General features: G+C 39.6%; 62 protein-coding genes and 1 pseudogene. 61 read left to right on the top strand and 2 right to left on the bottom strand.

What is annotated here, in order from left to right:
* The 16 genes and pseudogenes from Q5076_RS12695 to Q5076_RS12620 all read left to right on the top strand — a co-directional run.
* The coding region (locus tag Q5076_RS12695) for a HEAT repeat domain-containing protein (RefSeq protein ID WP_303013872.1) at positions 1–586 on the top strand (586 nt) is incomplete at its 5' end.
* Positions 587–706: 120 nt separating this feature from the next.
* Positions 707–961 (top strand): hypothetical protein, encoded by a 255-nt coding sequence (locus Q5076_RS12690; RefSeq protein ID WP_303013871.1) that lies wholly within the window; start codon positions 707–709, stop codon positions 959–961.
* A gap of 19 nt (positions 962–980) precedes the next feature.
* On the top strand, positions 981–1,745 hold the full coding sequence (locus Q5076_RS12685) for a hypothetical protein (RefSeq protein WP_303013870.1): 765 nt from the start codon (positions 981–983) through the stop codon (positions 1,743–1,745).
* 240 nt (positions 1,746–1,985) lie between these two features.
* On the top strand, positions 1,986–2,468 hold the full coding sequence (locus tag Q5076_RS12680; RefSeq protein ID WP_303013868.1) for a DNA N-6-adenine-methyltransferase: 483 nt from the start codon (positions 1,986–1,988) through the stop codon (positions 2,466–2,468).
* Positions 2,469–2,496: 28 nt separating this feature from the next.
* Positions 2,497–2,739, top strand: a complete 243-nt coding sequence (locus Q5076_RS12675) for a hypothetical protein (protein WP_303013867.1) — start codon at positions 2,497–2,499, stop codon at positions 2,737–2,739.
* Positions 2,740–2,741: 2 nt separating this feature from the next.
* Complete coding sequence (locus Q5076_RS12670; RefSeq protein ID WP_303013866.1) at positions 2,742–3,098, top strand: hypothetical protein; 357 nt, start codon at positions 2,742–2,744, stop codon at positions 3,096–3,098.
* A gap of 1 nt (position 3,099) precedes the next feature.
* Positions 3,100–3,291, top strand: coding sequence for a hypothetical protein (locus Q5076_RS12665; RefSeq protein ID WP_303013864.1), 192 nt, complete (start codon positions 3,100–3,102; stop codon positions 3,289–3,291).
* A 12-nt stretch (positions 3,292–3,303) separates the two neighbouring features.
* A pseudogene (locus Q5076_RS12660) lies at positions 3,304–3,510 on the top strand (YopX family protein); the annotation flags it as partial.
* A gap of 2 nt (positions 3,511–3,512) precedes the next feature.
* Complete coding sequence (locus Q5076_RS12655) at positions 3,513–3,797, top strand: hypothetical protein (RefSeq protein ID WP_303013863.1); 285 nt, start codon at positions 3,513–3,515, stop codon at positions 3,795–3,797.
* Positions 3,798–3,912: 115 nt separating this feature from the next.
* Positions 3,913–4,341, top strand: coding sequence for a hypothetical protein (locus Q5076_RS12650; protein WP_303013861.1), 429 nt, complete (start codon positions 3,913–3,915; stop codon positions 4,339–4,341).
* 8 nt (positions 4,342–4,349) lie between these two features.
* Positions 4,350–5,435, top strand: coding sequence for a DUF4417 domain-containing protein (locus Q5076_RS12645; RefSeq protein ID WP_303013859.1), 1,086 nt, complete (start codon positions 4,350–4,352; stop codon positions 5,433–5,435).
* Positions 5,392–5,775: a hypothetical protein gene (locus Q5076_RS12640; protein WP_303013858.1), complete on the top strand. Its 384-nt coding sequence runs from the start codon at positions 5,392–5,394 to the stop codon at positions 5,773–5,775. Before Q5076_RS12645 ends, Q5076_RS12640 begins: the two co-directional genes overlap by 44 nt.
* Before the next feature lie 179 nt (positions 5,776–5,954).
* On the top strand, positions 5,955–6,347 hold the full coding sequence (locus tag Q5076_RS12635; protein ID WP_303013857.1) for a hypothetical protein: 393 nt from the start codon (positions 5,955–5,957) through the stop codon (positions 6,345–6,347).
* Positions 6,340–7,620: a PBSX family phage terminase large subunit gene (locus Q5076_RS12630; protein WP_303013855.1), complete on the top strand. Its 1,281-nt coding sequence runs from the start codon at positions 6,340–6,342 to the stop codon at positions 7,618–7,620. Before Q5076_RS12635 ends, Q5076_RS12630 begins: the two co-directional genes overlap by 8 nt.
* Before the next feature lie 12 nt (positions 7,621–7,632).
* Positions 7,633–9,132, top strand: a complete 1,500-nt coding sequence (locus tag Q5076_RS12625) for a phage portal protein (protein WP_303013854.1) — start codon at positions 7,633–7,635, stop codon at positions 9,130–9,132.
* A gap of 420 nt (positions 9,133–9,552) precedes the next feature.
* Positions 9,553–10,311 carry a KilA-N domain-containing protein gene (locus Q5076_RS12620; protein ID WP_303013853.1) on the top strand — a complete coding sequence of 253 codons (759 nt, stop codon included), beginning with the start codon at positions 9,553–9,555 and terminating at the stop codon, positions 10,309–10,311.
* Positions 10,312–10,402: 91 nt separating this feature from the next.
* Here Q5076_RS12620 and Q5076_RS12615 read toward each other — a convergent pair whose 3' ends face one another.
* Together Q5076_RS12615 and Q5076_RS12610 are read right to left on the bottom strand one after the other, a co-directional pair.
* Positions 10,403–11,035, bottom strand: coding sequence for a Rha family transcriptional regulator (locus Q5076_RS12615; protein ID WP_303013851.1), 633 nt, complete (start codon positions 11,033–11,035; stop codon positions 10,403–10,405).
* 200 nt (positions 11,036–11,235) lie between these two features.
* Complete coding sequence (locus Q5076_RS12610; RefSeq protein WP_303013849.1) at positions 11,236–12,057, bottom strand: phage antirepressor KilAC domain-containing protein; 822 nt, start codon at positions 12,055–12,057, stop codon at positions 11,236–11,238.
* A gap of 364 nt (positions 12,058–12,421) precedes the next feature.
* On the opposite strand from Q5076_RS12610, the gene Q5076_RS12605 reads away from it, so the two are divergent.
* From Q5076_RS12605 to Q5076_RS12385, 45 genes are all read left to right on the top strand, one after another.
* Positions 12,422–12,889 carry a hypothetical protein gene (locus Q5076_RS12605; RefSeq protein WP_303013847.1) on the top strand — a complete coding sequence of 156 codons (468 nt, stop codon included), beginning with the start codon at positions 12,422–12,424 and terminating at the stop codon, positions 12,887–12,889.
* Between the two features lie 10 nt (positions 12,890–12,899).
* Positions 12,900–13,262 (top strand): hypothetical protein, encoded by a 363-nt coding sequence (locus tag Q5076_RS12600; protein WP_303013845.1) that lies wholly within the window; start codon positions 12,900–12,902, stop codon positions 13,260–13,262.
* A gap of 148 nt (positions 13,263–13,410) precedes the next feature.
* Positions 13,411–13,605 (top strand): diguanylate cyclase, encoded by a 195-nt coding sequence (locus tag Q5076_RS12595; protein WP_298046231.1) that lies wholly within the window; start codon positions 13,411–13,413, stop codon positions 13,603–13,605.
* Between the two features lie 41 nt (positions 13,606–13,646).
* The gene (locus tag Q5076_RS12590) at positions 13,647–14,072 is read left to right on the top strand and encodes a DUF5053 domain-containing protein (RefSeq protein ID WP_303013842.1); all 426 of its coding nucleotides are present in this window, start codon (positions 13,647–13,649) and stop codon (positions 14,070–14,072) included.
* Between the two features lie 36 nt (positions 14,073–14,108).
* Positions 14,109–14,414 (top strand): helix-turn-helix domain-containing protein, encoded by a 306-nt coding sequence (locus tag Q5076_RS12585; RefSeq protein ID WP_303013841.1) that lies wholly within the window; start codon positions 14,109–14,111, stop codon positions 14,412–14,414.
* A 125-nt stretch (positions 14,415–14,539) separates the two neighbouring features.
* On the top strand, positions 14,540–15,457 hold the full coding sequence (locus Q5076_RS12580) for a P63C domain-containing protein (protein ID WP_303013840.1): 918 nt from the start codon (positions 14,540–14,542) through the stop codon (positions 15,455–15,457).
* A gap of 342 nt (positions 15,458–15,799) precedes the next feature.
* Positions 15,800–15,988, top strand: coding sequence for a hypothetical protein (locus tag Q5076_RS12575; protein ID WP_149935923.1), 189 nt, complete (start codon positions 15,800–15,802; stop codon positions 15,986–15,988).
* On the top strand, positions 15,972–16,568 hold the full coding sequence (locus tag Q5076_RS12570) for an N-acetyltransferase (RefSeq protein ID WP_303013838.1): 597 nt from the start codon (positions 15,972–15,974) through the stop codon (positions 16,566–16,568). Before Q5076_RS12575 ends, Q5076_RS12570 begins: the two co-directional genes overlap by 17 nt.
* A gap of 183 nt (positions 16,569–16,751) precedes the next feature.
* A complete protein-coding gene (locus tag Q5076_RS12565) occupies positions 16,752–17,393 on the top strand; it encodes a hypothetical protein (protein WP_303013837.1) in 642 nt (213 codons plus the stop codon).
* A 12-nt stretch (positions 17,394–17,405) separates the two neighbouring features.
* Entirely contained in the window at positions 17,406–17,999 is a 594-nt protein-coding gene (locus tag Q5076_RS12560; protein ID WP_303013836.1) for a head fiber protein, read from the top strand.
* A gap of 15 nt (positions 18,000–18,014) precedes the next feature.
* Positions 18,015–19,094: a hypothetical protein gene (locus tag Q5076_RS12555; RefSeq protein ID WP_303013835.1), complete on the top strand. Its 1,080-nt coding sequence runs from the start codon at positions 18,015–18,017 to the stop codon at positions 19,092–19,094.
* Positions 19,094–19,423, top strand: a complete 330-nt coding sequence (locus tag Q5076_RS12550; protein WP_303013834.1) for a DUF6706 family protein — start codon at positions 19,094–19,096, stop codon at positions 19,421–19,423. The genes Q5076_RS12555 and Q5076_RS12550 overlap by 1 nt, the downstream gene beginning before the upstream one ends.
* 1 nt (position 19,424) lies before the next feature.
* Complete coding sequence (locus tag Q5076_RS12545; RefSeq protein ID WP_303013833.1) at positions 19,425–19,766, top strand: hypothetical protein; 342 nt, start codon at positions 19,425–19,427, stop codon at positions 19,764–19,766.
* A 14-nt stretch (positions 19,767–19,780) separates the two neighbouring features.
* The gene (locus Q5076_RS12540) at positions 19,781–20,173 is read left to right on the top strand and encodes a hypothetical protein (RefSeq protein ID WP_303013832.1); all 393 of its coding nucleotides are present in this window, start codon (positions 19,781–19,783) and stop codon (positions 20,171–20,173) included.
* Between the two features lie 4 nt (positions 20,174–20,177).
* Complete coding sequence (locus tag Q5076_RS12535; protein ID WP_303013831.1) at positions 20,178–20,741, top strand: hypothetical protein; 564 nt, start codon at positions 20,178–20,180, stop codon at positions 20,739–20,741.
* Positions 20,742–20,800: 59 nt separating this feature from the next.
* Positions 20,801–21,181 carry a hypothetical protein gene (locus tag Q5076_RS12530; protein ID WP_303013830.1) on the top strand — a complete coding sequence of 127 codons (381 nt, stop codon included), beginning with the start codon at positions 20,801–20,803 and terminating at the stop codon, positions 21,179–21,181.
* Positions 21,182–21,395: 214 nt separating this feature from the next.
* A complete protein-coding gene (locus tag Q5076_RS12525) occupies positions 21,396–21,875 on the top strand; it encodes a hypothetical protein (RefSeq protein ID WP_303013829.1) in 480 nt (159 codons plus the stop codon).
* A gap of 3 nt (positions 21,876–21,878) precedes the next feature.
* The gene (locus tag Q5076_RS12520; RefSeq protein ID WP_303013827.1) at positions 21,879–25,784 is read left to right on the top strand and encodes a hypothetical protein; all 3,906 of its coding nucleotides are present in this window, start codon (positions 21,879–21,881) and stop codon (positions 25,782–25,784) included.
* Positions 25,785–25,789: 5 nt separating this feature from the next.
* Positions 25,790–26,206: a hypothetical protein gene (locus tag Q5076_RS12515; protein WP_303013826.1), complete on the top strand. Its 417-nt coding sequence runs from the start codon at positions 25,790–25,792 to the stop codon at positions 26,204–26,206.
* An 80-nt stretch (positions 26,207–26,286) separates the two neighbouring features.
* Positions 26,287–30,546: a hypothetical protein gene (locus tag Q5076_RS12510; RefSeq protein WP_303013824.1), complete on the top strand. Its 4,260-nt coding sequence runs from the start codon at positions 26,287–26,289 to the stop codon at positions 30,544–30,546.
* A 13-nt stretch (positions 30,547–30,559) separates the two neighbouring features.
* Positions 30,560–31,390, top strand: a complete 831-nt coding sequence (locus Q5076_RS12505; protein WP_303013822.1) for a hypothetical protein — start codon at positions 30,560–30,562, stop codon at positions 31,388–31,390.
* A 16-nt stretch (positions 31,391–31,406) separates the two neighbouring features.
* Positions 31,407–31,946: a DUF4376 domain-containing protein gene (locus Q5076_RS12500; protein WP_303013820.1), complete on the top strand. Its 540-nt coding sequence runs from the start codon at positions 31,407–31,409 to the stop codon at positions 31,944–31,946.
* Positions 31,947–31,966: 20 nt separating this feature from the next.
* The gene (locus Q5076_RS12495) at positions 31,967–32,467 is read left to right on the top strand and encodes a hypothetical protein (RefSeq protein ID WP_303013818.1); all 501 of its coding nucleotides are present in this window, start codon (positions 31,967–31,969) and stop codon (positions 32,465–32,467) included.
* A complete protein-coding gene (locus tag Q5076_RS12490) occupies positions 32,464–32,934 on the top strand; it encodes a phage holin family protein (protein WP_303013817.1) in 471 nt (156 codons plus the stop codon). The genes Q5076_RS12495 and Q5076_RS12490 overlap by 4 nt, the downstream gene beginning before the upstream one ends.
* Positions 32,918–33,139 (top strand): hypothetical protein, encoded by a 222-nt coding sequence (locus Q5076_RS12485; RefSeq protein WP_303013816.1) that lies wholly within the window; start codon positions 32,918–32,920, stop codon positions 33,137–33,139. Before Q5076_RS12490 ends, Q5076_RS12485 begins: the two co-directional genes overlap by 17 nt.
* 10 nt (positions 33,140–33,149) lie before the next feature.
* Positions 33,150–33,560 carry a DUF5675 family protein gene (locus Q5076_RS12480; protein WP_303013815.1) on the top strand — a complete coding sequence of 137 codons (411 nt, stop codon included), beginning with the start codon at positions 33,150–33,152 and terminating at the stop codon, positions 33,558–33,560.
* Between the two features lie 18 nt (positions 33,561–33,578).
* A complete protein-coding gene (locus tag Q5076_RS12475) occupies positions 33,579–33,911 on the top strand; it encodes a hypothetical protein (RefSeq protein ID WP_303013814.1) in 333 nt (110 codons plus the stop codon).
* Positions 33,901–36,996 carry a hypothetical protein gene (locus Q5076_RS12470; RefSeq protein ID WP_303013811.1) on the top strand — a complete coding sequence of 1,032 codons (3,096 nt, stop codon included), beginning with the start codon at positions 33,901–33,903 and terminating at the stop codon, positions 36,994–36,996. The genes Q5076_RS12475 and Q5076_RS12470 overlap by 11 nt, the downstream gene beginning before the upstream one ends.
* Before the next feature lies 1 nt (position 36,997).
* Positions 36,998–38,941 (top strand): hypothetical protein, encoded by a 1,944-nt coding sequence (locus Q5076_RS12465; protein ID WP_303013808.1) that lies wholly within the window; start codon positions 36,998–37,000, stop codon positions 38,939–38,941.
* 117 nt (positions 38,942–39,058) lie between these two features.
* Complete coding sequence (locus Q5076_RS12460) at positions 39,059–39,226, top strand: hypothetical protein (RefSeq protein ID WP_303013805.1); 168 nt, start codon at positions 39,059–39,061, stop codon at positions 39,224–39,226.
* The gene (locus tag Q5076_RS12455) at positions 39,223–39,678 is read left to right on the top strand and encodes a DUF6808 domain-containing protein (RefSeq protein ID WP_303013803.1); all 456 of its coding nucleotides are present in this window, start codon (positions 39,223–39,225) and stop codon (positions 39,676–39,678) included. Before Q5076_RS12460 ends, Q5076_RS12455 begins: the two co-directional genes overlap by 4 nt.
* Before the next feature lie 408 nt (positions 39,679–40,086).
* On the top strand, positions 40,087–40,338 hold the full coding sequence (locus Q5076_RS12450) for a hypothetical protein (RefSeq protein ID WP_303013800.1): 252 nt from the start codon (positions 40,087–40,089) through the stop codon (positions 40,336–40,338).
* A 65-nt stretch (positions 40,339–40,403) separates the two neighbouring features.
* Positions 40,404–41,390: a hypothetical protein gene (locus Q5076_RS12445; protein ID WP_303013798.1), complete on the top strand. Its 987-nt coding sequence runs from the start codon at positions 40,404–40,406 to the stop codon at positions 41,388–41,390.
* A 23-nt stretch (positions 41,391–41,413) separates the two neighbouring features.
* A complete protein-coding gene (locus tag Q5076_RS12440) occupies positions 41,414–41,830 on the top strand; it encodes a hypothetical protein (RefSeq protein ID WP_303013796.1) in 417 nt (138 codons plus the stop codon).
* Positions 41,831–41,878: 48 nt separating this feature from the next.
* Positions 41,879–42,421 carry a hypothetical protein gene (locus tag Q5076_RS12435; protein ID WP_303013793.1) on the top strand — a complete coding sequence of 181 codons (543 nt, stop codon included), beginning with the start codon at positions 41,879–41,881 and terminating at the stop codon, positions 42,419–42,421.
* 7 nt (positions 42,422–42,428) lie between these two features.
* Positions 42,429–42,704 carry a hypothetical protein gene (locus Q5076_RS12430; RefSeq protein ID WP_303013791.1) on the top strand — a complete coding sequence of 92 codons (276 nt, stop codon included), beginning with the start codon at positions 42,429–42,431 and terminating at the stop codon, positions 42,702–42,704.
* Positions 42,705–42,751: 47 nt separating this feature from the next.
* A complete protein-coding gene (locus Q5076_RS12425) occupies positions 42,752–43,171 on the top strand; it encodes a hypothetical protein (protein WP_303013788.1) in 420 nt (139 codons plus the stop codon).
* A 6-nt stretch (positions 43,172–43,177) separates the two neighbouring features.
* Positions 43,178–43,603, top strand: coding sequence for a hypothetical protein (locus Q5076_RS12420; protein ID WP_303013786.1), 426 nt, complete (start codon positions 43,178–43,180; stop codon positions 43,601–43,603).
* The gene (locus Q5076_RS12415; protein ID WP_303013783.1) at positions 43,588–43,758 is read left to right on the top strand and encodes a hypothetical protein; all 171 of its coding nucleotides are present in this window, start codon (positions 43,588–43,590) and stop codon (positions 43,756–43,758) included. The genes Q5076_RS12420 and Q5076_RS12415 overlap by 16 nt, the downstream gene beginning before the upstream one ends.
* A gap of 313 nt (positions 43,759–44,071) precedes the next feature.
* Entirely contained in the window at positions 44,072–44,299 is a 228-nt protein-coding gene (locus Q5076_RS12410; RefSeq protein ID WP_303013780.1) for a hypothetical protein, read from the top strand.
* Positions 44,300–44,529: 230 nt separating this feature from the next.
* A complete protein-coding gene (locus Q5076_RS12405; RefSeq protein WP_303013778.1) occupies positions 44,530–45,237 on the top strand; it encodes an NYN domain-containing protein in 708 nt (235 codons plus the stop codon).
* Between the two features lie 206 nt (positions 45,238–45,443).
* On the top strand, positions 45,444–45,797 hold the full coding sequence (locus tag Q5076_RS12400) for a hypothetical protein (RefSeq protein WP_303013775.1): 354 nt from the start codon (positions 45,444–45,446) through the stop codon (positions 45,795–45,797).
* A 15-nt stretch (positions 45,798–45,812) separates the two neighbouring features.
* Positions 45,813–46,028 (top strand): hypothetical protein, encoded by a 216-nt coding sequence (locus Q5076_RS12395; RefSeq protein WP_303013772.1) that lies wholly within the window; start codon positions 45,813–45,815, stop codon positions 46,026–46,028.
* A 3-nt stretch (positions 46,029–46,031) separates the two neighbouring features.
* Positions 46,032–46,283 carry a RodZ family helix-turn-helix domain-containing protein gene (locus Q5076_RS12390; RefSeq protein WP_303013770.1) on the top strand — a complete coding sequence of 84 codons (252 nt, stop codon included), beginning with the start codon at positions 46,032–46,034 and terminating at the stop codon, positions 46,281–46,283.
* Between the two features lies 1 nt (position 46,284).
* A complete protein-coding gene (locus tag Q5076_RS12385; protein ID WP_303013768.1) occupies positions 46,285–46,536 on the top strand; it encodes a hypothetical protein in 252 nt (83 codons plus the stop codon).
* Positions 46,537–46,610: the final 74 nt, after the last annotated feature.

The following is a 46,610-nucleotide window of genomic DNA, read 5'->3' as shown; positions in this document are numbered from 1 at the left end:
CGCCGGCAACCCCAACACTCCGGTAGATGTCCTTGTAAAGTTGTCCGATGATAGTAACTGGTCTGTCCGCCGTAATGCCGCCGGCAACCCCAACACTCCGGTAGATGTCCTTGTAAAGTTGTCCGATGATAGTAACTGGTCTGTCCGCCGTAATGCCGCCGGCAACCCCAACACTCCGGTAGATGTCCTTGTAAAGTTGTCCGATGATAGTGACTGGTCTGTCCGCTACAATGCCGCCGGCAATCCCAACACTCCGGTAGATGTCCTTGTAAAGTTGTCCGATGATAGTGACTGGTCTGTCCGCTACAATGCCGCCGGCAATCCCAATCACCCGAATTATATCGCTAATGAAATAGAATTCATAGTTGGTGATATTTATGTGGCAGTAAGAGGTACTAATCATCTATGGTATAAGTATAATTCTCCGAATGCTTCTCCATTTTATAAATGCGGTTGTTTTTGTGGTTCTCGTCAACAGTTAGTTTCAAGGATTTATTCTATTGATAATCTTTCCGCTGACCCTAATGTAAGGATGCGGATATTGAATGCTTTGGACCGTAAATTTAAAGAAGTATTCGGAAGATGATTAATACAATCTAGGAAAATAGATACAGATGCTTATTGTGGCATTCTGTTAATGTGCAAAATTAGCTAATAATAAAATAGAAAAGAATTAAATCGGATCAATCTCTACGAAAAGGTATATATGGCAAAAGTATTTATAACAAAATATGCCTTAACATCAGGCATAATGGAAATAGAAGCGGATATTCATAAATCCACGTTTAACAATCAAAATGGCTATGTGAAAGATGGTCCTTTTTCTTTCTATTATATAGGGAGGGATGTTTTTACTGAAAAATCAGAAGCACTGAAGAAAGCGGAAGATATGAGAAAAAAGAAGATTGCTTCTCTTCGTAAGCAGATTGATAAACTTGAAAAATTATCTTTTAATAAGTAAGGAGAAATTTATTATGGGAATGATTAACAATATAGAAGGGCTATTGAACGACGTTCTACTGGACTATAAGCGTATCAGTGAAGCCGTACACGCGAGTATATCGGAGAGTATCAAGCTATCCGACCTGGATAAACTGTACGAAGTATGGCGCCACGGAGACCGGGCCGAACCCTTGTACAGGCTGCTACAGGAGAAGGCGAAAAAGGGCGCTGACGCTTTCCGGGAATACCTGCACGGCATGTTATACTTCGAAGATGATAATGAACTCATGGAAGCCCTGGCGGAGGGCCCGATAAAAACGCTTATAGCCGACGCGCTGTCACTTGTACAACAATTGGAGCCCGGAATGTTAGTAACGCGGGATAACCGGAACGGCGCGGTCGTGTACCAGGTGGAAAAAGGCTATACTTGTCGGTGCATACTGGACGGTGCGCGTGTCGAAATATACGCCCCGGTCTGGTCCGGACATTGCCCGCCGAACTATAACCGCCTGGAACAGGGCGCCCTGATAAGCGTGAACGGCGAATGGTGGCAAGTTGCCGGAGAGCTCCGGCGGCGTACCATGCCAGGCGGCGACGAGGCGCACTTCGCGAAAGCCGCGCTTTGCCTGGGGTATCTATATGTCAACAACTTGATAACATTGCGTGAACGTAGGGCCATCGGTAACCGATTGAACCGCTACCGGGACAAATACAACGTAGATATAACGGTGGCCCAGCTAAACAGCGTAAGACTAACCTATAACGATATTGCAACGGACGAGAAAGGAGGTGATGAAGAATGAACGGAAACGAGATGCAAGTAATGGCCCCGCATCACCGGGGCCAGCTGGCAAAGGCCCGGTTTTGCTTATCTTTCCTCTTTGTTAACGGCTTTCTCCCGGTCAGCGAATACAATACGGTTGACAAGCGTTTAAGGAGATACAAAGAGAAGTACAGAGTGGAGGTAACGCGCGCCCAGGGCGAGAGCGTAGATATAACCTATAATGATGAAGCAAAAGTAATTAACGAATAATTAAATGAGAATGAACACACAATTTGAGCGGTCAGCATGTACTACCGATGAATGGTACACTCCGATAGAGATTGTAAATGCTTTGGGCGTTTTTGACCTGGACCCTTGTGCCCCGCTTAATCCATTATGGAGAACGGCAACGCAAATGTATAACAAAAATGATAACGGGCTATTGAAGGACTGGAAAGGACGTGTGTGGCTCAACCCTCCTTATTCCCGTCCGCTTATTGAACAGTTTGTTAAGCGTTTGGCAGAGCATGGTAACGGAATTGCATTACTCTTTAATCGTTGTGATTCAAAGATGTTTCAAGATGTCATCTTCGAGAAAGCAACGGGCATGAAATTCTTGCGCCACCGCATCCGATTTTACCGTCCGGACGGTACACGTGGTGATTCACCAGGTTGTGGCAGTATCCTAATCGCTTTTGGAGAAGATAATGCAGAGGTATTAAGAACCTGTGATATCGCAGGTAAATATGTACGTATTAATTAGCGGAAAATAATTTATAGTATGCGATAATATGATTTTTAGAGAATGCGATCTTGATTTCTTGAATGTTGAAAATCCAATTGATTGGGAACAAAGGCGTTATGAATTGGCAAAAGCAGCCATGCAAGGAATACTAAGCGATGAAGAAGAAGTTGGTTACGCTTGTGCCGAAGTAACATATAACGTGAACGAGAAGCGTACAACACCTATAGCTGTTGCTCGATTCGCGATCGCTTGTGCCGATGCTTTAATTAAGGAATTGAAAGGAGAATAACTATGCTAACAATACTAAGAGAAACTTACCCAACAGCTAAGAAAGAACATAGGTGTGAGTTTTGTTGCGAAAAGATAACGATAGGACAAAAATATGTCCGTCAGACAAATGTCTATGACGGAGTCGTGTACGACTTCATTACACACCAAGAATGTAAGGACGTAGCCCATGAATTGAGAATGTACGATGATTGCGATGATTCAGGTTTAGGCGGTGAATCCTTTCGCGACAACTTGGATGAATACGTTTATGCCAATCACTACGATGATGAAACGGATGATATCTGTTCTGATTGGCAACAGTTATCTCATTATGAAATAGCGAAGAAAGTATTGAAAGAACTTAAAACGGAGGAATAAAATGAATCGTGAAATAAAATTTAGAGGAAAGTCAATTCTAAATAACGAATGGATATATGGAGACCTTATAGAAAATCAAGGAAGATTTTATATATATCATGCTTGTACCGAAACGACACTATCGGATGAAGAAAGCATTATCACGATAGTTGCAACAAAAATACAAAATGAAACTGTCGGGCAGTTCACTTGACTATTTGACAAGAATGGAAAGGAAATCTATGAAGGGGATATATTGTTAATGGGTGAAGATGAAGGTGTAAAAATCTATAACAAAGTAGGCATAAAAGATGGATGCTTTGGATATGTTGGAGAAACGAATGGTAAAATACTCCCATTCTGTCACTACAATGTAACGGAAGAGATTGCAGGTAATATTTACGATACCCCGGAATTAATCAAGGAGGAATAGCCATGCCAACAAGTGAAGTATTAGACTTAATCCTCAAAATTGCATTATTCATTCTCAATACCACAACTGTTGCCATCATTGTAATTTTGATAAGCAGATGGCACAAACGCATGGAGGATAAGCTGAATAATATCCAAATGTATATTCAGCACGTAACGGACCGTAATGATATTGTATATATCAATCAGCTTGAAAGTCTTAAAAGAGAGCTAATAAAGGCTGAACGTTACGAAGATGCAGAATTCAATTCATCTTGTGACTTCTCAACAGTAACAAAGTGGAAATAACCCTTGAAAGAAATATGGGGAGGATAAAAGGGCGTCACCCGAACCACCAGATAGACGCCCTTATATGATACAATCATAGTACAAATATACTATTAATTTCTAAATTTGTTGTACTATGTTTTCAGAAATATCGGAGTTGAAATCTATCAGAGAGCAAAAATCTAGATTATCAGAAAGAGAAGCTGAATTATCTGCTCCTATTATGTCAGATTTGGATTATATTCCATCCATATATAAGTGGTTTTGCGAAATACAGGATTTTAGGGATTGTCCGGGAAATAAAGATAGTGTCCATATCAGAAAGAAATTTATATTTATCATTCTTTTTCTTTATGCTCCTAGCGTCTTAGCCGGTGGAAGAATGCCAAAAGGTCTTCGAGATAAGATTGCCGAGTCAGTGAATATCAGTGATAAAACATTTATTTCCCACAATATCGAAACTGTGGTTGTTCTCTACAATAATTATAAGGACTTTCGGAAGGATATAGAGTATATTTACACTGAAATTGTATCTCGGTTGAAAGACAATGCTGTAATAGGCTAAAGTATTATATGATAGAAAGAAAATATATTTCAATATCCAAAGTTCACCCCAATGAAGGACAAATAGAAGGGCTTCCGAGTAATCCTCGTTTCATTAAAGAGGAGAAGTTCCGGAAGTTATGCCGTTCTATCCAGTCGCTTCCTGAAATGACAGAAGCACGCGATATTCTCGTATATCTGTATCAAGGTAATTACATTGTGATTGGTGGCAATATGCGCTTGCAAGCCTATAAGCATTTAGGGTGGAAGGAAGTCCCTTGTTGCATATTGCCTGAAAGCATGCCGGTGGAAAAGCTCCGGCAGATGCTTATTCAAGACAACAATCCTTTCGGTGAAAACGATTGGGATGCTTTGGCTAATGAATGGGACAGCATTGAACTTGAAGAATGGGGATTTGACGTGTGGCAAGAACCAGAGGAAAAAACAAAGGCTAAATCCCCCAAAGAAACATCCGAAGAAGAAGCAAAGGAGCAGCCGGATTTCTTTGCTGCCATGTTAGGCGACCGCATATATGACAGTAACAATGAATTTGACATACCGAACTTGCTATTCGACCGACAGCCTACAAGCGGCTTGCTACTGCCTTTTGCTGGATGGGGAACGGATACAAGGGCAAAAAAAGGCATATCTACTTATCATTTTTATGTGGAGGATTACCGGTTCACTAGCATTTGGAACAATCCCGTATCGGTATTGGATAGCGGATGTACCGAACTAGTAGAACCGAATCTGTCTTTGTTTGATACAACGCCGATTGCCTACGGTTTGCAGCAAATCTACATGAAGCGTTGGATTGCCCGTTTCTGGCAGGAGTGCGGCGCAAAGGTGTATGCTGACCTGAATGTGGCGCAGAAGTTCTACAAGTACAACCGTTTGGGGATTCCTGATGGTTATAATGCTTTTGCCACACGTGGCTATGCCGACAGGCAGGAATATTTGAAGATGGAAATACAAATCGCCCGTGAAATATCAGGAAAGGATATACCCAATATGATAGTTTATGGTGGTGGGGATAAGATAAAAGAAATATGCGTGCAAAACAGCATTATATATGTCGAACAGTTTATGGCTAACAGAGTTAAGAAAGGAGATTGAAATGGCTAAAACATCGGGAGGAGTAAGAAGCAAAAGCTCATCAAGAAGCAGCGGAGGTAATTATCAGGCATCCGTTGCAGTGGAAAACCGTCGTGGAGAAACAAGATGGTTGCAAAAGAATTTCCGTACACAAAAGCAAGCAGAACAATGGATTGACAGAGTGGCTTCCCGTTTCGACAGTCCGGCTAAATCCGGCTTTGCGACTACGGCAGCTATTGATAAAGATACGAAGCGTGGCACCCAATATGATATTTACAACCGTGACTTGGCTCGCGAATTTGAAGTAAAGGACAAGCGAGAGTTTAGGGCTGGACGTGGTGGATATACTGGTAGAAGATAATGGCAAAGACATAACAACTAAAAAATACAAACAGTAGTTGGAGCGTGCCACCAAGGAGAGCAATGTATAATATCATCAGACGAGGACATCCTTATTCCGAGGATATGTATTCTACAAATACAAAGGTTGAATATTAACTTAAAAAGTGAAAGAAAACGCCGATTAAACGCCGATAAACGATGCCAAAACCGGAGAATGTCATAGGGAAGGGAACGCCGTTCACCAGCACCAACCAGCCACCTAATCGTGGCAGAAAGCCCAAGTTGTACACCATCGCGAAGAAAGCCTATAACGTGTCAAGGGAGGAATGGAACGAAGTCAAGCTATATCTCCTTCAATGTACGCCGTCGGAAATAGATAAAATCATAAATAAGGAAGACACTCCTATGTGGGTGCTCATCCTTGCACGAGGCTTGAAGCGAAATGCAGCAAAGGGTATCACCGACGTGCTGGACGGCATGGAAGACCGACTGTTTGGTCGTGTTCCTGTCGCATCGGAAGAAAAGGATGATGAACCTGTAAACGGAAGCATTGACATTGAAAAATGGATAGAGGAGAATACGGATGAATAGACCCGGAATAACACCACAGAAAATTTATGCCCCATTGTATCGGAATAAAGACAAGTTTATTATTCTTATAACGGGAGGTCGCGGAAGTGGAAAGTCTTTCAATGCCGCTACGTTCATCGAACGACTCACGTTCGAGCGTTCGGAGGACAGGACATTCGCGCATACCGTTCTTTACTCCCGTTACACAATGGTATCGGCTAATATGTCTATTATTCCCGAAATGATGGAAAAGATAGAATTGGACGGCGGGGCGCGGTGGTTTAAAACTACCAAAGCCGACATTATCAACAAACGTAGCGGTGGGCGCATCATGTTCCGAGGTATCAAAACATCTTCCGGCAACCAGACGGCAAAATTGAAATCTATTCATGGTATCACGACCTTCGTTTGTGATGAAGCGGAGGAATGGACGAACGAACAGGACTATGACAAAATCATGCTCTCCATCCGTCAAAAGGGGATTCAGAACCGGATTATCATTATAATGAACCCTACGGACAGCAATCACTTCATCTATAAGAAGTATATCGAGAATACCCACAAACTGGTGGAGATTGACGGCGTGCCGGTACAGATTTCAACCCATCCGAATATACTCCACATCCATACCACCTACTTCGATAATATCGACAATCTTTCCCCTCAATTCATCAAGGAGGTGGAGCAGATGAAGGTGGAGAATCCCGAGAAGTATGCCCACACGGTTATTGGTCGCTGGGCTGACGTTGCGGAAGGGGCAGTGTTCAAGAAATGGGGTATTGTGGACGAGTTCCCACAGTGGTGCAAAAAGGTTGCTCTTGCTTCCGATTGGGGATTTACAAACGACCCTTCAACAGGTATTAGATGTGGCATTATTGATAACAGGCTTTATGTGGACGAGTTGTTCTATGAAACAGGAATGTTGACTAATGAAATCGCAAGGAAGTTAAAACCGTGGGGACTAAAAGTGTATGGAGATAGTGCCGACCCTCGTTTGATACAGGAAGTAAAAAACAGAGGTGTGAATATCTATCCGGTAGATAAATATCCCGGTTCCGTAGTGGCTGGTATTGACAAAATAAAAGAATATGAGTTATTTGTCACAAGACGCTCTTATCATATAATGGAAGAGCTACGCAATTATGTTTGGGATAAAGATAAAGACGGTCATTATATCAATGAACCGATAGATGCTTGGAATCATTGCATTGACCCGATTAGGTATTATATTTTAGGGCATATATTGGGGCGTATTTTAAAGCCACGAGATAATTCAGGAATATTCGCACACTAAAAATATTGAGATATGAGAACGATAGATGAAGTTTTAAGAATCGAAGATATAGACCAAAAGATATCCTATCTGAAAAAAGGCCGAAAAACGGAGCTTCCCGATGCGGTAAAGCTCTATAACGACTGGAATCCTAACCGGCACGAGATTATCATGGATAAGGAGAAATACCCGAAGATTAAAATCACGGTCGAGAAGGAGAAAGAGGTTTATGACGAGAAGACAGGCAAAACAATCGCCATTCCGAAGAAAACGAAGGACGTAGAGCCTAACCGCATCGCCTTACCCATCGAGCAAGACATTGTGAACATACAGACCGCCTTCACCGTCGGCACGGAGCCGAAGATGAACTGCGAACCGGAGGAAAGCGAACAAGGTATGTTTTCTGCCCTGAAAAAGGTGTTGGAGAAGAACAAAATCAAGTATCAGAACAAGCGTATTGTGCGCTCGTGGCTCTCCGAACAGGAATGTGCCGAATACTGGTATGTAGTGAAAGATGATGGCTTTTGGTCGAAATTAAAGCGTAAGATAGGCAATCTTTTTGGTAAATCTGCTCCTGAATATCGCTTAAAAAGCGTGATATGGTCGCCGTTCAGGGGAGACAAGCTCTATCCGTTCTTTGACGATAGCAACAACCTGGTGGCTTTCTCCCGTGAGTACAAGAAAAAAGACTTGGAAGATATAGAGGTTACTTGTTTTATGACTATCACAGCAGATTTTGTTTACCAATGGGAACTGACTGATGGCTGGAAGCTCGTTTCTTCGTTCAAACATGGATTCAAGAAGCTGCCTATTCTGTATTGCTATCGTCCGGAATCCTATTGCGAGAAGATTAAGACGCTCCGGGTACGGCTGGAGAAACTGATGTCAAGCTATGCCGACTGTATAGATTACCACTTCTTCCCCATTCTGATGTTGTTTGGCGACGTTCAGAACTTTTCGGGAGAGTTTAAGAATAGAGTGGTAGAACTCATCGGTAATGAAGCAAATGCTCAATATTTAACGTGGGACCAAGCAAGTGATACGGTGAAATTGGAATTGGATTCACTTATTGAAAAGATATATTCAATGACAAACACGCCACGTATCTCTTTCGAGAATCTGAAAGGAAGTGGTAATGCTTTGTCCGGTATAGCTTTCGACTATGTTTTCCTTTCCACTCACTTGAACGTGGAGAACTTGGCGGAGACAATCGGCGAGTTCATGCAGCGGCGTGTGAACTTCCTTGTATCTGCACTTGGCTCTATCAATTCCAGCTTCGAAAAGGCTGCCGAGACTATTGATATTAATGTGGAGATAGAACCTTACCGTCTCGATAACATCGATGACCGTGTTAGTACGGCTGTTAAGGCAGTCAGCGGTAATGTCTGGTCGCAGAAACACGGTGTATTATTTGCAGGAAATATTGACAGATTGGAAGAAGAACTCCAGCAAATCAAGGAAGATGAAATTGAGAAGCAGAAAGCCGCTATTGCAATGGAATCAGTCAAAAAGAACAATTTAAGGTTGGAGTAGTCAGAAAAATTTCGGGGGTTATACAAAAAATACAGGAAAAATGGAATAAAATAGTAAGCCGCTTTAATTTTATTAATGCATAGGTCGGTTTTAGACCGGAAAGACAAATAAACCACAATTCGCTTATTGTGGTTCTTCGGAAATGAAAATTTTAGGCTTAGAGTTGAATATGAGATAAATTTGTACAAAGAAAATAATACAGCTATCCTCACGGCTGAAAGATATAACGCCATCGGTGAGAAGTGAGGAGCTTGCCTTTGGCGCTTTTTTATATGCCAAGCGTGGCAGGTTAAGCAAGTCGGTAAGGCGTGAAGAGGTTCGAATCCTTGCTTGCTACTATCGGACAAATTAAAATCCCCAAAAGCGGAAGTGTCCGAGCCGCTAATGGGGATAGTATTAACTATTTAATAATGCAAATCTATGAAAAAGAAAGCAGAAATTAAAAAGTATGACACTAATATTTTAGAAAATATTGGTCGAGATGGTGATTTATTGTCTTTAACTGATCTTTGGAAGGCGGCAGGAAGCCCGGAGAATAAGCGCCCTATTGATTGGCAAGAGAAAGAATCGACTAAGGAATACATTGAAACACTTGCTATTACGTTTAATAGTGCTGAAAAAGCACTTTTAAAAACTAAAAAGGGAAGATGGGGTGGAACTTATGCTCATAAAAGTATTGCACTCGCTTATGCTAAGTATTTAGACCCTGCACTCCACGTATTAGTGAATGAAGTTTTCTTTCAGCGTATCGAAGAAGAAAAGAATCCAGACCTAATCGGACAACGTTACATAAAAGCATACGAGAAAAGAGGTAAGTCTGCTGACTGGACTGCTGAACGTCTAAAATCTATCGGAACCAGAAATATGTTCACAAGAATATTGGCAGCTCATGGTGTATTTGGTGATGGATTTCGTAATTGTACCAATGCCATATATGAACCTCTCTATGGAGGAACTACTAATGTAATTCGGGCAAAGAAAGGGCTTTCTAAAAATCAAAGCATACGTGACAACATGAGTAAAGTTGAGCTTGCAGCAGTCGGTCTGATTGAAGCTCTTGCTTCTGACGAAATAGAAAGAAAAGATATTCAGGGAAATGCGGATTGTGAGATAACCAGCAGAAGAGCCTCACGTAGCGTTGCAAATGCGCTGATTGAACATAAGAAGTATATTCTCTGAATCCGTATATAAAGAAAGGGTAGCCCTAAAGCCACCCTTTCCCGCTGATTGGCGTCAACTTAAAGTGCCGGTCCGAAGACCCCTGACTAATCTATTTCTTGTTTATCAAATCCAGTAACATCTTGTTTGTCTCAACGGCGAGTGCAGACATAAGAAAACCATCCTTGCACATCTCATGCACTTGACCGAATATTCTCTTTAGATTCGATTCCATGCTTTCCTTCGGATTGTACGCAATTTCTTCCTTCCCATAAGGTATTAATCCACCATAGGTATTTCCATGCTTTTTACGACCGCTAGCGAGCGTTTCATGCAATGATTGGTTGAACTCCCTAATTTGCTTCTTGACGATGCGTTCTGCGTACCTGGTACAACGCTCGGAACGAAGTTTCTCTTCCATCTCGTTAAAGGCGTTGATATACGCTTCTTTAAACTGGGCAGCTATCTTTCCGGTAAATCCCATAGCTAAGAAAGTAAAGCCGTCACGAGTCATGTAGTACATGGGTCTATTTTCTCCTTTTTTATCCTCGTATTTAACGGGCGCAAAATTGCGCTGGTTGAATAATTCGCTACAATCCAGTGATTTAATTGCTCTAAGTACGTCTTTGTGTGCCTTCCTAAAATAGTCAGCAACCGCCAAAGAAGAGGTCACAGCTTGACCGTTTTTCGCTTCTACCAAATCAATCTTATCGGTAGACCATAATTCTAAACTTCTTGTTTCCATAATGATTTTATTTTATGTGTTATACTATTGCGTTACTCTTACTTAGCACATGAAGAACCTGTCGTTATCATCACCGAACATCTTATATCCGGTAAGCAGACTTAAAACAATAATTGCAATCTCTATCATAATTGTATATTTTTGATATAGTAATGGCTGTCCGGCATTGGAACGGACTGCTGTAAAGTATGTAATGTATATTATGCTGCTGTATTCAATTCGCCTTTTATCTGCTTGATGGCTTTCTTCACATTCCAATCATTTTCGTATAGGGCTATGATAAATCGCCTACCTCGTTGCGTCCATACAGTATAGATATTTGTATGGGTGTTCCCTCTTTCGCTTGTGAAAATGTTGGTTCTTACATCGCGCATTCCCCATTTGTCATACGGAGCTTTCAGAAGCCATTGGTCAGATTGCTTGTATTGTATGCCAAGCTCTTTCAGTTTGCTGTTCAGCTTTTCCGCATTCATCCCTATCTCTTTGGCTACCTGTGTAGTGGTCAGAGTGTTGACCGATTGCAGGTGAGTGTCGTAGTAGTTGACTTTGGGAGCGGCTTGTGTAAGCTCTTTCTGTTGGAGTTCGATAGTGGCTTGCTGTTGTTCCGTTTCGGCTTCAAGTTGTTTTAATCGTTCTTCACGCTTTGCAAGGGTGGCTTGTGCGATAGTGAGGGCACGTGCCATGATTTCTTCGGGAGTGTCTTCCGCTTTGGTGGCAAGGTAGCCGCCAGTAGTTCGGACTTCGTGAAGGATTTGTTTTACTCCCTTCTTGAATTGTTTAGCGATTGGTTTGCGGGACTGCATGAGGACTTCATATAAGCCATCTTCGGTTAAGAAGTTGTATTCTTTGTAGTTAACTAAGTCCCCTAAGGATTGTTTAGGGGTGATTTTCACCTTTTCTTCTTCATCTATTGTTTGAAGCATTACGGTGATGTTGCTGTGTTCAATACACTCTGCTACTTCTTTGGCTAAGAACAATGGATTTTCTGCCGTTCCATAAACGGTGAATTGATGTCCAAGCAATTCTGTTTGTTTTAGGACTTGAATCGGATGATTTAGCATAATAATAAAAAATGCGCCTACTACGAGCTGCTAAATCATCCACAGGATTATTTTGGAGGCGTTTCCGTATCTCCACTCGGTAAGCGCAATATCTTTAAACAATACTACTACAATATGTCTTGGCAAAAAAATAACTCCAATGGAGACCACAGGAGTTTGCCGCCCCTGTGAATGATTTAGCGCCGCAAACATACAAACATTTTTTGAAAAAAGCAAAGAAAAGCTACTTTTTTGCGTGACGAATGAAGATATATATGGATTTATTTGGATTTATGAACAGTTGTCCGTTATTTTGTCATTATCGTACAACTAAAAACACACAGTCATGGGATTATTCAATTTATTTAAAAGCAAACAGGATATACCTCCTAAAAGAGATATAAAGGAGTTCTTTTCGATTGATATAAATAATCTTTTTCAATATAATCCTGTATACTCTCATACAGAAATAAGCCCATATGGAAATGAAGTAAAACATTATACACTATGCTTAAAAAAGATAGAACTTGGAATTTTCTATGAAGCTGAAATATTAGAAGTCGCAGAAAATGAGTTAAATGTCATATTTAAGGGGAGGAGTAACCTTTTAACCAAAGAACTTGTGGAACTCATAAATTTTTGTGCTGATTGTTTAGGGTTAGATAGTAGCGGGTATGGTAAAATTGAGAAAATAGATTATCAGTATGTTGATGACCATGTATTCTCTCGTATGTGGGATAAAATATGGATTGATAATATGACAACTTCAACTATAATTATGACAATATATTCTTTAAATAAAAGCGTTAACTAAATTGTAAATCATGGAAGGAATCGCACTATTTGTATCTATTGTAATCATCGTGTTCGGAATATTGCAAATTATTCTATTTTTCAAGTTATGGGGAATGACTAATGACATCGGTAAAATAAGAAGCATTATCGAAAAGAAAATACAGCAGGAAAAAGTAGTAAAACAAGATAAAGTTCATAACGAAAAAGTAGCTAATTCTCTAAAAGGAACGTGGGGAAAAGATGTTTCAGAAGAGGAGAAAAATATGGCTCAAAGCTTACTCCCTAAATTGATGGATAACGAAGTAATACTTTTAATGAAAGGAAAATTGGTTGTATATGACGCTTATAGTTTATCTGAACTTGATGATTATAAAATTATATACTATAAATAACTCATCCAGCCCCGTTCCTCCTGGTTCGGGCTTTTTTATTTCCCAAAAGTTAAATATTTCATATTGCATTGAAATCTCTTCCTAAAAGCTTGTTTAATTACCAAATGGTTATTATTTTTGTGATGTCATTAAGAATCGCGATCTTTACATGACTGATGAAGAAGAGCTAAAGGCTCGGATTGAAGCTGCGGAGCAAGACCTTAGCTTCTTTTCCCTCAACTGGGATGCACTACGGGAAACCGAATGGATTTCAGATGAGGAGCTTGAAGAAGGAATCAATGATGCGCTAGACGATTTGATTGATGCCAAAAACAAGCTGAAAGAAAAAGGTAGTCCCCCATAAGGGGCTACCATTTTCTCTTTAACTTATAAAAAATAATGCGTATGAATGCAAAGGAAGAACTTAAAAAGTGGAAAGATGATTTTGCTAAGGCAAAGACCGAACAAGCAAAATTAGAGCACAAGAGGCGCTTTAATACGTATGTGAACTCTTTATCACCTTCTGATAAAAAAGAGTTTCTTGTTGAATTTAGAAAAGGTGCACAGCAGGCTGTAGATGAAGCAAAAAAACTGGCTAAAATTGCAGAAAGAAAAGAAAAACTAGATAAAGTGTTGGATTTTGCCTCAATGTCTTATATAGCGGAGCATTATTTTGGCAAATCTCGTCAATGGCTATATCAGCGTATAAACGGGAATCTGATAAATGGCAAGCCTGCTGATTTTACCCAAGAAGAACTTAAAACTTTGTCATTTGCTTTATCTGAACTTGGGAATATTATGAAGGATACTTCTTTGTGTATAATGCGATGAAATAAGAATAGGCGTTAAAATTAAAGGAGGAATATTATGGAACTAAAAGAAATCAGTAAAGACATCTATGATGTAGATGCTTGGTTGGATGAAGGTCTTGGGAAAGAAGGCACTCCCGAGCGTGAAAAAAATCGAGAAAAGGCATGGGAGGAATATAACGCCCAAATACTCCTTGAGGCCCGAAAAAATGCACGTCTTACGCAGTCTGAACTTGCTAAACGTATTGGAGCTGACAAAGGGTATATTTCAAGGATTGAACGTGGGCTAACAGTTCCTACTGTTGCTACATTGTATAAAATAGCCTCTGCTATGGGGCTAACAGTGGAGTTGCGTCCCGCATAAATATGCTGTAATGGAAATAAACAATCATTAAAAATATATCATGAAAACACCAAACCCTCAAAATGAAATTGTAGTCCGTTGCGGGAAAACTACGGACAGTATGGAAAAGCTTTAAATAAAATATCATGGAAGAAAAGAATATAATAAAATACGACGGAGAGTTAAATTTAAATGGATTAAAAATATCCTGTTATGTTTTGCAAGATGGACGTAGAATACTTTCTACATCTGGAATGCAAAAGGCTCTGGCAATCGTAAATGACGAAAAAGAAAGGTCGTCGGGAAGATTAGCTGAAATACTAAGTTCTAAGAATGTAAGTGCTTGTATATCAAACGAAAATTTATCGGCGAAAATATCTCCTATTTTATGTTATAGAGGTGCTCAAAAAATTGCTGGATATGAAGCGTCAGTACTACCTGAAATATGCGAAATTATGCTTAAAGTGAGAGATTATGCGGTAACAAACAATATAGAATTAGGTAGTAGACAAAAAGCTGTTATCGTACAATCTGACATTATTATAAGGGCACTAGCAAGAGTAGGAATCATTGCACTCGTCGATGAAGCTACAGGCTATCAATATGATCGAGAAAAGGATGAACTCCAAAAGATTCTAAAGGCGTACATTTCAGAAGAGCTATTGCCGTGGCAGAAGCGTTTTCCTGATGTGTTTTATAAAGAATTATTTAGGCTGAACGGTTGGGATTTTACAGTAAATGGCATAAAGAAAAGACCGGGCATTATAGGGAAATGGACTAATATGTTTATTTATGAGGAACTACCTAACGGTGTTCTTGACGAACTGAAGAAGAAAACTCCCAAAAGTGAATCCGGAAACAGAACCAGCCGATATCACCAGTTGCTGACTCTTGACATCGGGGAACCTAACCTTGAAAAGCAGATAAACAAGGTAATCACCTTATTTCAAGTATCTGACAACATGAAACAATTCTGCGACAACTTCAAAAAAATGAAAATGAGGCAGATTGGGCAGATGGAATTACCCTTTGAATTTGACGAAAATGGGTATACAAAAGATTAGTTTTCTAATTCCTTCCCGCCCTTCGCAAGAGGGCGGTTTTTTGTTTCTAATATAACTGTTATTAGTGTTCTTCCCTTACCTGATAGCCAGCTAGAAACTCGTGGTCTTAGTCGGGGAGAAGATGGGAGTGAAACTGTTAATAATTAACATTAAGAGCTTAGTGATGGTTAAATAACCATTGAAAATGATGAATTTAGTGATCGTTTTTTTGTTGTTTGTTGTTGTTGTTGTATATTTGTGCAGTCAGGAAATACGAATAATCACCTAAAGCACATAAAATTCAATAAATATAGGATATAATTCTATATTTGACATAGTAAAACCAAAAACAAAAAGTTTAGTATGGCACGCCCTATTCAAAACACTCCTACAATTAAAGGAGAAGATGCCAAAAGATTCAGAAAAGGTCTTTTGGAATCTCTGACAAAGAAACTTACGCCTGAAGAAAAGGATGCTAAGAAAAAAGAGATTAAAGAGATGGAAGAAAATTACAATTTATTGGTATCAATTTCAGGTGGAACATTCTATTGATTTTTGGGATTTACTGAAAAATGGAAAAGTTACAGTAACCCAATTAAGCAAAGACTATAATTTTAAATCGTTCGATTGCGGGAATACCGATTTGAACGATTTTTTATTTAACGATTCAAAGATGTATCTAAAACATCTCCGTTATACTACGACTTTATTAGAAACGGATAGTAAGATTATTGCTTATTACAGTTTAGCAAATGACTTATTAAGTGTTTCTGATCGTCAAGATTTTGCAGATGAGATGCAAGATTGCAAAAATAAGATAGATTTTGATTTTTGGGAAAGATTTTTAAATCAGAAGATGTACCCTGCTGCCAAAATCGGAAGACTTGCTGTAGATAAAGATTTTCAAGATCAGGGTATTGGCACATTTCTTATAAAATCACTAGTTCAAAGTTTTATAAGGAAGAACAAGACTGGTTGCCAATTTATCACGGTTGACGCTATTAATGACAATAGTCAAAGAGCTATTAGATTTTACGAAAATAATGGGTTCAAATATCTAACAGTGGGAGATGTGAATAAAGAATCTAGGCAAATGTACAAATCATTATTAGAATATATAGAAGCGGACTAACCTCCGCTTTTCTTTTGCCATTTTATCTTATAAAATATCCCTTTCCCTCCTAAAAATCCAATGTATAACAACTAATTTCCCACAATTGAACAATTGTGGTTTATCCCTCATGTAATTATTTTATAGCTTGCTGTTTGGAATGTAATTTTATGCTGTTGAAAATCAAAACTAAATTCATACGGTATGAATATTCAAGAACTTATTTTGGCAGGACTGCAACAAAAATTCACTGGGGTGGACACTGCTATTCTTACCCGAATTGCTGCTAAAAAGGCAGAGGGTGTAACGGACGAGGCGAAGGTAAACTCCATCGTTGAGGGTATCAGTTTTTCGGACGTGCTAAATTCCTATGGTGATTTCCGTGCCGGGGATGCTTCAAAAACGGCAGTTACTAACTACGAAAAGAAGCATGGACTGAAAGAAGGAAAGCCAATCGAGAATCCCAATCCCCAACCTAAACCGGGAGAAGAAAAGAAAGACGATGTACCGGCTTGGGCACAGGCTATCATTGATTCAAACAAAACTCTTTCTGAAAAACTTGTCGGTTACGAGCAGGAACGTGTGCAGGCTCAACGTAATGCACAGGTTTCCGCTAAGGCAAAGGAGTATGGTATTCCCGAAACACTTGTACCCATGTTGAACATTCCCAACGATACGGACTTGGACGTATTTATGAAGGACGCAAAGCAAACATTTGTCAATGCGGGATTTCAAGGTGTACAAGTTCCCCAGACAGCAGAACAGCGTATTGAAAAAGAGAATCACGATATTGCTGTTATGATTAATAAGGGGACGGAAGAGATTAACAAGAGAATTAAAAACTAAAGGTAAAAAATTATGCCAGCAGGATTTAAGTATGATTTAAAGCCAATTGAAGCTAATATGCCGGAGATGTGCCGTTTTGAAACGGTATATCGTTATTCTGGTGGTTTCAATTTGGTTTTGGATAATTTAGCAGGCGTGGATAAAATTCCGCCTATGACACCATTGGTACTTGACTTTGTAAAAAGGCAAGCAACGGCAGTTATTAATGTAGAAGTTGCAGAAAAGTACACTTCCGGAACGACTATGAAGATAAAGAAAAATTCTTTAGCTTATGTAGGTATGTTTATCGGGGATGGTACTAATGGTGCAAAGATTAACAAAATCGACACCACGAACGAAGCTTACGATACATTGACGTTAGCTGCTGCTTTCGGTTCAAGTGTGACAGTAGAAGCAGGAATGGTATTGTATGAGGCAACGGCAGTTGCAGGGACAGAGAAAAAAGCCTTGGCAAAAGCACTCAATTACGCATGGACAAAAGTAGAGCCGGGTGCAACGGTGACGGCAATTGGACGAGCCTATGAGATTAGGACGACAAAACTTATTGTTCCTATCTCGGAAGCAGACAAAGAATCGCTTGGCGATAGGTTTATGTTCACTTATTAAAAGAAAGGAGAGTATATGTATTTGACAGTTCAGACATTATTGAATGACCCTGAAATAGTAAAAGCGGTGATTGACCGTGTGCAGGCTCTCCGTTTTGATACTATTTTCTGGAAAAAACACCTTGATTTCGAAGAAACGAAATCTCGTGTTTTTAAAACTTATCTCGGTACGGTTACGGGTGTTACAGCCGGTTCCGTTATTGACCGTAACTCTAACAAGCCGTTGAGAGAACGTAAATCTCTGGGCTATGGATATGGTGAGGTTGCTTATTTGGGTGACAGATACCAGTTAGATGATGACAGGCTTGATATGTTACAAGAACTTGTAACCAAGTACAACAACGCACGTCCGGCAGACCAGCAAAGAGCGTTGAATGACATTATTAGCTATATTATAGATGATTATCGTCAAGTATTGCTTGCACCGCACAAACGTATGGATATCGTAGACGGTGACCTGCGTTCCGACGGTAAAGCAACAGTGAAAGTTGATGATAATCCGCAGGGTATTGCTATGCTTGATATGGAATTGCCTGTACATCGTATTTCTCCGACAACAGGGGACAAGAATAACTTTGTGGGGTATTTGATGAATCAGGTTGTCGAACTTCGCACTGAATTCGGTCTATTTGTTTCTATGGAGATGTCGCGGAAAACCTTTATCAAGTCCATTGTTGGTTCTGCTGATTTTGGTGAATTTTACAAACAGACATTCGGTCAAAAAGAAGTGCAGATTTCTTCTGGCTTGATGTCAAGTGAGATGGCTACAACCATTTTCCAAGGGTTAGGTTTACCGCCTATTGTCATTAATGAAGATTTGGTTGAACTTCCTGACGGAACCATGAAACAGGTATTCAAGGACAACCGCATTTCTTTGTTTACTACAGCTAAGCAAGGAAAGATGCGTTGGCATACTCCGTATGAAGTAACCGATCCTGTTCCGGGTAAGACTTATACCCGTTCGGAAGGAGGTATGTATATCTCCAATGTAAGAACGGATGAAGGTCGTTTCATGGAGTACGGTTGTGAGTGGATTCCGGAATATACGGCTCCGAACAAGATTGTAATCTTTGATTTGGATACGATGCTTGCGTAATGAATGTAAATGATTACATAAGGCAGCTTTTCTTAGGATTCAATATAAGGTTGAATGATGCCGCCTTATTGACAATCTCGCATTATACAAAAATAGATGGAGATAATTTGTATGAGGAAGAATTATTTGACAAAATCATATATGGAATTTTGTTGTTCGCTCCATTTTTCATGCTATCTCCTCTATCTTATTCCATTTCTGAAAACGGGCATTCTAAATCTCTTTCATGGGAAGAAAAAAGCTTCTTGAAATGGTATTCGTATTATTGCAAGATGTATGGGCTGAAAGACGAACTGAATACGGACAAACCCAAAGTAACTTTCTTGTAAGATGTTAGACGAAGCACCTCACATATTAGTGGTAAGAACGGTGACACCGCCGGATGATAACGAGTACGGGCAACCGATACCCGGCACAGGTGGTGAATCGTGGGATGAACTTACCGAATGCTTTTGCCATGACAATTCCCAACAGCAGGAAGTTTCGGTGAACGGCAAGCTGTGGGTTTACTCCTATCATGTGGTATATGAGGGTAAGAAGCTGGCATTAGACACGAAGGTCAGGTGTTTGGATAAGGATACGAAAGAGATTGTAGGAGAAGGCAAGGTAATCAAGAATGCCGAGTGCTATTCTGAGGAACTGAAAGGGCGTTGTGATATATGGTTGGAATAAAAATAGTTGATTAGATGATAGTAACAACCGACATAGCGAATATTCTATACAGGGATTGCAAGGTTTTCGGCATAGAGGTTTACCAATCGGGTAACATCCCCGACGAGGACAAGGAATTATCTTTTGAAAGGGTGATTATCCGTACCAAACCCCAATCTCCCGAAACCTATTGGAAGAAAGGTTTTGTAGAAGTGAACCTTTGTGTGCCTGACATGGACAGCAAGGCAAACCTAATCCGTTTGCAGGAACTTGAACGGAAGGCACAAGAGGTATTGGGTGATGTCGTAGGCGAACATGACGGTTCAAGTTACTATTATTTGATTGATTCAATCGGAATGGAAGCGGACACGGCTTTGAAGTGTCATTATGTGAATGTTAGAATTTTGTTTCAAGTTTTAAATTGTTAATAATATGTCAAGTACAGCGACAAAGCCCTTTATCGGGCTGAAAAGAGTGTGGTATGGTGATGTTGTTTCAACCGTTACCACTCCTGCAAGCGGCTACACTGCATCAGAGTTGAAAACTCTGATAGGAACACTTACCGAAATTAAGAATGTGCATCAGGATACCTGGGGGTACGATGAAAGCGACCCTTCCGTAACTGATTACATTAACGAACTGACGGGACAACCCTATTACCGGGACGTAACACAAGCCGCCATCCCTACGGTGAATTTCACTTTGGGAGAATATTCCTTTGAAGACAAGGCTGCATTACAGGGAGGTAAGATTGCCAGTGATGGATGGGAACGTCAAAACATGGCTAATCTCATTGAAAAATGTATTGTTGCACAAACCAAAACCGGAAACTTCATCTTCATACCACGAGCAAACATCGTTGGTAAAGGAAGTTTCGTGGAGAAAAATATTGGGTTAGGAGTTTCGGCTGTCCCATTGGAAACAGGGGTTGATGGATTGGCTTCTGAAAAATGGTTTAAAGAAGCCGATGTCGATTTGGAATCTAAACTCAAGTAACAAGATTGTGTTTCAGGACGGCGGTGGGTGATTGCTCGCCGCCTTTTTAATTTAGGAATATGGATAACGCAGCGAAAATAGTTAATAGTGCCATTATCGCAATGGACTTTAGGACGGTCGTAATAGCAGGGAAAGCATATACGATTTACCCTCCAACGATAAAAAAGTTGGCAGGGGCAGGGTATTATTTATCCGATGTCAAAGCAGGGGAATCTATCAAAGATTTACTTTTATCCTTGAATGACTCTGCATTACTCGCCCATGCCCTTTCATGGATAATACAGGGAAATGATGAACTTTTTGAAGAGCTGGCCGAAGGCACATACACGGAAATAGTAGATGCTCTGGATATGGCCTATTCTATGATTTCAGCCCGGTCTTTTTGCAATCTGTCAACTTTAGCGAGGAATGTAGCGGGTCTGACAGCAAGGCAAAGGTAATCGGCAACGATTGTCTGCTAGGGCAGATTGCGTCATTCATGGAGAACCTTCATCTGACATATAGGGAAGTTACAGAAGTTATTCCATACCGCAATCTAGTGATTATGCAAAAGGATAAATTGCACGTTGTTTCAGGTATTGTAAGAAAAGAAGTCACAGAAGAAGAATTTTTTGAAAGTAGGGAAAATAAATTAGGATAATATAATCATATCGTATGCAATTCAAAGGCGACATATCAGGTTTGGATGAGCTGGAACGGCAATTGGAGGATGCCTATTTAGACCGTTTGGCTGATGCCGGAGAGAAAGCCGTGCAAGAAGCCATAGTGAGGGGTAATTACCAGAATATCACGGGTAATTTGCGCAGTTCCATTGGCTATGTAATAGCTTACAATGGGCAGATACTACGTGAAGGTGGCTTCTACAAGATACAGGGAAGAGGCGAAAACATGCAGAAGGTGGAGTTTACCACCAAGGCAGGTAAGCATGTCTCCTTTTGGGCTAAAGGTAAGTACGGGGATGGTTCGGAGGGAAGCCGCAAAGGTTTAGAGTTTGCCCGTTCACGAATAAGAGGAACTATGGGATATGCGTTTATCCTTGTAGCCGGAATGGAATATGCAAGCTATGTTTCCTCCAAGGGATATGATGTGATTGATACCGGAACTTTATTATTATGGGAATTAATAGGTAAATGATATATGGCAGGAATAATTACGGATGTATCATCTGACATACAGAAGCTTCAAAAGTTAAAAGCGGAGATAGAGAATGTCAAGAAGGCGTTAGGAAGTGTCAATGTAAAAGTAGACATTGACATTGCCAAAGAAATGGAAGCGCAATTGAAATCCCTCATGGGGCAATACGACGCTTTGGTAAGGAAAGTTTCGGAAGCGGAAGGGAAAATAATGATTTCCACCAAGCGAATAAACGATGCTTCGGAGAAAATTATCAAGGCACAGGAACAACTTTCAAAAACAGCAGGAGTGAACAACTCCCAACCAAGTAGCGGGAATGCTAATACAACAGCTAATAATGCGGAAACAGCAAGCGTACAGGCACAGGCTAAGGCGTATGATGAATTGGAGGCGGAGATTGATGTGGTCGTGGGAACCCGTATGCAAAATATCAAACGCTTAATCGAAGAACAAAATGCAATCCGATTACTTAACGCAGAAATAAAAAAAATTACTAAATCACAGGGGGAATCTTCTAGCCTTTCGTCTGCTCAACAACGGAGATTGGAGCAGTTAAATAATTCTTTGCTTACTCATAAAACTGCACTTGCCGAAGTAAGACAAAGTTTGAATGCTAACGCTAAGTTAGATAATGTTGCTGCCACTTCTATGGATGCTCTTTCTCAATCTTTAGGTAGGATGAGGGCTGCCTATAGAGCATTAACGGAAAGTGAACGAACATCTCCATTTGGGAAAGATTTATTAGCTTCTATCAACCAAGCTGATGCCAAAATCAAAGCGTTGGATGCTACGATAGGAAACCATCAAAGAAATGTCGGCAATTATGCAAGCGGTTGGAATGGACTAAGCATGTCTATCCAACAAATAGGTCGTGAACTTCCTTCTTTGGCGGTTGGTTGGAATACTTTCTTTCTAGCTATTTCGAACAATCTGCCAATTCTTGCTGATGAAATAAAGAGGGCTAGAATTCAGTTTGAAGCTTTGAAAAAGAGTGGACAGACGGCTACCCCTGTTTGGAAACAAGTTGTTTCTTCTATCGTTAGTTGGCAAACAGCTTTGACTGTGGGCATTACTCTTTTAACTCTTTATGGTGATAAACTTGTAAAATGGGGAAAAGATGTATTGATAGGAGAAAGCGCAACAGAGAAGTTGAAAAAGCAAATGATTGAACTTAATGCAATAGAAAAGGATGCTTATGCAATTCAAATAAGAACAAGGAGTGAATTAAATAATACAATTTCTTCGATTAAAGCATTTAATGGCACTAAAGAACAGGAAAAGAGAAAAGTTGATGAACTTAATAGTAAATATGGAGCAATTTTTGGTACGTATAATACTTTAGCGCAATGGTATGATGTTTTGATTAATAAGGGAAATAATTATATTAACTCTTTATTCGCCCAAGCTAAAGCGCAGTCATATATACAAAAAGCTATTGAAGCAGATCAGAAATTGAGAGATATTAAAGCAAAAGGACAGGAAGAATATACCCCATTTTTTGGAGCAGGTGGTAAATTGTACCAATTTTTCGGTGGAAGTAATAAAAACCAATATGGTAGTAATCCTGCTGAACTTGCTTATAATGAAGCTTTGAATTTGGTGGAAAAGGAAAGAGAAGATGCTATAAAAAATGCAGAAGCATTATATGCTCAATATTTGAAAGAAATAAAAAATAACAATTTGTCTGATTATCGAAATTTGTTTATAGATGGCTCTAAAGAATCCAAAGATCAACAAAAAATAGTCGAAGAACTGTTATCCCTTCGTCGTCAAAACCAGCAAGCTGAGATAGACCTTATGAAAGAAGGTACAGAGAAAAAATTGAAACAGATTGACCTTGACTATCAAAAGGAGTTGGATGCCATTAAGAAACAGAAAGCAGACTGGGAGGCATCCCAAGGTGGCAAACTAACAGACGAACAAAATAATCTATTAGGAATTCGAGCCTCTAATGCTGCGATAAAGAGAGAAAAAGGTATAACAAATACCAAGAATGAGCAATTAGAGAATGACAGAAAGGCATGGCAAGAATATTTCATAGAGTTTGGTAATTATCAAGAAAAACGTAAAAATCTTATTCAAAAATATGATGATGAGCTAGCCAAACTTCAAGTAGACAGCCCTGAATTTGCATTAAAAGCAGCCGAGAAAAATCAAGTCTTGGAACAGTTGGATGAACAGTACGGGAAATCCACTAAATCTATGGCTGATTTATTTGAAGATGCAAGCGAAAAAAGCGTTTCGGCAATTCAGGACATTATTGATAAATATGAACTGTTAATCAAGTATATGTCTGGAACTGATAAAACAGTTTCTTTTGAAGATTTAAAGACAGTTGGTTTTACAGATAGAGACCTTAAAAATCTTGAGAATGGCACTATCAGCATCAAGGATGTAACGGATGCAATAAAGAGATTAAAAGAAGAAGTTGCCGGTAAATCACCCTGGTTATCCTTCTTCTCTGATATGAAAAAGGGGATAGATGATATAAAAAATGCTAGTGGTGATACAAAGAAACTTGGTCAAGGTATATCAACAATAGGTAATGCAATAACTGAATTTTCTCCTGCTGTCAAACAGTTTGGTAGTGATATTGCTTCTATATTCGGGGAAGAACTGAGTGATGAAGTAAACAATGTTATTGATGGTATTTCTGGACTTGGGCAAACTGCAGTAGGAGTCGGGCAAATAATGTCTGGAGATATTGCAGGAGGAGCCATGAGTGCTGTAAGTGGTATTTCTCAACTCGTCAATGCGATGGGAAATTTGTTTGGTCCCAATGGAACTGCTTACTATGAAAGTGTAAAGGAACAGTTAGAAGCTATAAATGAGGTTTATGACCGTATCATAGAGAAAAGCAAGGAAGATATTGTTTTCGGTGGTGGTTTTGCATCTGTGCAATCTGCTACTCAAGCGTTAGATAACTACGAAAAGAAGCTCGTTAATCTCCAAAAGATTGCAGATGCTTCCGGACGTGCTGGAGCAAGCTGGAATTCTCATAGTGCAGAGTGGCATTCAAATAAAAATGTAGGCGCTGACAATTTTGCTCAGATGTCTGATATTTTAGGCAAGTCAATTCAGTCCATGGATGACCTTTATTATCTTTCTGGAAATGAGTTATACTTGATTCAATCACAAATGCCGGAGGCGTGGAGTAAAATAGATGACCGCATAAAAGAAAATCTTCAAAGCATTATTGATTGCAAGGATGAAGCAGAAGAATTAAAAGATTCGCTCAATGAGGCAATGACAGGGGTTGATTTTGATTCTTTTTATAATGGATTTATCAACCAACTTTCTGATATGGATACTTCTTTTGAGGATATGTGCGATAACTTTGAAGAGTATTTGCGCAAATCAATCATTGCGGGGATAGTTGCTAGTCAATATCAGGATAGGATAAAGGCTCTTTATACTCAATGGAGTGATGCTGCAAAAAGTGGGAATCAGATTACGGCAGATGAGTCAGATGCATTAAGAAATCAATATCAACAAATCATTGAGGATATGATGTATGACAGAGAGGAGATGGCTAAGACCTTTGGTTGGGATACTTCTTCCTCTTCCCAAGAATCATCAAGTAAAGGCTTTGCCACTGCTTCCCAAGATTCTATAGACGAACTTAACGGACGTTTCACTGCTTTACAAATAGCCGGAGAAGAAATCAAGAATCAGAATCAGCTCCAAACGATGTCTATTCTTGAACTGAAAGCGGAAATGATACCCATTATTGCCAACACTTCTGGAATAAAAGATATTGCCAGTGAAACACGGGATTTATTACGAATTTCTTATGAGGAATTGACTGGTATTCATGATGATACAACAAGTATGAACAAGTCTTTAAAGAACATTGAGTCAGATATTGCAGAGGTTAAACGGAATACTAACGGGTTATCAAGTAGGTAGTAAATATGAAAGGAGATTTATTAATAAACAACCGAGATGCTTTCCTTGTGTGGGGAGTAAACATGGGAGATGGCTTCATTGAAAGTCTGTATGCCCCTTTTCCGATGAAAGATGTTGTCGAAAACAAATCCCGTTTGCAGGACGGGAAGAGGGTTATAATCGGAGACAGAAAAATTGATGAACGTGACCTGACACTTACTTTTACTTTGATGGGAAATTCTCCTTCTGATTATATTGCCAAATATAAGTCATTTATGAATGAAATATCAAAAGGAGAGTTTACTATCAAGGTTCCAGCATTAGGTGAGGAAGTTTACCATTTATATTATATTCGTTCCAGTTCTTTTAGTTTTAATACAATGAGAACATTTTCCAAGATTTCGGTCAAATTGAATGAGCCAAATCCAGGAAACAGGGAATAAATTTACCACAATAATCAAATTGTGGTTTATAGGGTTGCCGGATTTTATGTTTTGATATTCCTATCTACGAACTTTGTAATATGGCAGAATTAGTAGACATCAAAGACATATCCGGCAAACTTCGTTTTTCGACTCCAATACTGGAGGGTTCGAAAAGGCGTTTTCTTCTGATGAAGGAGGACTACATAACTTTAAAGTTCTCACTTGCCGAACCTGTATATTTCCGTTTGGGTGATTATGTCGACAATGAGTTCGGTATTTTCGAGCTTGTAGACCTGTATAAGCCCACTTACAATACGAATAATGGAGCCTATGATTATGAGCTTCGCCTTGATGCCTATTACTGGAAATGGAAGAACAAGAAGTTTTTCTATACCCCGGAGAGTACCGGACGTGAGGCTGGATGGAATCTTACCGCTACGCTTGATGTCCATCTGAATGTCTTTCTTGACAACTTGAAATCACTTAATTACAAGTTTAGAGAAGAAGATTTTACATACGAGATTGATGAAACGGTAGCGAATACTTCCAAGCTTGTCTCTTACGACAATGTGAACCTTATCGACGCGCTCACGCAGATGGCGGAGACTTGGGAGTGTGAATGGTGGATAACCGACCATGTTATTCACTTTGGACGTTGCGAATATGGTGACCCTGTAGATTTCAAGGCCGGTAGTTTGACAGATACCGAAAATGTGAATGTCAATTCCATGCAGAGGAGTGACAGCCAGACAACATATGCCACCCGCGTATATGCTTTCGGTTCCACTCGTAATATTCCTGCCAGCTATCTCAAAAGTCTGATATTCGATGTAAAAAAGGTAAAAGGGAGGGACATTTCAGATACGGCAAGGGTCTTGAAGAATGAATATTTTCCCATATCAACAAGGGAGGATGGCGGTATTTATCCCCAACTCCCGGATGGCATGTACTCATTCAACGCTAATGAATCCATAGCTTTAATATCGATTCGGAAAGAGGTTGAAGGTCCTTTGCCCGGAGGAAATTATCAGATAAAAATCAATTCTTTTTCGTACAGATTTCTGCCAGGAGACAGGACTGATGGAATCACGGATTTTGTAAAATTGGCAATATGGCTTACCTATAATGTTGATGGAGTAACCAATAGAGTTGATATCCTTTCCGAAGAGAAGAGTATCTCTCAAAGTCCGGCAGGGACCGCTCTTTATTTGGATATTCCGAACAAGACCGTAAACTTTACTTTGCCTGATAATGTTTCAGACATTGTCATTATATCGGAGGCAAGTACAAAGCGGGTCCGTAACACTGATTCCTACAATATAGGGATGTATGCAAATGATTACTCTCCTGCCAAGGCTTATTCTAATCAGATAATTGTAACTTTCATTTCGGGCAGTAATGAAGGGAAGACGTATCAGGCTGTATATAACCCTACTTTTATTGCAGAATCAGAAAGTGCGGTTATCCGTTTACCCGAAGGTGTGACCGCTTCTTTGGGTGACCGGTACACAATTGACAATATCATAAAAGGTAAGGTTCCCGACAATTATTTCAGCAAGGACGACAAGGAACTTACCTTGAACGGAGTTGTTCAAAAGCGTCTTACGTTACCGGATGGCATTCCCTATGTGGACGCCTATAGATATAGTCCCACGGGGGAACGCATAGATATCGGTGACGAACGTTATAATGACCCGGACAATGTTGAAATGCCCCAGGAGGAGGCGGTAGAAGGTATTGTCATATTTGAGGATGAATACCCCCGCTATACAGGTAGTGTGTCGAGTGTCACCCACGAAACAAGAGAAGAGGAGGATGAAGATGGCAATAAAACCGGGGATACATATCCCATTTATACTTTTAAGGATACTGGGTTAAAGAATTTCACGGAAGATTTCCGGTTAGATGGGCAAGAACTCCGTCTAATTTTCCAGACAGGTAAACTTGCAGGTCTTGATTTTGAGATACTCCTCAAAGAAAGTGATGACAGCGGTACAACTTTTGAGATTGTCCGCAATGAGGATTATGGCCGTTATTTACCGGACGATACCCTTTTCCCTCAAGCCAACCATATCGAAGACGGTGAGGAAGTTCCCGCAGACACGTACCTCCTTTATGGCTTTGACACGGCATTCATTTCCGAACAAATGTTACCGGATGCTAGACAGGAGTTGTATGAGACCACTCAAAAGTACGTGAAAAAATCCATGATTGACCCCTCCACCTATGATTGTGAGATGGACTCTGAATTTATCTACAATGACGGTGAGATAATTACCTATGAAGTCGGTGATAGGGTTAACTTGATAAATAAGGCGTATTTTCCCGAAGGACGACAGTCCCGTATCATAGGCTTTGAGTGGCAATTGGATATTCCCTACGACCATCCCGTTTATACTGTCGGTGAGACGGCAGCCTATTCCCGTATCGGCGAGATAGAGGAAAAATTGGATTCTCTTACCTATAAGGGGCAAACCTATTCCGGCTCTACTGTTGGAGGCGGTGGGTCCAGCATCTATGTGATAGGAGTAAATGACAAGACGCTTCCTTCCGATAGGAACGTATTTTCATCAAAGAAATCGCTCGCAACATTTTTGAATAAGACCCAAGAGGAAACGATGGATTTTCTTATTCGGTTGTTAGGCGGTGTCATAACCGATAATATTCAGTCCCAGAATTTCATATCTGGCGCACTTGGCACTGGTTTTCTAGTAAAACGTGACCCGAAGACCGGTCGCTCTTATGCCGAGTTCGATGAAATATATGTGCGTCTGAAAGCGGTGTTCGATTCTTTGACTGTAAAGGAGCTTCAATCGGTTGGTGGCTCCATACTTCTTACCCTTGCCAGTATTGAATGTACCAAGGTTGAACGTATAAGCCGTGCCGCAGTTTATGATTCTAGCGGTGCACGCCTCTACGACTCAACCGGTGCGGCTTTGTATTCTCCTATTGAAACCGGTGGTATTTACCGTTGTTATTTTACAGTTGATGATGGGGAGAAAGCCATTATTAACCAGTTTGTGGCCGGAGACATGGCACAATGCCGACAATTCAACATCAAGTCGGGAATATATGAGAACGTATCCAACCGTTATTATTGGCGGTATGTCCTGGCTGTGGGTGAGAATTACATAGACCTGTCAGTGGATGACTGTGAAGACGGTAGTGATATCCCGCAAGCCGGTGACAAGATAATCCAATTGGGGAACCGTACAGACCCGGCACGCCAGAATGCAATTCTTTTGTCTGCATATGGACTTACAGCTCCGACTATTCAAATGCTGCAAGGAATTGATTCTTATACGTTGGATGGAAGGGCTGTCAAGGAAGAAGGCTTCGACCAAGAGACGCAACAGTTCTATTCGAAGAATTATGGTCGTAGTTATGTAGGAGACCGGGAACGAAAGGAATATATTGAGTATGTTCCAGGAAGCGGACTAGAAGCTCATTGTGCAGTGGTGGGAATCTCCGACGATGGGCAATCAGTATATGAATTATTGCCTGATGGAACAAGTTTCTTTGGGAAAACCGATCCGGATACGGGTAAAAAAACAGGTGTTGTGCAAGGTGTGGATTGTCTTGTTGGAGGAGTAAAGCGTACAGGAATATTTGCTTTGGTAGATGATGAAGTAGTTTTTGAATTAGACCCTGTTAGTAAGCAATATAAATTTACCGGAGAAATCTATTCAGATAAAGGTAAGTTGGGTGGTTTTAATGTCGGCAGTTTTTCACTAGAGAATAAAGATGGACAAGATGCTTTAATAAGAATTATCAATGATAGCCTTAAAACAGTTGCAGCTTTGGGAAATACTATTCCTGGTATTTCAGGTTTTGGATGTGGTTCTTATTTTGAAGCAAGCAATACAGGAAGACTCGCAGACAACAGAGCCGTCATAATAAGGGCCAGCGGCAGTACGGATGAATTCTGGGGTGGTGGGAAAAGGAATTTATGTATTGACGCTTTTGGTGGTTGCGATTGGAGAATGGCGCATGATGATTATTGGCGTATGCCTGGAGTTTTGTTTGGAACAAGAATAACGGTAACGTCTTCCGGTACCCCTTCAATCGGTATATCTTGGGGTAATGGTATTGATCTTTTTGCTAAAAAAGTTGATGTGGATAAAACCAGTAAAATATTCACTTTTACCCACAACTTGGGACATACTCGATATTTTACTTTCATAACTCCAAGTGGACAACGTGCAGCAGGTGATAATGACCCGTGTACCCCTTCGGTTGATAATATAGCAGATAACAGTTTTAATATCAGTTTCTGGGGAAATGGCAATTATGAGAGAGTGTATCCTCTATATTTTGATATGATTATAGTTGGGGTTCCCACAAGTACAAGTAATTAATAATATATTCTATATGGCAGAAGATACAAAAACATTAAGACATACAGCGGAGGAAATAGATGATGCTGTAGACAAGCTTCCAATGGATGGTGATGCTGCGGGTATCTATAAGTCTGCATTGGCTTTCAGTACCATTGTGAACGATAGTAATGTGACCCAAGAGCAATTAACGGAAATGGCTTCTATTTCTGATGCTTGGGAATCAGGGAAGATGGTTTACGCTTTAGATAAAAAAGGCGGTTATTATAATCTTGGTGTGTTGAATATCCAGTTATCGGATGATAACTCCAAATGTTTGTTTATTGCACTGGACCAATCCGGGGTATTGTGCTATTATTCTTGTAACCCTTCTTCCGGTGTTGCAGGTAAATGGTCTGTGGCTCCGGTAGGAAAGGATTTGTTCGCATTGATAGAGCATACCCATACAGCGAGTGATATATCAGAGGTAACGGATAAACGTTTCATGACAGATGCTCAAAAGACCAAGTTGGACGGTATAGATATGTCCCAATACGCCAAGTCAGACTTATCTAATGCCATGACGGTAAGTTTATCTAAAAATGGTTATGCCAAGTTTAACAACGGTTTATTAATTCAATGGGGTACTAACACAAGTTCAGGTCAATATCGTACGGTTTACTTTCCTACCTCTTTTTACGATTTAAATTATTCTGTGGTGTCCGAGGTCCAGGCACAGACAGATGTAAAGACGGTTGCAAGTACCACAACCGATACTTATACAAAATCTTCATTCAGAGTGATAGGTGCATTTATTCAGGCTAGTATGACATTTGGCTACCCAGGTGAACCGATTAGATGGTTTGCAATCGGTCGTTGGAAATAATAAGGAGGAATATGAAATGGAACAGAAGATGTATTGGAAAGATGGTTTCTACGATTACAATGTAGAAGGCGGGGTAGAGATATCCGTAGAATACTGGCGGGAGTTACTTGACGGTCAGTCTTCGGGAAAGGACATCATGGAGAATGAAAGCGGTTATCCGGTATTGGTCGAGCATGAATATACGCTTGATGAGTTGAAGGAAATGAAGATAGCGGAAATTAATGCTTATGACAAGTCAGATGCAGTCAATTCATTCACTCTTTCTGGGAAACAGATATGGTTGGATAAAGAGACCCGTGTAGGTTTGGTTAATTCAATCAATATTGAGAAGTCTTCCGGCAGGTTGCAAACGGTCTTATGGTACAATGCGGAGAAGTACACGATACCCGTTGATTCGGCTTTGCAGATGCTCAACCAGCTTGAATTGTATGCTCTTGACTGTTACAATGTAACCCAGTCCCATATCGCGTCCGTCAAGGGGTTGCTGACGAAGGAAGAGGTGAATTCCTATAATTATAACACGGGTTATCCGGAACAGCTCAATTTCGTGCTATAAATTTAAAATCAGATAAAGCTATGATTCTATTAGTATTATTGTCATTCGTTCTCATTGCAGGTTATGTCTTTGCCATGATAAAAAAAGGCAGGGAAATCCCTTATTCCATCAGTGATACCTACTATGCGTTGACCCACAAGTTTTGGTTCGGGTTGTGTACGATTGGTTCCAGTCTTCTGCTTCTTCCGAGTGCATTTGGAGAAAGCACAGAGAACAGCCGTTTCCTTGTATTCATTGCTTTCATTGTGATGATAGTGTTAGGTGTGTCTCCCAACTTCAAGGTTGAGGACAAGACACCGCATATAGTCGGCGCCTGTATTGCCTTAATCTTCTCTCAAATATGGGTTGGTTGTAATTCTTGGTACTGGCTTCTGTTGTGGGGCGGATTCATCGCATACATGGTTATTTCCATGAAGAAGTACTGGACAGGCAATTTTATCTCCGACTTCATCAAACAGAAGCCGATGTTTTGGATAGAAGTGACTTCGTTGTTAACCGTTTATTTGACTTGTGTCGTATGAAAGAGGCAATAGTACATACCACAACGGGTGGATTTGCAACAATCGCGAGTGCCTTTGTTGTCGAATCATTGCAAAACATGATTCCCTGGCTGATTGTCTCATGTGCGGTAATCCTTTGTGATCTTGCCTTTGGAATGCGGAAGAGCATGCTAATGGGCGAAAAGGTAAGATTCTCCCGTGCAATCCGTGCGACTATGGGAAAGATGGTGACTTATTTTGCTTTTGTGTGTATGGTCTGTATGATTACCGTGGCGAGCCATAGTGAATATCCTATAGATGTCTATTCCTGTTTATTGGTATGTTTCATAGAAGGATGTTCAATAGTCGGTAATATACTTAAACCTAAAGGAATTAATATCAATCTTATCGGTGTATTGGGCGTATTTGGGAAGAAGGTGTTTAAGGTTGACAAGGAAGATGTGAAGGATATAATCGAGAAGGGAGATGTACATGAGTTGGATAAATGAAAGTAACCGTCCCAAGCACCTGCTTTATGCCATCCCTGCAGGCGCGTTATTTACCATCCTGTTTGTTGCGGGATTGGCTGCGGGCATGGAGTTTAAGGATAAGCAATGTGGCGGCAAATGGGACTGGCTTGATATTGCCGCCACATTGATAGGCGGTCTTATCGGACAGGTGATTCAGGTTGTAGTATTAACATTGATTTTATAGGAGGAATAATATGAAATTAAGAGTAGAAAGACTTTGGAAAAAAGAAAGATACACTGTCGGTCGTTTGTATGTCAATGATAAAATGTTTTCCAATACACTGGAAGACAAAGTACGTGATTTACCGTCAGAAGAGAAAATTCCAGGTGAAACAGCCATTCCGGCAGGAACATATAAGGTCATTTATAATTGGTCTCCCAAGTTTGGACGTAATCTTCCGCGTTTACTCAATGTCCCGTACTTTGATGGTATATTGATTCATCCGGGAAATACCGCTGCTGATAGCGCCGGTTGTATTCTGGTTGGGAAAAATACGGAAGTCGGCCGTCTCACAGAATCCCGTTATACGTCAGACCGTTTGAATGTTTTAATTGAAGATGCCCAAAGAAAGGGTGAGGACATAACAATAGAAATTATCGATTAATATTCAGGAGGAGCGATTATGTCAGATTTGCAATTTATAAAGATAGGAAATCAAAACCTCTATGCCGCCGAGGTAGTGGTTAACGGAAACTTCAATATCCGTCTTGAACGTGTGGGCAGTTCGGGTGTCAGAATCTATCAAAAGACAGGTAGTGAAACCGAAGAGATGGATGAGCAAACGGCCGAAGAACGAGGTTTTGACAATGTTTTCATCCCAGGTAATATCCGTTTTTATTCGGGAAAGATTTTTGATTACGATTTCGATGGCTTGGTTTTCCCCAAGATCATCCGTATCGAAAGCCAGTCGGAAGTGTTGAGTGGGACCGTAACAGAATCCGGCAATGAGGCTTAATCGAATATCACTAAACACAATAAGTCTTAACCGTATCGGTTTGAACCGAATCGGTTTCCCCTCTCGTGGTTCTTCCTCCTCTTCCGAACGTCCCTACATCGACCCGGAAGTTCTGGCGTCCTTGAAAGCGGTTTGTATCTGCTACGGCAAGAGCAATGATGATGAAGACCGGGCTATCATTAAGAATCTGGTAGACCCGGACAATCCGTTTATTTGCAGTAATTTCTCTTGGAAATTAAATAGTGGTTATGGAAAATACGATTATGATTATAGTAATGTCAGCGATTTTTTTATAGATAAAAATGTAGCAAAAGCAATATCCGATCATAAAGTTGAGATATTTTCGGCTAAGACAAGTGTTTCTTTTAGTTATAAATCTCCTATTTATAAAGGTAAGATTAAAATAACAGGTGTAACAAAGGCCATAGCTAATAACGAAATAAGATATTTTTCAATATATCCTAATACTAGCACTGATGAGAGGATCTATATATATGAAGACGGAATATATAATATAGACATTGAGGGAATCGAAGGAGGAGCTACTAGTGTCTATTTCTTTGCTTTATCAAATGGAAATACTCAAATAAATCTTAGTAGTAATATCTACGTAGAACAAGTGCCTTCCTATCAAGGTGCATTAGTCACAGACGGGCAAGACGACATTATTAGGTCTACTAAAACAGTCGAAGAAATGCTGGAAGGTAGTACCGAATGTACTGTTGTCAGTATGGTCGTAAATCTTGATAGTAGACTTAGTATTTCTTCTAACGTGCTAGGCTCTAGGTCTTTGAGAAATCAAATATCAGCAAATAAAGAAGATAAGTATGGTATATTCGGCTATACTTCTAGTGATATCAATAGCGTAGGAAACATTTCTCTAATAAATAATATCCTTGGGGATAAGGAAGACTATATCGCCAGTTATCCGAATGCCGGTGGTGTTCAGGATTATTTTTTTATAGATGGATATCTAACGACTGATGATTCTCCAAGTGATTGTAGAATGAAAGCTATTTTTGGAATACTTATCTCCAACAAAGTCTTGACTAGCGACCAAATCAACCAAGCAATCGCCTATTTCAACTTGGACAGATGTGTTGGTCCTCTCATGTACCTTAACACAATCAAACAGGGTATTACAAACGAGAACCACGCATCATTCAACGATGAGCTGACTGACTTCTCCGGTAATGGGCATAATTTGAAAATTTACAACACTGCGTGGAACAAAGAGAGCGGTATTAATGATGATGGTGCATGGATAACTGACGGAGTTAGCGACTACGGAAAGGTTGATAACCTTCCCATTCTGAAAGATTATACGGTTTTTGCCGGAAGAGAGGTAATAGATAACGATATTCAGAATGCAGATGGGGGTGTAGCTACTAGGGGTGCTAATACTGATGGTGGGGCTTTTTGTTTTGATTATAAAAACCAAGCAGTCTCTTTTGGGGGATTTACAGATAAAGAGATAGATGTTAATAGTACCATTAGTTATCAGTCTAAATATGTTAATAATGGAATCGCTATTGAGGCAGGAACTATAACAGATGCCAATCCTTTGCTTATAGCTAAGTTAGGTACTTCAAACGAAAGATACAGTAAGATAGCCTTATCGTCCTTCTTGCTCTTCCCTTACTCTCTTTCCGAGTTTTTATTGGAACGTCAGCTAAAGAGATACAAGATAGGCACTCTGTATCCTGGCATGGTAGAATTCAGACCGATTGTTAAGAGTAATGCTGAATATCAAAAGATTGTTTATTATGATGCAAATTGGAATGTAATAAACGTAGGGGATTATGTATCAATAGGTAGTGATATTAAAGCAAATATATACTTAAATGATTTTGATGAACTGTTAGATGTACAATCTAATTCCTTTAATGATATTGAATTTAAATATGCAACAGGTAATATATATAATATAATATTTAAAGGTATAACTAAGTCACCACAGCGGATTTCTGTAATATTAGATTTATACACTGTACAAGACTTGCTGGACAAGGGCTATGCAATCATCGAGACAAGAAATTCCCGAAATATCCTACGAATCAAACAGGCAAGGGAGGATAAAACTCTTCCCCGTATATCAGACTGGGACACATGGATTATTGACAAAGGCTATGTCCCCAGTTTTGAAGGTCTGGATGCTACCTCTGACACATGGTCTTATCTGTTATCTTTGATAAAGGATTACACTTACATAGGTTCAAGTGTATGGTATGGAGGAGGGGAAGCCCATGGAGCATTTAGGCAGGCTGTCGGCCTTAACGGCTTGAATGTAGAGATTAATATTGATTTACATGATGAGCGCTATTTGAATCTTCAAGGTGCATTTTATCAATGTACGGCCAGCTACGTGACCCTTAATCTCAAAGGAGAGGGCAATATTTCTGTTATGCAGAGTTGCTTTGCCGGAACGCCTAATTTGTCCAAAGTGGTCCTTAATCCTATTGATAATCCTGATTTGGTAATCTATCCACAAGATAACAGCGCTATCCTGGATTGGTGTAATTGTGTCGATGGTGACCCGTTGCCCAGTACTGGATTCCGGTTAACACGTAATTGCGCTTATTGTTATCAGAATACCCCGGTTGAGACTATCAATGTAGTTTGGGATGATGTTAATATTCTTCTTTTTGCATTTAAGAACTGTTCCAACTTGGTAAATGTGACTAATGAAATACCTATATCATCAGACGCAACGGAAGTGCCTGTTATTGATGCATTCACCAACTGTCCCAATCTAACCGATATCAGATTGAAGGGAATTGTCCGCGGAAATGAAGAGGCAGATTACACCTGGGATTTCTCCGGTTGTAGTAAACTAAGCAAGGAGAGCATTCAATATATGCTTGAGAATGCCAGGTCTAACGCTGACATAACAGGTATAATCAATTACAACGGTGCATGCAAATCTTATTTTGAAAATGGGGATATCAGTGAGGATATTGTTCAAACATTCATAGGCAAGAACTGGAAGATACAAATTGACGGGGTTGATTATCTGCCTTCTTATTTGACTTCCCTTTCCAATGTGACTTTGATTTCAAATGAAACATTAATTAAAAACGAATAATATGGAAAAGATATTTGACATAGCAAAAGATAGTGAACAATCGTGGGGTACAATAGCTCAAAGTATAGATGGAAATTTTGATAAGTTAGATAAAGCACAAATACAAACTGTCAGAACATACAATCTGTTCAATGCAGCAGCTATTCAAACTGGGAAATATGTTAATTCATATAACGGAAAACTTGACCCAGTAGAAGGATGGAGTTGCTCAGATTATATTCCAGTTAAAGAAAATACTAGTTATTATCTAGCTGGTACGGCTTCACTTACATCGGGAATTTCTTGGTTTGATTCTGATAAACAAGTCATTTCATTTTCTGGGGGTGTTAATATATATGATAAATCACATACATCTCCACCAAATGCTGCATTTGTGGTTTTTAATTTGGAAAAAAATAATAAAGGAAGTTCCGGTATAATATTTAGTGAAGGGGATGAACCTAGGGAATATATCCCATATTATGCTATTCCTCAAAATGCAATTGAAGGTTTAGACGAGGTTATAAATAGTGCAATATTTTTGTCTAAAAATAAAGAATATTTTAAAGTTTCATTTGAATACCCTAATATTAATATAGTACAAGGAGTAAACGAATTGAAAATGACACTTAATCGTTATGATGGTATCACTCCAAACTATAATGGGAATCCTATATTTAATTTATCCAGATGGATTTTTGCAGACAGTCAATACTCATGTGATGATGATGTAGCTCCCATGCATATACAGAATACGACAATTGGCGCTAATCATGCACAACCATGTGCAATAGGAACGATAGTAGACCACGGTAAATCCAATATAGATATTGGTACAGAATGGGTTCGTGAGGACGATGGTACAAAATATTATATAATGCGCATCGTTGATGAAGACCATATTGTTTTTTTGTCTGAAAATAAAGGAACTCCACAAAATCACAATTTTACTTTACTAAAGAGTGGAATATTAAAAAATGGTGATGACGAACTAAATGTCTCATCTGTTACTAATACTCAATTATGGGAAAGTGTTTTTAACATATCTCAAAAATTATATGCCGACGGCGAGGAAATACGTTCAGATGGTGAATATGTTAGTAGAGTATTAGATATCGTAGAGTCTTATGATGTAGTTAACACTGATGAAGTTTTGAATAATATTATATCACGAAAAGGACAGTCACAAGAAGCTGAATATATAAGTACTCCAATATGTCATATTGAAAACATATATAGGATATTACCCAATATGTCAATGATAATCATTGGGAATATTGTAGCCAAACAGAATTATACCTTTTCAAATTACATGTTTGCCCAATCGGCTAGGATTGGAAATCAACAAACTGACATCAAGTACTATATTCCAAATTCTTTAGAAATAAACGGATATAATTTTAACATTCCGACTTCTGTTGAATGGAATTCAGAATTACCGGCTTTTAATTTTAAGGAGGAATATTGGGCTAATAAACAAAATCCAGTTAATAGAGTTATACAAATCAGGGAGGACAATGTTGGATTTGCTATAGGTTTCTTACCAATAGGTAATGGTAACATATCGGAAAATACTTCCAATACATTCGAAATTCGCAATAATTCAGGTAAAGTGTATCCTCATCCTTTTGACAATAGTGCACTTGGTAAAACTATTAATGCCGGCGATATACGTAGTGCTATACTATATCGTTGTTTTTTTAAAGCCAACGAAGTACAAGGTCGAATATCACTTTATCACGTTTTATTTAATGATACAACATTTATTTTCGCGGATTATGACAAAAAAATGAGCGACCATATTGTTATATCTGATGAATTGAATGGTTTGTTTGTCACAGTTGTTGATTCTCAAAATGTAGTTCTACATACGCATATATACAATGGCGGAATATACGTATCTGCCGAGCGTGTGGATGGACAATCCTCCTATATAATTTTAAAAGTAGTAAGAAATAATGATTAAAATACTATTATGAAATACATAAAATTTCCCTCAGAAAGACTGAACGAGATACCGCAATAAGTACTTGTTGAATTGCACTTGGTCCCGCGAAAGAGCATTGACGGAACCCAGGTAATCATGAAAGTGGACAACTATGAGAAATTATTCCCTTCTGCTATGACATTACCGGAACTTGGAGAAGATACCCCGCATGAGCCTGTTTATCCTTATCCTGTTTATGAGGGTAGCGAGTTGGAAGTCTTGTTGAGTAGTCCCGAATGGACTGTTAGCGACAGTATCTTATGAAAATGCTACCTTGGATATTGGTTTGTCTGCTTGTCGGTTTGGTCGTGTGGATGCGTTGTAGTCCACACGAGCCTTCTCCGGCACTAGAGATAAGAACCGAGACGAAAATAAAGACGGTTGTCGATATTGAAACGTTATTCATCTCTCCTCCCATGGCTCCTTTGCTGCTGATTAAGCTAAAAGATACAATCAGAATAGGTGATACGGTGGTACAGCGTGAACAGGCTTACTATGAAGACAGCCTTTACCGGGCATGGGTGAGTGGATACCGTCCTAAACTCGACAGTTTGCAGGTGTTCCCACGAACAGTTTACCGGACTGTTACGAATAATATTTATCATACTGTCCCTTCAAAGAAGAAACGTTGGGGATTGGGTTTGCAGGCCGGTTACGGTTATCCCAGTGGTTTTTACGTAGGTGCAGGAGTAAGTTACAATCTGTTTATGTGGTAATTCCCGGCTACTATCTTCACAGACCGTTTCCGGTATGAAAAGTTTAAATTTCACTAATATAACAATTTCCAAAGGAAAAATGTTCATTCATACAAAAAGGAGGTAATATGGTAGATTAATTTCAGATTCTTTCCGGTGTGAGTAGAAGGCCGGTTATCATGATAAATGCAACTCTTTCGGGGGCAGAGTGAAAAGAACCCCCGACACTATAAAGTTGACGCCAATCGAACTTTTAAACATACAGAAGCATGTATCGCTGTGCCAGGGGTTCAAATATCCTTAACATTACGATACATGCTTTTGCTCTTTGATCTGTAAAATTCGATTGGCAAAGGCAAAAGTACAATAAAAAATTAAATTACCATGTGTAAGTCAGAGATTTTTACCGAAATACTTAATGCAGTTTCTTTGGAAACGGAAGTATCTGCCGATTCAATCCTTTCTTCAAGTAAGGTAACGGAAGTTGTTGATGCGCGTTCCATCGTCGTATATCTTCTTTCCGAATATGGTTTTTATCCTGAGCAAATAGCGCCCTTACTTCATAAGACTTCCGCTTGTATCCGTTATCTTGTATCTACTTTTGAAATGAGGAAAAGTCATAATAAAATGATGGCAATATATTTGCAAAATGTTTGCAAATTGCTTGAAAACAAGCTCTGATTTAGGCAGCACGTAATATATACTTTTGTATGACAATAATATTAATCATACAAAATTTAAATCTCATGGAAAAAACGTATGTTTTTAATGACCCTGGCAGCAATGGTGGCGGCAGCAAGTTCGACATCATGGCTATGTTGCCCAGTATGTTTGGCAGCAAGGGTGTTGACCCGGGTTTACTTGCCCTTTTGAATCAAGGCCGTAATAACCAGGATGCTTGGGGCGGCGGTGGCTGGTGGTTCATTTGGATTATCCTTTTGTGGTTCTGTTGGGGTGGCAATGGTTTCGGTAACCGCTTCGGTAACAATGGCGGTCTTCCAGCAGAACTGAATGGTGATGTAGGCCGTGAATATCTGATGTCTGCTATTCAAGGTAACGGTAACGCAATCAATCAGCTTGCCTCTTCTTTGAACTGTTCTACTCAACAGTTGCAGAATGCATTGTGTAATATCCAAGGTCTGATTTCCAATGTGGGTAATCAGGTTGGCATGTCTACCCAGCAAATTATCAATGCGTTCCAGAGCGGTAACCAGGCGGTTTTGACACAGTTAGCCGATTGTTGCTGCAAAACCCAGAATGCCATCACTACGATGGGTTATGAGAACCAGTTGGCAATGTGCAACCAGACAAATGCACTTGTGAACACAGCCAACCAGAACACATTGTCATTACGTGACGGTGCTACGGCTAACACAAATGCCATCCTTGCCAAACTGGATGCCATGCAGAATCAGGCATTGCAGGATAAGATTGCTGCTTTGACTGCCGAGAAATCGACTTTGCAGGCTGAAATCTCACAGCGTAATCAGAATGCAACTATCCTGAACACTTTCAGCCAGCAGATTGCTCCGTTGGCCGCAGGTTTGCAGGCTTTGCAGTCTGATGTAGATGGCATTAAATGTCGTATGCCACAAACCGTACCGGTTCAATACCCTAATATTGTTGGTGTAAATCTTGACACATACAGAGCTGCTGCTTTTGGCGCCTATGCCGGTGATGCTGCATACGGCCGTAGCGGTTACGGATGCGGTTGCAACAACTACTGGGGTTAATTCCAGTAAGAAAGGAGGTAATTATGTGGCCTAACTTTTTTACAGGATTTCCTTTTCCGTTTCCTTCCCTGGGTAGGGTAAATTACAACACTCTGCCTACCGTTCAGGTTACAGTCGGTACGGAGAATGTGACCTTGGAACTTCCGAATCATGCCTTTTACGGGCGTAATTATGTCGGAGGATTCTATGTCAATCTTCGTCAGGAAATACCGGCAGGCACAACAGCGACCCTTCCTATTTTAATAGGAACCAATGGTGACACCCGTCCATTGATGGCTTACAACAATGAACCGGTGCGTGTTGAGAACCTTGCCGGTCCGGGTATCTATGAAATCCACTACAACAAGTACACCAATGAACTGTATCTTGTAAATGGAGGATACCGTCCGACAACATCACCTGCTCCAACAGTGGAAACAGCAGCGGTTAAAAGCAAGTAACAAACACGGGCTACCGATTCCAGGTAGCCCTATTAAAAATCAATCATTATGTTTCAATCACTTCGTACTAATAACCAGTTGTATATACTTCATAAGGATGCCAATCCGTACATCGAATGCGGTCCTGTGGTCAGCGTTTCAGCTCCAAAGCCCAAATACCCTATGGCTACTCCTATGGGGCAAATGCCTCAAATGGAAATGGTTGTGGATATTGTGGTCTGCATCAACGGGCAGAACACCACATTTCAAAACCTTCCTGCCGGCATGGATATAGCCGATTTCGGGCAGAACGGCAATATTGTGGTATCGTGCTCACGTGACGCGATGAACAACGAGGTTGCATCCATGAAGCAGAAAAGCATAGACATCATTAACAGCATGGACTTTCATAATTCCGTCATAGCAGGGTGCGACAAGATGCTCACGCTTCTTAATCCTGAATTTGCGGAAAAGCAGCGTCAGGAACAAGAGATAGCCGCATTGAAAGGGCAAATGTCCGAGATGAGCAAGAACATGGCTGACCTTATGGCTTTAAATAAACAACTGATGGAACAACTCGGAATGTCTGAAACATCTAAAACTAAAAAATAATATGGGAATGTGGACAATCAGAGAAGAACATGACGGATATGGTCGTGACTTCGGAATGCGAGGTGGCAACGAATTGGAAGAAGCCTATAAGGAAGGTTGCCGCCATGGTTATGAAAAAGCCATACGTGAGATGCAAGGCGACGGCATGAATTTCCGCGACCGTAGCCGTTACGATGGTGATGGGATGAGCGAACGCCGTATGCCGGGTTATTTCCCGGAATATCCGATGTACGGGGATATGAGTGAACGCCGCCGCAGACGTGCCAATGGTGAATTCTATTAACCGTATGAGGGGAGAAATCCCCTCTTATTCTAATAAGGTAATTAATTATGAGACAAAGACTGGACATTTACGATAAAATGCCGCCGGCAATGGCTAATTATCTGTCACTATACGGCTGGCACTTTTCAAAAAAGATGTGCGAATGGGCTGTTTCCAAAATGGAAGTTGAAAACAAGACTTCCAAACAGAAAGAAAAGCTCGTACCTATCAAAAAGGAGGAAGTGGAGGAACTTCTGAAAAAGTATGGCATCAAACTTGAGAAAGACTCCGGATACGACTGTGTATATGTGGCTAATATGGCTAAAGCCGATTATTATAAGAGTTCGATTATGGATGAAGCCCATCTGGCATTGTTCATAAAGGATTACATAGACGACCCGGACGGGTATGAAGGATTGCCTTTTACTCGGTTCTATGCCGATTGCATTGGAAGCGGATGCCCGATAATGTGGGATGATGTACTCTGATGATTTATGATAGTACAGGAATTTTACATATCGAAATATGATTGGCGGGTAAGGGTGTATTATGCTGTAACAACCTATTGGACCAGTGAGATACTGTGTGAACTTCATCGTATCGGTTGCCGGGGTGATAAATTTCGCCAGGCTTACCGGAACCTTTCTTCCGGCAGGTTAAACACGGGTTTGACCTATTCAGACTTTGAGAACCGTGAAACAGTTATGGTGATTGCGCTAACTTCTTCGCCATCGGAATTCCAAAATTCATGGGACCATGAGAAAGGACACTTATGCCGCCATATCTCACAGGCGTTTAATATCGACCCATACGGTGAGGAGGCACAATACCTGTGTGGGGAGATAGGGCAAAGAATGTTTCCTATAGCAAAGAAATTTTTATGTGAACATTGCAGGAGAAATTTATGTGGAAAATATTAGAAGCCATATTAACAGGCAAAAGCCGGGAGGAAGTCTATAACATGCTTTCGCCCGAAGAAAAATCAAAACTCAATGAATTGGCTGCTTCCACCGGCATCAACAGGCAGCAGCGTAGACAGTTGGAGAGGTATGCAAAGAAAAGATTACATAGATGATTTGATAGACCAAGCCGACGATTTGTATCATTCTGATTTTTGTCGGCTTCTTCTGGTAATGCTATGGAACGCCTAGAGAGGTGGTTGTACAGTCTGATTCCTCTTGCGATTATTGCAAGGGTTATATCTTTGTGCTTGTCCCTGGCTATGTAGTCGGGGATTTTTGTTAAAAACTTCCGGAATAGTTAAAGTTTGACCTCTTAACGACAAATTTCAATTGTATTTTTGCAGTTTTGGTTGATTACTTTGTTTATTTGCAGAACAAATTCGCTATAAATTCTGTTTTTAGTATAACAGAAAGAGGTTAATATATATGAAAAAGTTTATAAAAGTAATCACTAAATCTATGCAAGGTTCCTTACTTCCGAAAAAAGCAAGTGAGGAACAGATTGTAAAAGAAATCAACGATTCCTTGAAAAAACTTGATTATTATGGCACAGACCATGATAAGAAGAACATGAAAGAAGATGTGTCTTCTTTTAATAGAGACTTTAATAAAGCAACTAGAGAAGCTAAAATTAAATTTGAACCTGCGCTATAATGGCAAAGAAAGCGGAACAAAAGTTTACTTTGCACTAAATTTAAAGGTGATATTGTGACTTAACGAGTGCAAAACATAGAAAAATAATCTGTTTTTTATTGCAATTTATCTTCTGTCTTTTGCAAATACAAATTAAATTCATACATTTGCAGCACATGATTATGCCTTTGGCTTACGTTTGTCCCCCTCTTGATAATGGGCATGCCTAACCAAAGGCCATTTTTTATTTTATGAAAACACGTCCAAATACATCATACACAGAAACCCCTATAAGAGTTGCCATATTAATTGATGGTGGGTATTTTATAAAACGCTATAATGCAATGTATAATAAGTCCGGCAAAAAGACAGCATTAACTATTGCTAATGATTTATATACTATATCTCATTCTCATGTAGGGAAAAACAATTATTTATATCGTATTTTTTATTATGATTGTGTACCATTTGCCAAAAAAATACATAATCCTATCTCTAGGAAATGTATCGACTACTCTAAAACAGAAGAAGCTATTCGTAGAAGTGAGTTAATAAACGAGCTTAAGAAAAAAAGGAAAGTTGCTTTGCGTCTAGGTAATATCAAGGAAAGTAAAAGATGGATTTTCTATGATAACACAATGAGAAAATTATTAAAGAAAGAAATTTCTCTTGATGACATTAATGAAGATGATGTATATTATGAATTGCGTCAAAAGGGAATTGATATGAAAATTGGTGTCGACATTGCTTCTTTATCTTTAAAAGGTTTTGTGGATAAGATTGTCCTTATTTCTGGAGATTCAGATTTCGTTCCTGCAGCAAAATTGGCTAGGCGTGAAGGGATTGACTTTGTTCTTGATCCTATGCATTGTGAGCATATCGAAAATGATCTATATGAACACATTGATGGATTAAAAAGCATACCTTTATATCATCAGAAAGATGCAAAAAAGAAATAGCTCCTTTCCATTTCTTTATAACTGCCTCTTTAAAATGGAATCCTCCCGGTATATCGAATATGCCGGGATTTTTTATACCTTTATTTTTAAATATGTTTTATAACATACAAATATTTGTAGTAAAAAACTTGGGTATTACAAATATTTGTACTATCTTTGTAACATCAAAAAGGAAATAAAGTAATAACAACTAAAACATAAAGATTATGAAAACTATAACAATTGAAGAAGTAGCAGCAATGAAGAGAGCGGATGTTAAGCGTTATAATGAAGAACGTACATATATCGGCAATGCGGCAGCCGACCAGAGAATAGATTACGTTCTTAACCTGTCAGATGAGGACTATATGAACATGTACAACGAGACAGCGAGAAAGGAAAACCGGAAAGCCGAAGCCGCTAAAGCGAGAAAAGCCGCTTTATCTGCTGAAAGAAAAGCTACAGGAAAGTCCAAGAAGGCATATAGAGAAGAGTATGACTTATTGATGGTTGAATATAAGAAAACCGGTAATTCCGAGCTTAAGAAAGCTGCTAAGGCGATTGCTAAGTTTGCATTTTAATTAAAAATAAAGATTATGGCGAGTTTTAGAAAAGTAAATTTCGCAATGAAAAGAGGTTGCGGCTACGGTCAATATTTCATTGAAGCACGTTATAGAGGTAAGAATTTAAAAATTCATACAACTAATTCTGAGGCATGGGATTGGATTAACGATGACAGCAATAAAGAAAAACACCAAGAAGCCAAGCGTTATTGCTATTACCAAATTGTAGATGCTTATAATAATTTATAATATATGGATAAAAGTAGTTATAGAGAAGTTCTTGGGCAAAAACTTAAAGAGTTTAGAGAATCCCGCAACCTGTCAAGGTATGCGGTAGCCCAAAAGGGGAAAATACGTGTTGAACAAGTGAAGGCTGTAGAGGAAGGTCTAACCAATTATACTATAGATGTATTCCTTGGATATATTGCCGGTTCAGACTTGTATATGTATTTTGCAGAGAGAGACAGCGAAAACAATCTCAAAGAATTAATTGACAAAATGTGATATGGAAGAAGAAAAGAAATACGACCACAATTCAGTAGACGAGTTGCTTATTTGGGCGAAAAACACGCTTGACAACAAGACGTATCCTGTTGGTGAGTTCCAACTGGATAAATGCGTTAAGATTCTCGATTGTGGGAAATACCTTGATTCGATGATTTCGGTGATAAGCCGTAACTGGGAGAACCCTACATTTTATCCGACTATAGACCAGTTGAGAGTGTTCAGGGAGAAAATAGAAAAGGCAGCGAAGTAGGCTGCCTTTTTTTGATTATGAGGAGTTCTATAAATTAAAATATTGTAGTACAGTTGTTTATATGGTTCCAAGAG

Origin of the sequence: uncultured Bacteroides sp. (genome assembly GCF_958445495.1) — a bacterium.
Classification (GTDB): domain Bacteria; phylum Bacteroidota; class Bacteroidia; order Bacteroidales; family Bacteroidaceae; genus Bacteroides.
Note: the sequence above shows the minus strand (reverse complement) of the source record. Positions and strands in the feature narration are given on the sequence as shown.

Excerpts from the sequence above, each read along its gene's own strand:
- Q5076_RS12690 (WP_303013871.1), top strand. The coding sequence starts at position 707 with ATGGCAAAAGTATTTATAACAAAATATGCCTTAACATCAGGCATAATG.
- Q5076_RS12685 (WP_303013870.1), top strand. The coding sequence starts at position 981 with ATGATTAACAATATAGAAGGGCTATTGAACGACGTTCTACTGGACTAT.
- Q5076_RS12680 (WP_303013868.1), top strand. The coding sequence starts at position 1,986 with ATGAACACACAATTTGAGCGGTCAGCATGTACTACCGATGAATGGTAC.
- Q5076_RS12675 (WP_303013867.1), top strand. The coding sequence starts at position 2,497 with ATGATTTTTAGAGAATGCGATCTTGATTTCTTGAATGTTGAAAATCCA.
- Q5076_RS12670 (WP_303013866.1), top strand. The coding sequence starts at position 2,742 with ATGCTAACAATACTAAGAGAAACTTACCCAACAGCTAAGAAAGAACAT.
- Q5076_RS12665 (WP_303013864.1), top strand. The coding sequence starts at position 3,100 with ATGAATCGTGAAATAAAATTTAGAGGAAAGTCAATTCTAAATAACGAA.
- Q5076_RS12655 (WP_303013863.1), top strand. The coding sequence starts at position 3,513 with ATGCCAACAAGTGAAGTATTAGACTTAATCCTCAAAATTGCATTATTC.
- Q5076_RS12650 (WP_303013861.1), top strand. The coding sequence starts at position 3,913 with ATGTTTTCAGAAATATCGGAGTTGAAATCTATCAGAGAGCAAAAATCT.
- Q5076_RS12645 (WP_303013859.1), top strand. The coding sequence starts at position 4,350 with ATGATAGAAAGAAAATATATTTCAATATCCAAAGTTCACCCCAATGAA.
- Q5076_RS12640 (WP_303013858.1), top strand. The coding sequence starts at position 5,392 with ATGTCGAACAGTTTATGGCTAACAGAGTTAAGAAAGGAGATTGAAATG.
- Q5076_RS12635 (WP_303013857.1), top strand. The coding sequence starts at position 5,955 with ATGCCAAAACCGGAGAATGTCATAGGGAAGGGAACGCCGTTCACCAGC.
- Q5076_RS12630 (WP_303013855.1), top strand. The coding sequence starts at position 6,340 with ATGAATAGACCCGGAATAACACCACAGAAAATTTATGCCCCATTGTAT.
- Q5076_RS12625 (WP_303013854.1), top strand. The coding sequence starts at position 7,633 with ATGAGAACGATAGATGAAGTTTTAAGAATCGAAGATATAGACCAAAAG.
- Q5076_RS12620 (WP_303013853.1), top strand. The coding sequence starts at position 9,553 with ATGAAAAAGAAAGCAGAAATTAAAAAGTATGACACTAATATTTTAGAA.
- Q5076_RS12615 (WP_303013851.1), bottom strand. The coding sequence starts at position 11,035 with ATGGAAACAAGAAGTTTAGAATTATGGTCTACCGATAAGATTGATTTG.
- Q5076_RS12605 (WP_303013847.1), top strand. The coding sequence starts at position 12,422 with ATGGGATTATTCAATTTATTTAAAAGCAAACAGGATATACCTCCTAAA.
- Q5076_RS12600 (WP_303013845.1), top strand. The coding sequence starts at position 12,900 with ATGGAAGGAATCGCACTATTTGTATCTATTGTAATCATCGTGTTCGGA.
- Q5076_RS12595 (WP_298046231.1), top strand. The coding sequence starts at position 13,411 with ATGACTGATGAAGAAGAGCTAAAGGCTCGGATTGAAGCTGCGGAGCAA.
- Q5076_RS12590 (WP_303013842.1), top strand. The coding sequence starts at position 13,647 with ATGAATGCAAAGGAAGAACTTAAAAAGTGGAAAGATGATTTTGCTAAG.
- Q5076_RS12585 (WP_303013841.1), top strand. The coding sequence starts at position 14,109 with ATGGAACTAAAAGAAATCAGTAAAGACATCTATGATGTAGATGCTTGG.
- Q5076_RS12580 (WP_303013840.1), top strand. The coding sequence starts at position 14,540 with ATGGAAGAAAAGAATATAATAAAATACGACGGAGAGTTAAATTTAAAT.
- Q5076_RS12575 (WP_149935923.1), top strand. The coding sequence starts at position 15,800 with ATGGCACGCCCTATTCAAAACACTCCTACAATTAAAGGAGAAGATGCC.
- Q5076_RS12565 (WP_303013837.1), top strand. The coding sequence starts at position 16,752 with ATGAATATTCAAGAACTTATTTTGGCAGGACTGCAACAAAAATTCACT.
- Q5076_RS12560 (WP_303013836.1), top strand. The coding sequence starts at position 17,406 with ATGCCAGCAGGATTTAAGTATGATTTAAAGCCAATTGAAGCTAATATG.
- Q5076_RS12555 (WP_303013835.1), top strand. The coding sequence starts at position 18,015 with ATGTATTTGACAGTTCAGACATTATTGAATGACCCTGAAATAGTAAAA.
- Q5076_RS12550 (WP_303013834.1), top strand. The coding sequence starts at position 19,094 with ATGAATGTAAATGATTACATAAGGCAGCTTTTCTTAGGATTCAATATA.
- Q5076_RS12545 (WP_303013833.1), top strand. The coding sequence starts at position 19,425 with ATGTTAGACGAAGCACCTCACATATTAGTGGTAAGAACGGTGACACCG.
- Q5076_RS12540 (WP_303013832.1), top strand. The coding sequence starts at position 19,781 with ATGATAGTAACAACCGACATAGCGAATATTCTATACAGGGATTGCAAG.
- Q5076_RS12535 (WP_303013831.1), top strand. The coding sequence starts at position 20,178 with ATGTCAAGTACAGCGACAAAGCCCTTTATCGGGCTGAAAAGAGTGTGG.
- Q5076_RS12530 (WP_303013830.1), top strand. The coding sequence starts at position 20,801 with ATGGATAACGCAGCGAAAATAGTTAATAGTGCCATTATCGCAATGGAC.
- Q5076_RS12525 (WP_303013829.1), top strand. The coding sequence starts at position 21,396 with ATGCAATTCAAAGGCGACATATCAGGTTTGGATGAGCTGGAACGGCAA.
- Q5076_RS12520 (WP_303013827.1), top strand. The coding sequence starts at position 21,879 with ATGGCAGGAATAATTACGGATGTATCATCTGACATACAGAAGCTTCAA.
- Q5076_RS12515 (WP_303013826.1), top strand. The coding sequence starts at position 25,790 with ATGAAAGGAGATTTATTAATAAACAACCGAGATGCTTTCCTTGTGTGG.
- Q5076_RS12510 (WP_303013824.1), top strand. The coding sequence starts at position 26,287 with ATGGCAGAATTAGTAGACATCAAAGACATATCCGGCAAACTTCGTTTT.
- Q5076_RS12505 (WP_303013822.1), top strand. The coding sequence starts at position 30,560 with ATGGCAGAAGATACAAAAACATTAAGACATACAGCGGAGGAAATAGAT.
- Q5076_RS12500 (WP_303013820.1), top strand. The coding sequence starts at position 31,407 with ATGGAACAGAAGATGTATTGGAAAGATGGTTTCTACGATTACAATGTA.
- Q5076_RS12495 (WP_303013818.1), top strand. The coding sequence starts at position 31,967 with ATGATTCTATTAGTATTATTGTCATTCGTTCTCATTGCAGGTTATGTC.
- Q5076_RS12490 (WP_303013817.1), top strand. The coding sequence starts at position 32,464 with ATGAAAGAGGCAATAGTACATACCACAACGGGTGGATTTGCAACAATC.
- Q5076_RS12485 (WP_303013816.1), top strand. The coding sequence starts at position 32,918 with ATGAGTTGGATAAATGAAAGTAACCGTCCCAAGCACCTGCTTTATGCC.
- Q5076_RS12480 (WP_303013815.1), top strand. The coding sequence starts at position 33,150 with ATGAAATTAAGAGTAGAAAGACTTTGGAAAAAAGAAAGATACACTGTC.
- Q5076_RS12475 (WP_303013814.1), top strand. The coding sequence starts at position 33,579 with ATGTCAGATTTGCAATTTATAAAGATAGGAAATCAAAACCTCTATGCC.
- Q5076_RS12470 (WP_303013811.1), top strand. The coding sequence starts at position 33,901 with ATGAGGCTTAATCGAATATCACTAAACACAATAAGTCTTAACCGTATC.
- Q5076_RS12465 (WP_303013808.1), top strand. The coding sequence starts at position 36,998 with ATGGAAAAGATATTTGACATAGCAAAAGATAGTGAACAATCGTGGGGT.
- Q5076_RS12460 (WP_303013805.1), top strand. The coding sequence starts at position 39,059 with ATGAAAGTGGACAACTATGAGAAATTATTCCCTTCTGCTATGACATTA.
- Q5076_RS12455 (WP_303013803.1), top strand. The coding sequence starts at position 39,223 with ATGAAAATGCTACCTTGGATATTGGTTTGTCTGCTTGTCGGTTTGGTC.
- Q5076_RS12445 (WP_303013798.1), top strand. The coding sequence starts at position 40,404 with ATGGAAAAAACGTATGTTTTTAATGACCCTGGCAGCAATGGTGGCGGC.
- Q5076_RS12440 (WP_303013796.1), top strand. The coding sequence starts at position 41,414 with ATGTGGCCTAACTTTTTTACAGGATTTCCTTTTCCGTTTCCTTCCCTG.
- Q5076_RS12435 (WP_303013793.1), top strand. The coding sequence starts at position 41,879 with ATGTTTCAATCACTTCGTACTAATAACCAGTTGTATATACTTCATAAG.
- Q5076_RS12430 (WP_303013791.1), top strand. The coding sequence starts at position 42,429 with ATGTGGACAATCAGAGAAGAACATGACGGATATGGTCGTGACTTCGGA.
- Q5076_RS12425 (WP_303013788.1), top strand. The coding sequence starts at position 42,752 with ATGAGACAAAGACTGGACATTTACGATAAAATGCCGCCGGCAATGGCT.
- Q5076_RS12420 (WP_303013786.1), top strand. The coding sequence starts at position 43,178 with ATGATAGTACAGGAATTTTACATATCGAAATATGATTGGCGGGTAAGG.
- Q5076_RS12415 (WP_303013783.1), top strand. The coding sequence starts at position 43,588 with ATGTGGAAAATATTAGAAGCCATATTAACAGGCAAAAGCCGGGAGGAA.
- Q5076_RS12410 (WP_303013780.1), top strand. The coding sequence starts at position 44,072 with ATGAAAAAGTTTATAAAAGTAATCACTAAATCTATGCAAGGTTCCTTA.
- Q5076_RS12405 (WP_303013778.1), top strand. The coding sequence starts at position 44,530 with ATGAAAACACGTCCAAATACATCATACACAGAAACCCCTATAAGAGTT.
- Q5076_RS12400 (WP_303013775.1), top strand. The coding sequence starts at position 45,444 with ATGAAAACTATAACAATTGAAGAAGTAGCAGCAATGAAGAGAGCGGAT.
- Q5076_RS12395 (WP_303013772.1), top strand. The coding sequence starts at position 45,813 with ATGGCGAGTTTTAGAAAAGTAAATTTCGCAATGAAAAGAGGTTGCGGC.
- Q5076_RS12390 (WP_303013770.1), top strand. The coding sequence starts at position 46,032 with ATGGATAAAAGTAGTTATAGAGAAGTTCTTGGGCAAAAACTTAAAGAG.
- Q5076_RS12385 (WP_303013768.1), top strand. The coding sequence starts at position 46,285 with ATGGAAGAAGAAAAGAAATACGACCACAATTCAGTAGACGAGTTGCTT.